Source organism: Streptomyces sp. NBC_00344 (assembly GCF_036088315.1).
In the GTDB taxonomy this organism is placed as follows: domain Bacteria; phylum Actinomycetota; class Actinomycetes; order Streptomycetales; family Streptomycetaceae; genus Streptomyces.
This window is the reverse complement of record NZ_CP107996.1, coordinates 3623819-3681489: the sequence shown is the minus strand read 5'-3', so window position 1 is coordinate 3681489 and position 57671 is coordinate 3623819. Positions and strand designations below refer to the sequence as shown.

The following is a 57671-nucleotide window of genomic DNA, read 5'->3' as shown; positions in this document are numbered from 1 at the left end:
TGCTCGGCGGTATCGCGGCATCCGTACGGCTCCCGCACACGCCCGGCCTCGAGCGCGCGCCGCAGGCAGGCGGCGGCGGGCTCCGGGCACTGCTGCGGCACCGGGCCATGGTGCAGCTCTGCGTGCTCGGCTTCGTGGTCTTCTTCGCCTGTTACGGACAGTTCGAGTCAGGGCTCGCCGCTTACGGGACCGAGGCCGCCGGCATACGGCCCTCGACCCTGGGAATCGCGCTGGCCGCCAACACCGCGGTGATCGTCGTGGCGCAGTTCGTCGTGCTCAAGGTGGTGGAGCGGCGGCGGCGGTCCCGGGTGATCGCCACGGTGGGACTGGTCTGGGCCTTCGCCTGGGTCGTCGCCGGATACGCAGGTCTCGGGCACGGCAGCGGGGCCATGGCCACCGCCGCCTTCGTCTCCACCTACGCGCTCTTCGGACTGGGCGAGTCGATGCTGTCCCCGACCGTGGCCCCCCTGGTCGCGGATCTGGCGCCCGACTCCATGGTCGGTCAGTACAACTCGGCGTTCGCCCTGGTCAAGCAGCTCGCGCTGGCCATCGGTCCTGCGGTGGGCGGCCCCATGGGCGCCTCGCTGCCCACGCTGTACATCGCGACCTTCGTGGTGTTCTCCCTCGGGATCACCCTGCTGGCTCTACAGCTCGGCCGGCGGCTCACGGCCGTACAGGACCGGCCGGCGCTCGCCCATGGATCGCGGGTCGTCGCCAGGCATGTTCCGGAGCCCGCGGCCGCACAGCACTGAGACCGCCCAGGCCTACGGCAGGGCGAATTCGCACCACACGGCCTTGCCGCCACCCGGTGTGCGCCGTGAACCCCAGGACGTGGCGATGGTCGCGATGATCGAGATACCGCGTCCCGCCTCGTCCACCGGGTCGGCCCGGCGGCGGCGCGGCAGATGATCGTCGCCGTCCGTCACTTCGATGATCAGCCGGCGGTCCGTGCGCCGCAGTCTGAGGCGCATCGGCGGGGTGCCGTGCTGGAGGGAATTGGCAACCAGCTCGCTGGTGGCCAGTACGCCCAGGTCATGCAGCTCCACCGGGAACCGCCAGGAGGCCAGGACCCCGGAGGCGAAGGCCCGCGCACGGGGCGCCGCTTCCACCCCGCCCAGCAGATCGAGCGCCGCGTTGTGGAACAGCTCGGCGGCCGGCCCGGTCCGGGACGGGTGCTGGACCACCAGCACGGCTACGTCGTCATCGTGATCGGCGGTGACGCCCAGCGCGCGGATCAGCCGGTCGCAGACCACCTGCGGGGCCCCGCCGGCGCCGGACAGCGCACGCTCCAGGGCCGCCACACCCTCGTCGATGTCCTCACCGCGGCGCTCCACCAGGCCGTCGGTGTAGAGGACGGCCTGCGATCCGGGCGGCAGGGCGATCGACTCCGATGTGTGCTGCCAGCCGCCGGTCCCCAGGGGCGGCCCGGTCGGGTCGGGGGCCCGGCGCACCGAGCCGTCCTCGTCCCTGACCAGCATCGGAAGGTGACCCGCCGACGCGTAGACCAGCCGGCCCTCGTTGGGGTCGTGGACGGCGTAGACACAGGTGGCGATCTGGCTGGCGTCGATCTCCGACGCGAGGCCGTCGAGAAGCTGCAGGACCTCGTGCGGCGGAAGGTCGAGACGGGCGTACGCCCTGACTGCCGTGCGGAGCTGTCCCATGACGGCGGCCGCCCGGACACCGCGGCCCATCACGTCACCGATGACCAGTGCCGTCCGGCCGGCGCCCAGGGTGATGACGTCGTACCAGTCGCCGCCCACCGCCGCGTCGGTGCCGCCCGGCTGGTAGGTGGCGGCGATCCGCAGATCATCGGGCTGCTCCAGCTCCTGCGGGAGCAGCGAGCGCTGCAGGGTCACAGCGGTCTGGCGCAGCCGGCGTTCGCTTGCCCGCAGCCGCTCGGCGGCCTCCGCGTGGTCGCTGACATCGGCGGCGAAGACCAGGACGCCGCCGTCCTCCTGAAGGTTCTTGATCGGCGTGCAGGTGACGGTGTACGAGCCCGCGCCCGGCTTCGCCTGCACCCGTCGGGACTTGACGGTGCGGGGGGTGCCGCTGCGCAGTACCTGGTCCATCAGAGGGAACAGGCCCAGCTCATCGAGCTCCGGCATCACATCGCACGCTGCGGCACCGACCGGACGGGGGCCGAAGGTCCCGGTGTAGGCGTCGTTGAGATAGGCGATGCGGTGCTCGGGGCCGTACACAAGGGCGACGAGGGCGGGCAGCTGGCCGAGTACCTCCCGCACGGAGAGTTCGTCGAGCGCCGGCACACCGGAGACCTCCGCACCCCCTTCGGCCTCCTGGTCGGGGTGGAGTGCGTACTCCCCGCGGGCTGCTGGCACGGAACTGTGATCGGACCTCGCGGCGGCGCGCCGCTGCGTTCCGGGGAGCCGGGCGCTCCAGCGCGTGAAGTTCACTGCTTTTCAGGCCTCGTTCGTCGTTCGTCCGTCGATACCGGGGAGCTGGGTCCGGCGCTTCCCCGGCCGGGGATTCCGGGTCGTTCCGTGCTCGTCCAAGCCACCTATGGTCACACGCCGAGTGTGACCCACAGCACTGACAGGCGTCAGTCCCGCTTCGGACGCTCGCCGCCCGCGGCCCATTCGAACTCGGCGCGCGGGTGTTCCAGCGAGCCGAGCGAAACGATCTCGCGCTTGAAGAGCCCGGCAAGTATCCATTCGGCGAGCACCCGGGCCTTGCGGTTGAAGGTGGGGACCCGGCTGAGGTGATAGGCGCGGTGCATGAACCAGGCAGGGTAGCCCTTCAGCTTCCGGCCGTAGACATGGGCGACGCCCTTGTGGAGACCCAGCGAAGCGACCGAACCGACATATTTGTGCTCGTAGTTCCTGAGCGGCCGGCCGTGCAGTGAGGCGACGAGGTTCTCGGCGAGGACCTTGGCCTGACGCACCGCGTGCTGGGCGTTCGGGGCGGTCTCCTTGCCCGGCGCGTCCGCGGTGAGGTCGGGAACGGCCGCCGCGTCGCCGGCCGCCCAGGCATGGTCGACGCCTTCGACGGTGAGCCGGGGCGTACAGCGCAGCCGGCCGCGTTCGTTCAGCGGGAGGTCGCCGGCGGCGAGGACCGGATGCGGCTTGACGCCCGCGGTCCATACGAGGGTCCGGTTGGGGAAGCGGGAGCCGTCGCTGAGCACCGCGACCCGGTGCTCGCAGGTGTCGAGGCGGGTGTTCAGCCGAACGTCGATATTGCGGTTACGGAGCTCCCGGATGGCGTACCTGCCCATCTCGTCACCGACTTCGGGCAGGATCCGGTCGGCGGCCTCCACCAGGATCCAGTTCATGTCGCCGGGATCGATGTTGTGGTAGTAGCGGGAGGCGTACCTGGCCATGTCCTCGAGCTCCGCGAGGGCCTCGACACCCGCGTAGCCGCCGCCGACGAAGACGAAGGTGAGGGCGGCGTCCCGGACGGCCGGGTCGCGGGTGGAGGATGCGATGTCCATCTGTTCGATGACGTGGTTGCGCAGGCCGATGGCCTCTTCGATGGTCTTGAAGCCGATGCCGTGTTCCGCGAGGCCGGGGATCGGGAGGATGCGCGAGACGGAGCCCGGGGCGAGGACCAGCTCGTCGTAGCCGATCTCGGTGCCGCCGCTGCCGTCCTCGGGCCCCGCCAGGGTGGTGACGGTCACGGTGCGCCCGGCGTGGTTGATGGCGGTGGCCTCGCCGATGACGATCCGGCATCTGTCCAGGACCCGGCGGAGCGGGACGACGACATGGCGCGGGGAGATGGATCCGGCGGCCGCTTCGGGGAGGAACGGCTGGTACGTCATATAGGGGTCGGGCGTGACCACGGTGATCTCTGCCTCGTCGCTTCTCAGTGTCCGCTGAAGGCGCAGCGCGGTGTACAGACCGACATAGCCGCCGCCGACGACGAGAATGCGCGGCCCGGTCCGGGATCCGGGGGTCGTCCCCCGTGAGATGGGAGCAGTCACTGTCCCATGAGGCAACGGGCGCTCGACTTTGTCCACAGGCCCGACAAATTGTGTGACCGGAGATCATCGCTGCCGCGGAGCTCGCGGTTCCCCTGTTCTGGCCGAAGGCCCGCAGGTCAGGGGGCGGGGCGGGAACGGGGCGACTGTACCGAATAGGGAGTGTCCCGGCCCATACTCCGATCGGGGGGCGCTCCGTGCGGAACTACCCCCTTCTGAATCGCCCCTGGCTCAACTATGTTCGTAGTAAGTCGGGGTGTCGGGTCTGGGGCCCCCGGCTGACAGGCGGGGAGTCTCCGGGGGGAGACATCATTACCGGGGGATTGTTATGCACATTCAGGACGCTCATTGGCAGACTGCTGCTGTCGCAGCAGAAGGAAACGGACGGGCGGGCGCGGGTACGGTCACGCGCTCCGCGCCTCTTCGTGTGGACGCACAGCGCAATCTGGAGCATGTACTGAGAGCGGCTCGCGAAGTCTTCGGTGAGCTGGGTTACGGCGCACCGATGGAGGACGTCGCGCGCCGGGCCAGGGTGGGGGTCGGCACGGTGTACCGCCGGTTCCCGAGCAAGGACGTACTGGTCCGGCGGATAGCCGAGGAAGAGACCTCCCGGCTGACCGCTCAGGCACGTACGGCGCTCGGCCAGGAGGACGAGCCGTGGTCCGCGCTCGCCAGGTTCCTGCGGACGTCGGTCGCGTCGGGTGCCGGGCGGCTGCTGCCGCCGCAGGTGTTGCGGGTCGGTGTGGCGGACTCCGATGACAGCCTGGCGGCGCATTCCGGGCCTGACGGGGTGCGGGTGCCCCAGCAGCGTTCCGGTTGGTCGTCATCCGACGGGGAGCAGACCAGAAGTCTTGCCGCCGACGGAAGCTGGGGGACGGGCGCCGGACTCTCCGAACTGTCCGACCTCTCCGAGGACGACGATGCGGGCGCCTCCGAGCTCCTGCAAGTAGTAGGGCAGTTGGTGGACAAGGCGCGGGCCGCGGGTGAGCTGCGCGGCGATGTCACGGTCGCCGATGTGCTGCTGGTGATAGCCACGGCCGCACCATCGCTTCCCGAGGCGGCCCAGCAGGCGGCGGCATCCTCACGGCTGCTGGACATTCTGCTGGAAGGGCTGCGGTCCCGGCCGGTCTGATCCGGTCACGCCGCGACGGCACAACCGGCTTGCCCCGGTGACCAGTTGGCCTTACTCCTCACGGGTGAGGCTTAGAGCTCCCATCCGGAAAATGCCCCCGGACGAGTGGTTGCCGGATCAGGACAGCCGGTTGTGCCCCGCGCTGTGTCAGTCTTTCCCGGTGTTCTGGTCCGAAGGTGTGCACACGGGGGCTTTCCGCAATGGGCGTTGAAGGGCGGGACGGGCACCGCGAAGATGCCGACGGGGTGCCCGGAGAAGCAACGTCCGCTCAGCCGATGGCCGCTGAGCCGATGCTCGGGCAGTCAACGGTCGATCAGCCGACGGTCGGGCAGCAGCCGACAGCCGGGCTGCCGGCCGATCAGTCGGCGCCCGAGCAGGCCCGAACGCAGCCCCGCACGCGGACGCAGGACCCGGTTCCGGGGCAGGGCGGGCCGGTCGGCGGCCTGCGGCCCACCAGTGTTCCCCAGCAGCGACAGCGGGAGAGCGACGAACAGGACAGCATCCTGCCGCCACCCCGTTCGCTCGATCTGCCGCCGTCCGATGCCGATCTGATCCGTCAGATGCGGGACGGCGAGGACAGCGCCTACGAGGAGTTGTTCCGCCGGCACGCCGACGCTGTACGCCGCTACGCCCGCAGCTGCTGCCGGGACGCGCACACCGCGGACGACCTGACCGCCGAGGTCTTCGCGCGCACCCTCCAGGCGGTGCGGGGCGGGGCCGGTCCTGCGCACGCGGTGCGGGCCTATCTGCTGACCACGGTCCGGCGGGTCGCCGCGGCCTGGACGAAGACCGCCAAGCGGGAACAGCTGGTCGAGGACTTCGCCCTCTTCGCCGACCAGGCAGCCAGATCATCCTCGTCCGACATGCCGGACCGGGACACCCTGGAGTTGGGCGCCGATGTGCGGGCGATGCAGATCGCCGAACAGTCCCTCGCCATGGAGGCGTTCCGTTCGTTGCCGGAGCGCTGGCAGGCGGTGCTGTGGCACACCACCGTCGAGAAGGAGTCACCGAGCGAGGTTGCGCCGCTGTTCGGGCTCACCGCGAACGCCACCGCCGTACTGGCGAGCCGGGCGCGTGAAGGGCTCAAGCAGGCCTATCTCCAGGCACATGTGAGCCAGGCGCTCACCGCGGGCGGCGACTGTGCGCAGTATGCCGACCGGCTGGGAGCGTACGCCCGCGGAGGGCTGCGGATGCGGGCCGAGCGCGGGCTGCGGAAGCATCTGGAGGAGTGCGCCAAGTGCCGGGTGGCGGCGGGCGAGCTCCAGGATGTCAACGCCGGAATCCCCGCGCTGGTACCGGTCGCCGTCATCGGCTGGTTCGCCGGCGGGTCCGCCCTCAAGGCCGCCGGGATCGCCGCGGGCGGCGTCGCCGGAGCGGCGGGCGCCGGTGCGGCGGCCACCACCGGCGGAGGCGCGGCGGGCGGTGGAGCAGCCGGCGGAGCCGCGGCCGAGGGGATCGGAGCTCCGCTCAAGGCCGGAATCGCCGCCGGAGTGGTGGTCGCGGCGGCCGCGGGTCTCGCCCTCGCTCTTGCCGGCAAGGACGCGCCACCCGAACCGAAGCCGGAGGCGGCGCCCCCGCCCGCAGCCCAGCCCGTCGTTCCGGCCACTCCCACACCGTCCGCGCCGAAGCCGAAACCACCGCCCGCTCCCCGGCCGGCCCCCTCGCACCCACCGAGGCCGGCCCGCACACCTGCACCAGTGCCGGCGATGGCCGCTGCGCACCCCACGCCGGCCCCGGAGCCCTCCCCGCCGCCGAAACCCCCGCCTCCGAAGCCCTCCCCCCCACCGCCTCCCAAGCCCGCGCCGAAGCCGCCGCCTCCGGCCTCCACCGTCTACCAGGTCAACCGCCTCCCGTACTCCCTGCTGGGCGATCACACCGCGCCGGAGCTCGACCTCGGCAGAAGCAGCTGGGTGTGGCAGCGCTGGAACCTCAGGGCAGGCGGCGACGCATACGGCAACGGGATCACGGTGCGCACCCCGTCGAGCGTGACCATCGAGCTCAACCGCCGTTGCTCCGCCTATCAGGCGCTGGCCGGTGTCGACGACATGACGTTGGGCCGTGGCGCGGCGCGCTTCTCGGTGTACGGCGACGGGGTCCGGCTGTGGAGTTCCGGTGTGGTGAGCGGCGGGGACCCCGCGGTGCCCGTCGAAGTCGGGATCGCGGGCCGCAGCACCATCCGGCTGGTCGTCGAGCGAGGAGCCGGATTCGGCCCGGTGGCACTCGCCGACTGGGCACAGTCGAGGATCAGCTGCGGCTGACCGGCCGATGGCGAGGGGACGACCGGCGTCCGGACAGACGAACGGGCTACCGGACAACGGGCGACCAGAGCATCGGGCAATCAGCGCCCGACGGTTGATCCCGGCCGTCCGTCCAGCAGGACGATGACGTCGGCCACGCTCAGCAGCGCCCCGGACGCCCGCTCCGCCGCGTAGACCTGCGGCGAGAGCGCCGCACTGGCACCCGCCTCGACGGTGCGTGCCCTGGCCTCCTCGACCACCGATCTAATGCATCCCGCGCGCCAGGCGCCGGCCGCGGCCGTCACGCGCACGGCGAGTCGGTGGTCACCGAGGTCGGTCAGCACCGAGGCCATGGAGTCGGCGATGCCGGCCAGCACGATCTCGGCGCAGTGGGCGTCCCGGGCGGTCCGCAGCGCTGCCAGCATGCTGCGCAGACCCGCCGCAGGTCCCTCTTCGTACCCGGTGAGCCGGGCCTCCACGGTGTCCAGGATGGCGACGTACTGCGGCGGCGGTGTGCCGCGCCGCGATTCCCTCCGTGCCTCGTCGAACAGCAGCCGTGCCACGGCGGGTTCGCCCCGCTCCAGTGACAGCAGGGACCGCAGGAAGCTGATGTAGGTGCGGGCGTCCAGTACGCCGTACCGGTCCGATTCCGCGGCCGCCTCGTCCAGGGCCTTCTCCGCCTGCTCCAGGTCACCGGTGCGGTAGCTCAGTTCAGCGAGTCTGGCGATGAGAAACGGCGCCTCCGCGTGCGCACCGACCTCGCGGGCCAGCCGCAGCGCCTCCTCGAACGCCTCCCGGGTCCGCTCCCAGTGGCCGCGCGCCATGCCCGCCTCCGCGCTGGCGCTGGCGACCTGGGCCCGGATCCAGCGGTCGCCGATCCGGGCGCAGAGATCACGCAGTTCGGCGAGGTCCGCGTCGACGCCCTCCATGCCGCCGGGCATGTCGACCCGCATATGGGCGCGGAACATCAGCGCGACCGCGACCTCCCAATCCCCCCCGTACGCCCGGCAGTTGGTGACCACCTCGTCGAGCCAGGCGGCCACGTCCTCCGGCAGGTGCGTGATGAAGGCGGTGAACGGCCAGAGCAGGCCGGGAAAGCGCGCCGCCTCCGGCCCCCCGGCGCTGAACGCCGCACGCACCCGCTCCACCACCCGCACGGTCTCGGGGTCGCGCAGTCCGTCCTGTCCCTGGCTCTCCAGCGCCATGAAGATCTGGAAGAGCCGCAACTGCATCCTGGGCCAGTAACGGGGGTCGGTCTCATCGGCCGGGTCGTCGCCCAGCGACACCAGGCGCCCGGCCCAGTCGAGGGCCTCACGACGGTAGTTGCGCAGCCACCAGAACCAGCCCATGGCCCGCAGCAGCCGGATGGCCGCCGGTTCGTCGTGGGTGTCCACGCTGAGGCGGAGCGCGACACGGATGTTTCCCGATTCGGCTTCGATCCGCCGGATCCAGGGAAGCTGCTCGCCGGAACGGATGAGCGGTTCGGCCTCTTCGGCGAGGGCCAGATAGTGGGCGGCATGCGCCCGCTGGGCCGCCGCCAGCTCGTCCGGGGCATCGGCAGCGCGCTCGGCCGCGTACTCATGGATGGTGTCCAGCATGCGGTAGCGCATGCCGTCCTCACCCGGAGTGGCGACGACCAGCGACTTGTCGACCAGCGCCGCCATGTCGTCGGGGCCTCCGCAGACCGCTTCCGCCGCGACGATGTCCCAGCCGCCTGCGAAGACGGATGCCTGCCGGAGCACGGTGCGTTCGCCGGCGTCGAGCAGGTCCCAGGACCAGTCGACGACGGCCCGCAGGGTCTGCTGGCGGGGCAGGGCAGTGCGGCTGCCACTGGTCAGAAGGCGGAAACGGTTGTCGAGACGGTCGGCGATCTGACGCGGGGCGAGCAGCCTGAGGCGGGCGGCGGCGAGTTCGATGGCGAGCGGCAGTCCGTCCAGGCGCCGGCAGATCTCGGCCACCGCGGCACGGTCAGCACCGGGATCGAAGTCCGGGCGCACCGCGCGGGCGCGCTCGGCGAAGAGCCGGGTCGCGGGGTCGGCCGGCAGCGGCTCCACCGGGCGTACCGCTTCGCCCGACACCCCAAGGGGTTCCCGGCTGGTGGCGAGAATCCGCAGCTGCGGGCAGTGGGTGAGCAGCGTCTCGGCGAGCTGCGCGGCGGCGCCGATCACGTGCTCGCAGTTGTCCAGCAGCAGAACCAGGGGGCGCGACGTGCAGTACTCGATGAGTTTGGCCACCGGGTCGTCCGGCGGCTGCTGCTTCTCGTGGGTGATCAGTACGGTCTCCCGCAGCCCGAGGGCGCTGATCACGGCGCCGGGCACGCCCGCCGGGTCGTCCAGGGGAGCCAGCTCGACCAGCCAGGCCGTGGCGGGGGCCGCCTCCTCGGCCAGCCGGGTCTTGCCCGAACCGCCGGTCCCGGTCAGCGTGACCAGCCGGTGCCGCGCCAGATCGGCCCGGACCGCGGCCAGTTCGGGCTCACGTCCGACGAAGGAGGTCAGTCGTGGGCGGAGGTTGCCGGACGGTGCCCGTGGGGCGGACGGTGCGGTGCCGCTTCCCTGGGCACCCAGCAGTTCCGCGTACTGAGCCCCGAGTTCGGGTCCCGGATCGGTACCGAGCCCCTCGGCGAGGGTGCGGCGGGCGTCTTCGTACGCGATGAGCGCGTCGGCCTGCCGGCCCACCGCACGGAGCGCGCGGATCAGCTGGACGCGGAACGCCTCGTCGTACGGGTGGGCGGCGGCGCATCCGGTGAGCTCGGTGACGAGCTCCTCCGTGGCGCAGACCCTGAGGTCGGCCTCGATGCGCTGGCGCAGCGCGGCCAGCCGCCGCGCCTCTGGCCGTACGGCGTGCTCCCGGTCGGGCAGGTCGGCGAGCGCCGGGCCGCGCCAGAGCGCGAGGGCGGCACGGAAGGTGTCCGCCGCCCTGGCCGGCGCACCGGCCTCGAGCTGGGCGGCACCGGTGTGGGTGGCCCGCTCGAACGCGTGGAGATCGACGTCGTCGGCGCCGGCCTCCAGCTGGTAGCCGTTCGGGGTGGAACTGATCGCCGCACGCCCCAGCGCACGGCGCAGCCGGGCCACCAGAGCCTGGAGAGCTGCCGGGGCGTCCTGCGGCGGGTCGTCCGCCCATACGTCGTCGATCAGCGCGCCGACGGTCACCGGGCGGCCCGGACGCAGCGCGAGCGCCGCGAGCAGGGCGCGCAGACGGGGGCCTCCGACCGGGATGGCAGTGCCGTGATCGTCCTGCGCCTCGGTGGCGCCGAGAATGAGGTAGCGCACGGTGTCCATTGTGTGGGGTGCCGGGCGCCGTGGCGCCGGGCACCTCCCTCTTCTACAGGCTGCGCCGGGGTACGACCCCGCCTGCCACGGCCCGCTGCTTCGGCGCGGCCGAGCCCGTCCAGCACGTCCCCCGGCGGGACAGCAGCCGCCGCAGCCACAGTTCGGTGGAGATCAGGTCGGCCAGGCCGTCCAGCGGCACCCGCTCGCCCTCCGCGGCCGCGCGCAGCGCCTTGCGGACCACCCGGGCCTCCACCAGACCAGCGTCGGCGAGCAGCGGGGCGTCGAACAGCGAGACCAGGGTGTCGAGCGAACTGCGCAGCCCCTGGTGGAACGTGGCAGTCGCGGTGGGGTGCGAAGGGGCGCCCCACCCGGCGGGCAGATCGCGGATGCCGGCGCCCGCGAGGACCGTGCGGAGTATCGCCGCCCGCGCTCCGGGCTGGACCCGCAGTGCTTCGGGGAGCACCCGGGCCGCCCGTACGACCTGGTTGTCCAGGAACGGGGCGTGCAGCCGCTGGCTGCGGACCTCAGCTGCCTGTTCGAAGACCCTGTGGTCCGCGGCGTGACGTGCCAGCGCGGCGCGGGCCCGGGCCTCGCCGGGGCGCTGGACCGAGGTGGGGCGCATCGCCGACTCCTGGAGACGAACCGATACTTCGGCCAGCGCCTCACCCGTGAGCCAGCGTGCCGCGGGCCCCGGCCTGGACCAGGTGAGGGCAGCCAGCGAGGCGTCCAGCGTCGACCCCTCCGCGGTGAGGAAGAAGTCGCGGTCACGGAGCCGGCCGGCCGCGGCCTCGATACCGGAGCGGTACGAGGTCCGGGCCAGCTTGCGCGCCGCGCGGTAGACGGTGAAAGGGATGAACACGGAGCCGTCGGCCTTCGCCAGCGCGGTGACGGGCCGCACCAGATGACGTCTGCGCCGGTCCATCAGCAGGTCGGCGAGGCGCGCCGGGTGTGCGTCGAGCACCTGGCGCGCGCCGTCGCCGACGAAGTGGTCCGCGCTGCCCGCGGCGAGCCGTCTGCGGTGGCGTTCGGCGGTGATGAGTGAGGGGCCCGGCTCGTCGGTGAGCGGGCCGCTGTCCAAGTCGGCGTAGGGGAGGGCCTCTTCACCGGCCGCCACGACCACATGGTGCAGCCGGGGGTTGGCGGCGATCGCACCGGCCCGTTCCAGCTCCGGCCCCTGGCCGGGCGCTGCGAGGTCGTTGAAGGTGACGGCGAGCAGCCGCTCCCCGGCGCCGGTGCCGTGGCCGAGGAGGGTGCCGGGCACGCCGGGCAGCCCCGCGGCGAGCAGGGCGAGGGTCGCCGACGCACTGCCGCCCGAGAGATCGGCGCCGATGCCGGGCGCGGGAGCCCCCCGGGCGGCCCGCCGCTCGGCGGGGCCCATCCCGGGTACCGGTCCCGGGTCGGGCGGCACCGTCCCGGGGGCGTGGCGTGGTGCGGTCAGCCTGGCCCGTACCGCTTCGACGAGCGCGTCCCGCACGCCGTCCACCGCACGGTCCGCGTCGACCTGGGCGGCGGCAACCGCGAGCGAGGCCACCGGTTCGTATCCGGTGATCTCCCGCGAACCCTCGCGCAGGATGAGGGCGTGACCGGGCGGGATGCGCCGCACCCCGGTGTATGGCGTGGAGTCGCGCAGCGCCTCCGGGACGTCGGGGCAGGCCAGCAGCGCCGCCAAGTGCCCGATGTCCAGCTGGGCTTCGATGAGGTCGGCGAGCGGGAGCGCCGCGGTGGCGTAGGCCGTGCCGTTCGCCCAGGGGGTGTGGAAGACGGGCCTGGCGCCCGCCAGATCGCCGATGACGGTGACCCGGCGTCCGGACTGCACGACGACCGTGTAGCTGCCGGGCCATGCGGTGAGATGGCGCAGCGCGCCACCTCGGGCGGCGAAGAGACCGACTCTGAGCTGCTCGTCGGTGGCCGAGCAACACCCCAGCACAGCAAGGCGGGTGAAGGGATCGACGGTGATGACCCGGACCTCGTCCGGCCGCCAGTCGCCGACCGCCCAGAGCGGATCCGGATCGCCCCAGAGCAGCTGCGATCCCACAGGATGCACGGTGCGGCCCTCGTCCGTGGAGCCCGCGGAGCCGGCCGTACCGAAGCTCGCGGCGATACTGCTCCACCCCACCAACCACCGCATCGGCGCCTCCACAGGCTGTGGACAACTGAGAACGCCTGGGCGTTCAGGTCCATGCTGCCATGACAACCGCGTAGAGGAGGGAGTACGGGAGCGCGCACCGAAATGTGAATGCGCCCCCGGCAAAGGCCAAGTGCCTGTGCACCACGAGGGTCGTCATCCGGCCATTCTGGCGAGCGGGCAGCGGGCTCGGGAACCGGACGACGCGGGCATAGCGGGCCACAGCCCGGGAGACGTTGTGCGCCTCCCGGACCGGCTCGCCGCCCGCGGGGATTGGGGCGGCGGTATCCCCCAGCCCACTGGATCCAGTGCAGCGGGCCGACCCACGCATCCGCCATGGAAGCGCTCCCCCCGGGGCCGGACCAGAGCGCACGGCCGGGCGCACAGCCACACACCAGGAGCACGGAAAGCGATTGACCGCGCTCAGGACGGGCAACAATCTCGCCATCCGGAACAACCCCCCTTAACGGTAGGGATGCGGCGAACTACGCTGGGTTCACGAATGCCGCGCGCCTATGCCGCGACGTGGCGGCCGTCTGTGTGTCGAGGGGTGGCGCATGTCCAGGGAGCTACGCGGGCCGAACGACAAACTCGGCACCGTTCTCGCCCTCGCGGGAATCAGTAACGCCGGGCTGGCGAGACGGGTCAACGACCTGGGCGCCCAGCGGGGCCTGACTCTTCGCTACGACAAGACCTCCGTGGCCAGGTGGGTCTCCAAGGGCATGGTGCCCCAGGGCGCCGCGCCCCATCTGATCGCCGCGGCGATAGGCGCCAAGCTGGGCCGGCCCGTACCGCTGCACGAGATAGGACTCGCCGACGCGGATCCGGCTCCCGAGGTGGGCCTCGCCTTCCCGCGCAGCGTGCATGCCGCGGTGGTCTCGGCGACCGATCTGTACCGGCTCGACCTGGCGGGAAGGCGGGCCGGAAGCGGCGGTATCTGGCAGTCACTTGCCGGATCGTTCGCGGTCACGGCATATGCGACGCCGGCCTCGCGTTGGCTGATAACACCCGCGGATTCCTCGGTCGCGAGGGGTGCGGAGGAGCTGGCGGACCCCGCTGCCCTGCGGGTGGGCCACAGCGATGTGGCGAAGCTGCGGGAGGCCGCGGAGGATGCCAGGCGCTGGGACTCCAAGTACGGGGGTGGCGACTGGCGTTCGTCCATGGTGCCGGAGTGCTTACGGGTGGACGCGGCTCCGCTACTGCTCGGCTCGTACTCCGACGAGGTCGGCAGGGGGCTCTTCGGGGCGACCGCCGAACTCACCAGACTGGCCGGCTGGATGGCCTTCGACACCGGCCAGCAGGAGGCCGCCCAGCGCTACTACATCCAGGCGCTGAGACTGGCCCGCGCGGCGGCCGACGTCCCCCTGGGGGGATACGTACTGGCTTCGATGTCGCTGCAGGCGGTCTACCGGGGCTTCGGCGACGAGGGAGTGGACCTCGCGCAGGCGGCCGTGGAGCGCAACCGCGGTCTGGCGACGGCCCGCACGATGAGTTTCTTCCGGCTCGTCGAAGCACGGGCCCACGCGCGCGCCGGTGACTCCTCGGCCGCGGGTGCCGCGCTGAAAGCGGCCGAGGGCTGGCTCGAACGCTCCCGGGAAGGGGACGCCGATCCGTCCTGGCTCGGTTTCTACACCTACGACCGTTTCGCGGCCGATGCGGCGGAGTGCTACCACGACCTCAAGGCTCCGCGGCAGGTACGGCGCTTCACCGAGCAGGCGCTGTCGAAGCCGACCGAGGAGTTCGTGCGCTCGCACGGACTGCGCCTCGTGGTGAGCGCGGTGGCGGAGCTCGAGTCGGGCAACCTCGACGCCGCCTGCGCCGCCGGCACCCGTGCGGTGGAGGTCGCCGGACGGATCTCCTCGGCCAGGACCACCGAGTACGTCAGGGATCTGCTGCACCGCCTGGAGCCCTACGGCGACGAGCCGAGGGTCGTCGAGCTGCGTGAGCGGGCCCGTCCGCTTCTCGTGGCACCGGCGTAGAACGGGCCTCCCCCCTGGTTTGAGCGCATTGTCAGTGGGCCAGTGCACTATCGGGGTGGGAGGAGGTGCGATGTCATCCGGCAAGGGCCACGGCAGTGGCGCCGTCATGGGCTCCGTCCAGGGCTCCGCAAGGAGCGGCGGCTTCGACTGCGATGTGCTGATCATCGGCGGCGGGATCATCGGTCTGTCGACGGCGTACGCCCTGGGGCGCTCGGCGCCCGGCATCCGGGTGGTCGTGCTGGAGAAGGAGCAGGGCACAGCCCGCCATCAGACCGGGCGCAACAGTGGGGTGATCCACAGCGGGATCTACTACCGCCCCGGGTCGCTGAAGGCGCGGTTCGCGGTGCAGGGCGCGGCCGAGATGACCGATTTCTGCCGGGACCAGGGCATCGCACACCGCGTGACCGGCAAGCTGATCGTCGCCACCGGCGGGGATGAGCTGCCCCGGCTGCACGCCCTCGCCCAGCGCGGCCGGGAGAACGGCATCCCGGTGCGGGAGCTGGGCCCCGCACAGATCACCGAGTCCGAGCCCGGGGTGCGGGGCCTTGCGGCGATCCAGGTCGCCACCACCGGGATCGTCGACTACGGCGCGGTGGCCGCGCGGCTCGCGGCGTCCTCGGGCGCCGACATCCGCTGCGGCGCCCAGGTGGTGAGAATCGCCCGCCGGCCCGGAGGCGTCGCGGTGGCCACGGCGGACGGCTCCGTGGTCCGGGCGCGTGCCCTGGTGAACTGCGCGGGCCTGCACTGCGACCGGATCGCCCGCCTCGCTGGCGACGACCCGGGCATGCGGATCGTGCCGTTCCGGGGGGAGTACTACGAGCTGGCACGCCCCTCACTGGTGCGCGGTCTGGTCTATCCCGTTCCCGACCCCGCCTTCCCCTTCCTCGGCGTCCACCTGACCCGGGGCATCGACGGCGGTGTGCACGTCGGCCCGAACGCCGTGCCCGCCCTGGCTCGCGAGGGATACGGCTGGGGCGATGTGCACCCGGGCGAGCTGGGAACCACGCTCGCCTGGCCCGGATCCTGGCGGATAGCGCGACGCCACTGGCGGTACGGCGCGGGCGAGCTGCACCGCTCGCTCTCCAGGCGCGCCTTCGCCGACGCGGTGCGCCGGCTGCTGCCCGCCGTCTCAGAGGCGGATCTGCGCCCCGCGCCGGCCGGGGTGCGGGCTCAGGCGGTGCTCAGGGACGGCACGCTGGTCGACGACTTCCTGATACGCGAGGCGCCCCGCACCGTCCATGTGCTGAACGCCCCGTCACCTGCCGCGACGGCGGCCCTGCCGATCGGCCGCGAGATCGCCCGCCGGGCCCTGGCGTCGGTGGCGGTGCGGGCCTGACGGGGCTCGTCCGGGCAGGCGGCCGGGGATCGTAGAATCGGAGCACTGTGTCCGAACTCCTGAATCTCACCCCAGAGCCCTCCGCACCGCGCCGCCCCAAGGGCGAGCCGCGCTTCCCCGGCGGTCCCGCGGCCGATCCCGCGGGCTCCCACCACGAGCGCCGCATCCGCAGCTTCCAGCCTCGCCGCAGCCGGGTCACGGCCGGCCAGGGCGATGCTCTGGAACGGCTGTGGCCGAAGTGGGGCCTGGATGTGGACGGGCTGCGGGTCCTCGACCTCGGTGAGATGTTCGACGGTCTCCCGGTCGTTCTGGAGATCGGCTTCGGGATGGGCGAGGCGACCGCGCAGATGGCCGAGGAGGACCCGGCCACCGGCATCCTCGCCAGCGATGTGCACACCCCGGGCCAGGGCAATCTGCTGCGTCTCGCCGAACGGAACGGACTGTCCAACGTCCGGGTGGCCAACGGTGACGCCATCATCCTGCTCCGCGAAATGCTGCCGGCCGGCTCACTCGCCGGACTGCGGGTCTACTTCCCCGACCCCTGGCCCAAGAGCCGGCACCACAAGCGCCGGCTCATCCAGCCCGAGTTCCTGGACCTGGCCGCCACCCGGCTGACGCCCGGCGCCGTGCTGCACTGCGCGACCGACTGGGAGCCGTACGCCGAGCAGATGCTCGATGTGCTCACCTCCCACCCGGAGTTCGAGAACACCGTGGCGGACGGCGGGTACGCGCCGAGGCCGGCCTTCCGGCCGATGACGCGGTTCGAGGGCCAGGGGCTCGACAAGGGCCACACCGTGCACGACCTGTTGTTCCGCCGCAGCTGAATCCGGACGTTCCGCGGCGGCGGTGAGCGGGACGTCGTCGCAGATGTCGGCGCACCTCGTTATGGTCAATGAGGTGTACGAGTCGAGCTCGCCCCCCGGGGCGATTCATCCGGTGGTTCCGGCGTACGAGGAGCAGCCGCGCTTCGACGCCGTACCGCCCCGTGCCCACTGGCACTACAGACCGCGCCGGAACCTCTGGCGCAGCAAGACGCTGCGCGCATCGGGTGTGGTCGTGGTGCTCGCCCTGTGCGGCCTGGTGATTCTCTCGCTCGTCCGTGAACAGACGGGCACCGAGGGCTTCCTGGTCGGGCTCGGGCTCGCGGTGCTGCCGGTGCCCTTGCTGATGACGGCGTTCCGCTGGCTGGACCGGGTCGATCCGGGCCCCTGGCGCAATCTCTTCTTCACCTTCGCCTGGGGTGCGTGCGCCGCCGCCCTGGTGGCCATCATCGCGAACTCCTTCGCGACCCGCTGGATCGCGACGGCGACCGCCGATCCGGCCGGTGCGGACACCATAGGCGCGACGGTGATAGCACCCGTCGTCGAGGAGAGTGCCAAGGCAGCCGCGCTGCTTCTGGTCTTCCTGTTCCGAAGACGGCACTTCACCGGCATCGTCGACGGGGTCGTCTTCGCCGGATTCACCGCGACGGGTTTCGCGTTCACCGAGAACATCCTCTATCTGGGCAGCGCCTTCGGCGAGGACAAGTCGATGGGGTTCTCGGGGTTCTCCTCGGTGACCGCGGCGACCTTCTTCGTCCGGATCGTCCTCGCGCCCTTCGCCCACCCGCTGTTCACCGTGCTGACCGGTATCGGCTTCGGTGTCGCCGCACTCTCCGCACCGCACCGCCGGGTGCGCCGGGCCCTTGTGCCACTGCTCGGGCTCGGCTGCGCGATGGGCATGCACGCCCTGTGGAACAGTTCGTCGGTCTTCGGCGAGTACGGCTTCTTCGTGGTGTACGGCGTGTTCATGGTGCCCGCCTTCGGCCTGATCACCTGGCTGGCGATCTGGACCCGTCAGCGTGAACTGCGCACGATATCGGCCGAGCTGCCCGCCTACGCCGCGGCGGGCTGGCTGGCGCCGGACGAGCCGCTGGCGCTCTCGTCGATGCGGGCCCGGTCGATGGCCCGGGGCTTCGCGGCACGTGCGTACACCCGGAGCATCGCCATGCCGCCCTTCCCGGTCCAGGGCCCGCCCGCCCAGGGTTTCGCCCCGCTGGGCCACGGGGCCCAGGGCTTCCCCGCCCCCCGCACCGCACCGCACGTGGCTGCGTGGACAGCCCCCTGCCCGGCCCGGCTGCCGGACGCCAAGGCCGGAGCGAAGGCGGCGTCCCGGGCGGTCTCCGAGTACGAGGCCTTCGCCACGACCCTGGCGTTCCTGCGGCACCGGGCCCGCCGTGGTGCGGTGGGCCCGGACTTCGCGGCGCGCGAGCAGGAGCTGCTGCACCATCTGTGGCAGCGCAAGGACGTGGCCGGCCCGGCCCTGCTCCATGCGGCGCAGGCCACGGGCCGGGTGCCGGTACCGCCGCCGCATCTGCGGTACGGCGGCTACAACCCGTACCGGCAGTAGCGCTCGCTACGCGGAGGCGGCCGTCAGCTTCGCCAGCTCGTCATCGGTGAGCCGCAGCTCGGCGACAGCGGTGAGTGCGGGCAGTTGCTGCGGTGTACGGGCGGACGCGATCGGCGCGACGACGGTCGGCTGCGCGGCCAGCCAGGCCAGCGCGACGGTGGCCGGCTCCGCCCCGTGTGCCTCGGCGACCTCGTCGAGCGCCGCGAGGACCTTCGGGCCCCGCTCGGTCGCCAGATGCTTGCCCGCGCCCGCGGCGCGCACGCTGTCGACATCTGCCCCGGGCCGGTACTTCCCGGTGAGGAAGCCGGAGGCCAGCGCGTAGTACGGCACGGAGGCCAGCCCATGGCGGGCGGCGGTGTCCTGCAGACCGCCCTCGTAGGTGTCCCGGGAAACCAGGTTGTAGTGCGGTTGCAGCGCGACGTAGCGGGCCAGGCCCTCGGCCTCGGAGAAGGCGAGGGAGGCCTCGAGCCGCTCGGGGCTGATGTTGGATGCGGCGATCGCCCGCACCTTGCCGTCCTTCACCAGTTGGTCCAGAGCGGTGATGATCTCTTCGACGGGCACGGACAGGTCGTCGAAGTGCGTGTAGTAGAGGTCGATGTGGTCGGTACGCAGCCTGCGCAGCGACTCCTCCGCGGCGGACTTGATGTTCCCTGCGGAGAGCCCCTTGTACTGGGGGTGGGCGCCGACCTTGGTCGCGACGACCACGTCCGAGCGGTTTCCGCGGGCGGCGAGCCAGTTGCCGATGACCGTCTCGGACTCACCGCCCTCGTTGCCCGCGACCCACGCGGAGTATCCGTCGGCGGTGTCGACGAAGTTGCCGCCGGCCGCGGTGTAGGTGTCGAGCACGTCGAAGGACTGGGCCTCGTCGGCACTCCAGCCGAAGACATTGCCGCCGAGGGCGAGGGGGAAGACCCTGATGTCCGATGAACCGAGATTGCGGAGCGAAGTCATATACCGGACAACCCGCTGACCGGCCCGGACTATTCCGTGCATGGCACATCCGGGCCGGCTGATCCGGGCATGCGGAACCGGCAGCCCTGGCGTCGGGGGGGGTGCCGCCGGGACTGCCGGGGTACGGAAAGCCGTCAGGCGTTGAGTCCCTTGCCCGCGAGCCAGGTCAGCGGGTCGATCGGGTCGCCGCCGCCGGGACGGACCTCGAGATGCAGATGCGGCCCCGTGACATTGCCGGTGGCCCCGACGTTGCCGATGACCTGGCCGGTGGAGACCTTCTGACCGGCGCTGACGGCCAGCGACGACTGGTGGCAGAACCAGAGTTCCGTGCCGTCGTCGAGCTTGATGACCGTGCGGTACCCGTACGCTCCGGACCAGCCGGCCGACTTGACCGTGCCGCTGTGCACGGCCTTGATCGGGGTGCCGGTGGGAGCGGCGAAGTCCAGGCCGGTGTGGTAGCCGGACGACCACATCGAGCCGCCGTCGCCGAAATGCGACGTGAGGGTGTAGGAGGCGACCGGGAGCGAGTAGCCGGCCGCCAGTTTGGCGAGCCGCTCCTTCTCCGCCTTGGCCTTGGCTGCCTCTTCCGCCTTCTTCTTCTCGGCCTTCTCCTTGGCGGCGGCCGCGTCCTGCTTCTTCGAGGCCTCGGCGGCCGCCTTGGCTGCGGCGGCCTTCTCGGCCGCGATCGCGGCCTGGTCGTCCACCGCCCCCTGCTGCTGCTCGGCCTGCTGAAGGATCCGGGTGCGCAGTGCCTCGCCCGCGTCCGAGCTTCCGCTCGATGCGGTGGTGAGGGCAGCGGTCGTGACGCCGGCGCCGGTGTCCCCGGTGGAGGAGGAGTGACCGTCGATGTCGGATATCAGCGACCCCACGCCCGGCAGCGCCTCGGCGTCCGGCAGCTTGTCCTTGACGGACTGCGGAAGGTCGGGGAGGGAGATCGAGACCGGCGGCTTCGCCTGCGCGCTGGCCATGCCGCCCGCGCCGACCGCTGCGATCACACCGACACCGAGAACCGTGGAGCTACGGGCGATACCGCCGCGCTGCTTGGCCACCCGGTGCTTCCCGCGTACGGGACGGAGGGACTCCTCGGTGGGGTTCCACTCGTCGAACGTCCCGCCGTCCTCACCGCCGAAACCGAGAGCCTCGTCGTTCGGGAAGTAAAGCGTTTCGGGGGCAGGGTTGTTGGACGCCACGGAGGCGTGCTCCTTTCCTTCCTTACCGCCTACCGGGTTAGCTGACGGGTTCGGAGCAGGAAGGTCTCCTACAGGCAGCTCCTTGCGGAGAAGCCCGATTCACCCCAATTGGTGGTTCCCCGGTTCCCTTGCGGGATTCGGCGCGTGCGCACGGTGCCGCCTCTTGCGACGACTGGGACGACCGCGCTGCGTTATCGAACGTTAATAGACGGACGCACCGGATTCCAGCTGTTGCAGCTGATCATTAACGCCTGCGGCCGGGACCAACCGGGGCACAGGGGGGCGTAATCGGGCGAGTTGACACTCGTTCAGAAAACATCGAATTTCTGATAGTGCGTCAAATGTTATGCGGAGCGGTGTCCCCCGGTCACGGATTGTGCCGGTCGGCCCGCACGATGCCCACGGTTGTGCGCCGCTCAGGCTGATCCTCCGTCGGGCGGGCCACCGCGAGCAGCGCCATGTCGTCCGTTGAACGTCCGCCGGTGTGCAGCCGCACGTCGTCCGAGAGCGCGGTCAGCAGTTCATCGGGACCGGGGAAGAGCCGCCCGTGCAGCCGCTGCTTCGGGTCGTAGAAGACCCCTGCCGCGTTCCGCGCCTCGGACAGTCCGTCGGTGTACAGAAGCAGGGTGGCCCCGAGCGGGAACGGCGCCTCGTCCGCGTGGTCCGGCCAGCCCGCCAGATCGGACATCCCCAGCGGCAGCGCCGGGTCGGTCGGCGCGAGCGCCTCGAGCCCTCCGTCGGCGTACAGCAGCAGTGGCTCGGGGTGCCCTCTGTTGACCAGCCGGATCCGGTCCTGGCCGCCCCGGGGGATCTCGGCGAGTGCCGCCGTGGTGAATCCCTCGATGGCGTCGAGCCCTTCACGCCGCATGCCCTCCCGGGTCAGCGCCCGTTCCAGCCGCCCGGCGACCGCCTCCAGCGTGCTCTCCTGCTCGGCGGCCTCCCGGAAGGCCCCGATCACCACCGCCACGGCTTCGACCGCCTGGAGCCCCTTGCCCCGGACATCGCCCACGATCAGCCGCACCCCGTACGGCGTGTCCTGCACCGCGAAGAGGTCCCCGCCGATGAAGGTGCCCGCCTGCGCAGCCTCGTACCGCGCGGCGACATGCAGACCGCCGATCCGCTCATTGGGCACCGGGAGCACCGCGCGCTGAGCGGTCTCGGCGACCACCCGGGCCGAAGCAAGCTGCTCACCACTGCGGCGCACCACCCGGTTGACGACCAGGGCGAGCACCGCCACCGTCAGGACGGTCACTGTCTCGGTGATGGCGGTGCCCCGCGCACTGGTGCCGTTGTACGCGTGCAGTCCCGCCATCACCACCACCGCGGCGGCCCCGGTCAGCAGCGTGGCGGTCAGCGAGAAGAACGGAGCGGCGATCAACGGCGCCGCGGTGAGGAACGGCACGGCGGTGAAGGGCTCCGGAGTCGCCACATCGAAGCAGGCCCCGCCGAAAATCAGCACCGTGGGCAGCATCAGAAGGAAACGGCGGGCCGTGCCGCGCTGCTTTCGCTGCCCCACCGTTGGTCTCCTGCCCGGTCCGTGCACGGCTGCGGACAGTACCGCGCCCCACCCAGGCTGGCCGTGACCACGCCGTCCGGCGAATCGGCGTCGGCCAACCGGGGGAGCGCGGCGCGGGGTGGGCCCGTCCGGCCGCGCGCCCGCCCCGGCGGGACCAGGCCGGCCCGCGCAGGCGTCCCGCCGGGCTCGCGCTCCGGCTCACTCCGCCAGCTCGCGCTCCGCGAACTCCGTCAGCGCGTCCCGCACCAGGACGGCGGTGCCTTCTCCGTACCGGTCGTAGGCGGCGGTGAAGCGCGGATCGGCGACATACATTCCGGCAAGCCCCACGACATGGGCCCTGGTCGGTTCGGTGGTCACCGAGAGCCAGGCACAGTGCCGCCGGGCGATGTCCTGGACCTCCGCGCTGTCCGCCTCGCGGCCGGCCGCGAGGGCCTGCCCGTAGTCACGGGCGATGTCCTCGTGCTGCTGCTGGAATCCCTTCTTCCGCTCCTCGCTCAGTGAACGCCACCACTGGTCGCTCCGCTCGTAGGCGTCCCTCCCCCAGCGCCGGGTCACCTCCTCCTCGTACCGCGTGTGATCGAACCCGTCGAACACTTCGTCGGCCATCAGCTCTGCTCCCTCCTCGGTCTTCCGGAGAGTGGTCCTGACGGACTCGATCCGCCGTCCGATCCGCTCACGCTCCTGCTCGAGCAGCGCGAGATGGGTCCGCAGGGCAGCGCCGGTCTCCTGCTGCCCCTCCAGTACGTCCCGGATCGCGGGCAGCGCCAGCCCCAGTTCCCGCAACAGCAGAATGCGCTGCAACCGCACCAGCGCGTCCTGGTCGTAATAGCGGTAGCCATTGCTCCCGACCCGGCTCGGCGGGAGCAGCCCGAGCTCGCCGTAGTGCCTGAGCGTGCGGCTGGTGGTCCCGGCCTTCCGGGCGACTTCCTGGATCGACCACTCCATGCACCGCACGCTAGATCTTGACGCTGCGTGAAGGTCAAGCGTGGGAACGAGGCCCAGCCGTGTCTGCCGGTCCGTCCTACGGCGCACCGAGTGCGGCGAGGTCCACCGCCAGCACCGCGAGCGCCATCGCCAGGAACAGCGCATAGGCGCCCAGTGCCCGCCCCCGGTCCCCCGCGGCCAGTTGCCGGAACAGCACCCAGCCGAACACCACGGTCTCCGCCCCCGCACCGGCGACCCCCGCGAGCGGCCACCAGAGGCCGAGCACCATGGCGGCCGCGGCGAGCGTATGCACCGCCCCCAGCAAGGTGACGACCCGGAGCCGCCGCCCCTCCAGCACTCCGAGCCGCGTCAGCTCTTCGATCCGCTCCAGCCCGACCCGGGCCCGCGCCACGGCGACAACGGCCGACGGCACGACCTCCAGCAGCAGCAGCGTGGTGAGTGCCACCCGCAGAATGAACACATCGGCCCCCGGATACGCCTCGGAAAACGTCTGACCCGCCCGCGGAAACGCCCGAAGGCCCGGCACACAATGTGCCGGGCCTTCGTTCACAAGTAGCGGGGACAGGATTTGAACCTGCGACCTCTGGGTTATGAGCCCAGCGAGCTACCGAGCTGCTCCACCCCGCGTCGGTAAACCCAACTCTACGGCATGGTGAGAGGTGCTCCGAACCATTGTCCCGGATCCACCTCGCGGACCCGTTGCCCGGCGTCCATCCGGGGGGCATCCGGCGCGGCAGGCGGCGCAGAGTCCGGTCGGTCGGCGCCGGTGTGCCGGCCGGTGGGGGTGACGGCCCGATCTCGTCTCGGCGAGCGGATCGCGGATGCATCGGCGGACGGACCCCGTAAGCGTCGCCGGGCGGGAGGGAGCTGCCGGGCGGCGGCCCGCTCGGCCACACACACCGAAGGCCCACGTCAGAACTTCCTGACCTGGGCCTTTCCGGTAGACCGTGTGGGACTCGAACCCACAACCAATGGATTAAAAGTCCACTGCTCTGCCAATTGAGCTAACGGTCCGCGCTTGCGCACCCCACGAGCATAGCGGGAGCGGACCGGGCAGCCGATCGGGTATCGGTTCCCGGGCCCGTCACCCGTCGCCGGCCCCTCTCGTGCCGCAGAGCGTGATGGAGTCGCGGGTCACGGATCCACCGGCTCCGGCGCCCCCCTGTGAGCCAGTTGCCTGGCGCGGGTGCGGGCATGATCCGGGTTCAGAAACCAGTGGCGGGCGGAGCCGAGCCACCAGGCCGCCGCGAAGCCCAGCACGACCAGCACCGCCACCGGGGCGTAGTTGAACGTCCCCCAGGTCACCGGCGACACCTGCGGAAGCATGAAGAGGACCGTGATCACCACGACCCAGGCCACGGCCACGATCCCGATCGGCCTTGACCACTTCCCCAGATGCCACGGCCCGCGCCGGAAGTCGTCGCCCCGCAGCAGCCTCAGCAGAGTGGGGATGACATACGCGATGTAGAGCCCGATCACCGCGATCGATGTGACCGCCGCATAGGCCGTGACATTGATCAGATACGGCAGACCCAGCGCCAGCGCACCCAGCGCCGCGAGCCAGACCGCGGCGACCGGGGTACGGGTGCGGGCGCTCACCGTGTGCCAGACGTGGGAGAAGGGCAGCGCACCGTCCCGGGAAAAGGCGTAGATCATGCGGGAGTTGGCGGTGACCGACGCCATGCCGCAGAACAGCTGCGCCCCGATGACGACGAGCAGCAGCAGCTTCCCACCGGTCGCGCCGACCCCGTCCAGCAGGATCTGGGCGGGCGGCGCGCCGGTCGGGGAGGCCAGTTGCTTGTCGTACGACTGGATGGCGAAGGTGAAGCCGAGCAGCAGCACGAACCCGGCGACCCACGAGGTCCAGATGGACTGGACGATGCCCTTCGGCCCGGCCGTGGAGGCGTCGTGGGTCTCCTCCGTCATATGGGCGGACGCGTCGTAGCCGGTGAAGGTGTACTGCGCCATCAGCAGACCGATGAGGACGACGTAGAAGCCGCTGCCGAAGCCGGTGTTGTTGACGAAGTGGGTGAAGACGAAGGACGCCGACTGGTGGTGGTCCGGAGCGAAGGTGAGCGCGCCGACGATGATCAGCACACCGAGCACATGCCACCAGACACTGACGCTGTTGAGGATCGCGACGATCCGGACACCGAAGGTGTTCAGCAGACCGTGCAGGACCAGGATCCCGGCGAAGAGCAGGATGGTCCGGCCGGGGGTCACATGGAACCCGAACTGGAGGTTCAGGTAGGCCCCCAGGAAGGACGCGGTGCCGAAGTCGATGCCCGCGGTGACGGCCACCTGGCCGAGTACGTTGAACCAGCCCGTGAACCAGGCCCAGGCGGCGGCGGAGCGCGGGGGCGCGAGGCGGTGGGCCCAGAAGTACAGCCCGGCCGATGTCGGGTAGGCCGAACAGATCTCGGCCATGGCCAGACCCACGAAGAGGGTCATCAGCCCGACACCCACCCAGCCCCAGGTGATGACGGCGGGACCGCCGGTGTTCATGCCGAACAGATAGAGCGTCAGGCAGCCGGAGAGCACCGAGATGATGGTGAAGGAGACGGCGTAGTTGGCGAAGGCGGACATCCGGCGGGCGAGGACCTGGGTGTAGCCGAGTTCGGCAAGGAGCTCCTCGTCGGAGCCGGCCGGACCGGCGGAGTCTTTTGTCATGCCCCCAGCGATTCCCTCACCAGGGGCACGGCATGCGCGGGCCGTTCACCGGAAGATGACCGGAGAACGACGGGAACACACCCCCGCGACCGGCCGGCCGGTCGCGGTCCCGGTACGTCCGGTCACGGCACGGCCGGTCGACGTCAACGGCGCGGCCGCCGAGGAATTCAGTTCGGCTCGGTTCGGCAAAGAACAATGCCCCGGACGATGCGAGGCATCATCCGGGGCATTGCTGTCAGTCACATTCAGCTGTTGCGCTTCCAGCGCGGCTTGTCGTCACGGCGCCCGAAGGAGCCGGTGCCGGTACCCGTGCCGGTGGTGCGGTGGTCATCGCGGCGGCCGGTGGGACGGTCGCTCGAGCCGGCCCGGAAGCCGCCGGTGGGACGGTCGTCACGGCGGTCACGGTTGAACGGACGGTCGCTGCCGCGGTGGCCGCCGGTGGGGCGGTCGTCACGACGGAAGCCGCCACGGTCACCACCGCGGTCGTCGCGACGGTCACCCCCGCGGAAACCACCCGAGGGGCGGTCGTCACGGCGCTGGAACCCGCCACCGCTCGACGGGCGGTCGTCACGGCGGAAGCCGCCACCGGAGCCGCCGGAGGGGCGCTCGTCACGGCGCTCACGGCTGAAGCCGCCCGAGGGACGGTCGCCACCGCGGAAACCACCCGAGGGGCGGTCGTCACGGCGCTGGAACCCGCCACGGTCACCACCGCGGTCGTCGCGACGGTCACCCCCGCGGAAACCACCACGGTCGCCGCCGCGGTCGTCACGGCGCTGGAACCCGCCACGGTCGCCACCGCGCGAACCGCCGCGGTCGTCACGGCGCTGGAAGCTGCCGCGGTCGTCGCGGCGCTCCTCGCGCTGCTCCGCCCTCGGCTCCGGCACCGCGGCTGCGGCAAGCTCCGCCTCGGTGACCGCGGCCAGTTCGGCGACAGCTGCATCCGGGTCGTCACCGCGCTCGCGGGCGGCACGCGCCACCAGGCGGTCGGCCTCCTCGCGAAGCTCCGTGGCACGGCGCTGCACGCGCTCCAGCTCGCGGGTGAGGTCCTTGGCCTCGCGCTCCGCCTGCTTGGCGGCGTTGTTCGCGGAGTCGGCCTGGACCTCGGTCAGCGAGCGGGCACCGGTGATCTCGGCGACCTCGGGCTCGAAGGCCCCGGCCCCCTGGACGATGTGGCGCGAGGCGTCGACGCCCGCGTCCTCCATCAGCCGGAAGATCTGCCGGCGCTGGTGCGGCAGGGAGAGGGAGACGACGACGCCGGACTTGCCTGCCCGGGCCGTACGGCCGGAGCGGTGCAGGTAGTCCTTGTGGTCGCCGGCCGGGTCCACGTTCAGGACCAGGTCGATGCCGTCGACGTGGATACCGCGGGCGGCGACGTCGGTGGCGACGAGCGCGTTGACGTAGCCCTTCTTGAAGTCCTCGAGGACGCGGGTGCGGGCGCCCTGCGTCATGCCGCCGTGCAGGGCGTCGGCCTTGACGCCGGATTCGGCGAGCTGCTCGGCGATGCGGTCGGCGCCGAGCTGGGTGCGGACGAAGATGATCGTGCGGCCCTTGCGGGCGGCGATCGCGGCCGTGACCGGCGCCTTGTCCTTCGGCTTCACGACGAGCACGTGGTGGCTCATGGTCGAGACATTGCCCTGGGCGCTGTCGACCTCGTGGGTGACCGGGTTCGTCAGGTAGCGCTTGACCAGCGTGCTGATCTCGTTCTCCATGGTGGCGGAGAAGAGCATGCGCTGGCCGCCACCGGGGATCTGGTCGAGCAGCTCGGTGACCTCGGGCATGAAGCCGAGGTCGGCCATCTGGTCGGCCTCGTCGAGGACGGCGACCTGGACGTTGGCGAGCGAGCAGGCGCCGCGGTTGATGAGGTCGCGCAGCCGTCCCGGGGTGGCGACGAGGACGTCGACGCCACGCTCCAGGGCGAAGATCTGGTTGCTCATGGACGTACCGCCGCAGACGACCTTCATCTTCAGGCCGAGCACGTCGCCGTAGGGCTGAAGTGCGTCCGCGACCTGCATCGCGAGCTCACGGGTCGGGGTGAGGATGATGCCGCGCGGCTTCTTCTTCTCCGTGCGGCCCTCGGTCAGCGTGGTCAGCAGCGGAAGACCGAAGGAGAGCGTCTTGCCGGAGCCGGTACGGCCACGGCCGAGGATGTCCTTGCCGGCCAGGGCGTCCGGGATGGTCGCTGCCTGGATCGGGAAGGGGGCGATGACGCCGTTCTGGGCGAGCTTGCGGACGATTCCCTCGGGCAGACCGAGGTCCGCGAAGGTGACGGTCGGCTCGGTCGGCTCGGTGGGCTTGTCATCGGCGGCGGTCTCTTCGACCGTGCCTGCGGTGGTCTCGGCGGCGGCTTCGGCGGCTACGGCCTCGGCGGCAGCTTCAACGACCTCGACCACGGCAGCCTCGGCGTCGGCGACGATCTCGTCGTTCTCGGGCATGACGGCGTGGTCAGAACTGAAATTGGACATGCGAAATGCGAAACCTTCCGGAGTCTCGGCACGCGCCCATAACTCCGTGATTCGCAATTTCGACCGCCTCAATGCGGTCCAGCCACGGCAAGGGAGAGTACGCGCCACACGGCGCTCTTCTGTGTCGGCGCCGGGCAATGGGATCAAACGATCTACTACCATACGCACCTCCCCCCGGTTCTGGCAAACCAGACCCCGCTAAGCGGGTCCCACCTGCGGCGATGCGACGGAGAGTGCCATCGCGCCGGTCCGCCTTCCCGGCTCCGGCGGCGCCGGGAGGGTGGGCTCGGGCGGGGCGCTGCTCGGGCTGGGCGAGGGACTGGCGGCCGGAGGGTCCGACGGCGGCGGGGGCGAGGGACTGCCGGCGGGCGGCCCCGACGGCTTGCCGCCCGGCACCGGGGGATTCGTCCGCCCCGCCCTCCCGGGCACGGGAGGCGCCGGATCCCCCGAAACCCCGGGGCCCAGAGTGGCTGACGGGTCGTCACCCGGCCCGTCCGCGCCCTTCTTCCGCTTCCTGCCGTGCTCCGACCCCTTCCCCGCCCCGCTGGAGACACTGCCGCCCCCGCTGTCCCGCTGCGCTGCCACCGCGCCGCCCGGCCTGGCCCGGCCGCCGTCCGGCCGGGACGACGCCGTGGTCCCCGGCCTGTGCGGATGGTCGCTCACACTCATGCAGCCCGCGGTGGCCGCAACCGTCATCACGGCGACAGCCAACCGGGCAGGGACGGGCAACTGGCGCACGGTGCGCACCTCCGGAGGGAACGGGTGAGCGGGTCGCAGTGCCCAACTCTCTTTTCCCCGCGGGGGACACGCCCGGCGGCGGATCAGCCGTACCCCAGCGCGTGCAGCCGGGCGTCGTCGATCCCGAAGTGGTGGGCGATCTCGTGCACCACCGTGATCTCGGTCTCGGCCACCGCCTCCTCCCGCGAGCCGCACATCCGCAGCGTCGGGCCCCGGAAGACGGTGATCCGGTCCGGCAGCACCCCCGCGTACCACTCTCCGCGCTCGGTCAGCGGGGTCCCCTCGTAGAGCCCGAGCAGTTGCGGGTCGTCCCCGGCCGGCTCGTCCTCGACGAACACGGCGACGTTGTCCATCAGCCGTGTCAGCTCCGGCGGGATACGGTCCAGCGCCTCGGCGACAAGCTCCTCGAACTCCTCACGCGTCATCTCCAGCACCCCGCCATTGTCACGTAGTGCACCCGCATGCGCCGAGTCCGCATGACTGCCTGCCCATGTGGGCATACGGCACAAATGGCAGCCGCCGAACCGTTCCGGCAACTCCGCGCGCTCCGACTGCACATCCGGCGACCCCACATCCGGCGACCGTCCCGCCCCGCCCCGTCGACGCTCTCGCCGGTCCGCGCCCCGCGCCCCTGGGCCCGCGCTCTGGGCCTGGTGGCGGTGGTCCTGTTCGGCGCCTGGCTCGGCCTGCTGGTCGTCGGCAACGTCCGTACGGCGGTCGGGCCGATGGACACCACGATGACCCTGCGGCCCTCGCTGACCGGCGGCACCAAGATCAATGTCTCTCCGCTGGGCGCCCTGGAACTCGATTCGCACACCGCGCCCATTCGCCTGGACGTCGATGTCGACCGCCTGGACCCGGCACGCTCCCAGGATCTCGTCGAACACCCCGAACGGATCTCCGGCCTGCAGTCCGAGATCGCCCACGACGTCGAGCGGGGCACCCTCGATCTGGCCCTGCGTTCCTGCGCGGCCGTGGTCGTCGGGGCCACCGCGCTCGGCCTGGTCGTCTACCGGAGGCCACGCTCCGCACTGCTGGCCGGCGGACTCGCGCTCGCCCTGCTGACGGCGTCGGGACTCACCGCGTACGCGACCTGGAATCCCAAGTCGGTCCTGGAGCCGAAGTTCTCCGGGCTGCTCTCATCCGCCCCCCAGGTGGTGGGCAACGCCCGCTCGATCGTCACCGACTTCAACGCCTACCAGGAGGAGCTGGCGCGCCTGGTCACCAACGTGACCAAGCTGTACGACGCCACATCGACGCTTCCGGCGTATCAGCCCGACCCCGGCACGATCCGGGTGCTGCACGTCTCGGACATCCATCTCAACCCGGCGTCCTGGCAGATCATCGCCTCGCTGGTGAAGCAGTACCGGATCGACGTGATCATCGATTCCGGCGACACCATGGACCACGGGAGCGCGGCGGAGAACCAGTTCCTCGACCCGGTCAGGGATCTGGGCGCGCCCTATGTCTGGGTCCGCGGCAACCACGACTCGGCCACCACCCAGAAGTACCTGCGGCATCTCAGGAACGCGCATGTACTCGACGAGGGCAGCGCCGTCACCGTCGGCGGGCTGCGGATCGCGGGGACCGGTGACCCGCAGTTCACCCCGGACCGTTCCGTCGTGCCGGGCGGCAACGCCGTGGAGCGCATGGCGGGCCTCCGGCTCGCCACCGCCATCCGCGACCAGGCCAGGGCCGGCACCCCGGTCGACATCGCGGTCGCGCACGAGCCCGAGGCCGCGCGCCAGACGGACGGCACGGTCCCGCTGGTGCTCGCCGGGCACGTGCACCACCGCGAGAACCAGGTTCTGGAGCTCGGCACCCGGTTGAAGGTGGAGGGCTCGACGGGCGGTGGCGGTCTGCGTGCCGTCCAGAACAAACACCCGGAGAAGGTGCTCGCCTCGGTGCTCTATCTGGACCGGGCGACCCGCCGTCTGCAGGCCTGGGACGAGATCACCCTGGGCGGTCTCGGCCTGACGACGGCCGAGGTCAGCCGCCATCTGCCGAGCGACAACCTGCCGGGCGCGACGCCGTCGCCGGCCCCCTCGGAACACCCCTCGTCCCGGACCCCGTAAACCGTTTTGGCGAACCGTCCCGGCATCCCATATGCTTCTCACGTCCCCGACGCGCTGCAAAGCGCCCAGGCGGGCCTTTAGCCCTCATCGTCTAGTGGCCCAGGACGCCGCCCTTTCAAGGCGGTAGCACGGGTTCGAATCCCGTTGGGGGCACGCCGTACTGTGTGCGAAGCTGGTCTTCGCACATTGCTTGGTCCTGTGGAGCAGTTTGGAGTGCTCGCCACCCTGTCAAGGTGGAGGCCGCGGGTTCAAATCCCGTCAGGACCGCTGCAGCCGTCAGAGGTTGCGTGGCTGGGTAGCTCAGTTGGTACGAGCGATCGCCTGAAAAGCGATAGGTCGCCGGTTCGATCCCGGCCCCAGCCACTTCATCGAAAAGGCCCCGACCTCGGTCGGGGCCTTTCGCGCAGGTCATCGCCCGCCCGGATGCCGGTGGCGCCAGATCCAGAAGACCGCGCAGGACACCAGCGCCCAGGTCCCCAGCACCAGGTACGGGAACAGGTGCTGATGGCCTCCGAAGTACATGGCGGTGTGCTGCGCGTTGACCGATGCGCCGGGCGGCAGCCACTGGCCGATGTGCCCCAGCGTGGACGGCAGCAGCGGCCAGGACACCGCGCCGCCCGACGACGGGTTGCCGAGCAGCACCATCAGGCCCCAGGTGGGAATCATCGCCCAGCGGCCGATCAGGGTGTTGAACATGGTGAAGACCATGCCGGAGGTGAACATGGTCAGCGCCAGGATCATCCAGGACTGGACGAACGGCAGGCGGAGCGCACCCAGCCCCCAGTCCACCACCGCGGCGATGGCGAACCCGCCGAGCAGCGCATAGGCCACCGTGAAGGCAATGCGTTCCGCCGGGTTGAGGGCCCGGGCATGTACCGAGAGCTGGATCGCTCCGACGAACCCGATGATCACCGCGGCCAGCGAGATGTAGAAGAGCGCCAGCCCGCGCGGGTCGCCCGGCTGAAGCGGTTTGATGTCCCTGACCCGGACCGGGACACCGGTCGCCCTGCCGACCTTCGGCCCGGCCTCCGCGATCACCTGCGCCACCGTCGCACCGGAGGCACCGGACACGTCCAGCCGGACCCGGCCGCCCGCCACTTCCACGATGGCGAAGACCTTCTGCTCGTCCACACCCTGCCGGGCAGCGGCGGCCGATACATAGGTGTGCAGTTTCAGCGACGCGTCGAGGGCCTGCTCCATTCCCCCGATGAACCGCCGCCCCACCGGAGAGCCGTAGTCACCGACGACGGCCGTCGGAATGCGGTGCGGTGTGGGGTTCGCCATGAAGTAGGTGTACGAACCGGCGAAGAGCGCGGCGGCGGCCGACAGGATGACCAGCAGCACGCTCGCCGGCAGAAAGGGCGACTGCCGGAAGGCCGTCCAGTGATCACGGCGGCTCGGGCGCCCGGCTCGGGCGCCGTGCTGTTCCATCGGGTCGGCCATGAAAATCACGCTAAACCAGATACATAAGACATACAGGATCGAAGTGGAGCATATGCTGGCGCGGGCAAATCCGTTCGCCAGTCCGTTCCGCCGGGTGAGATCCTGGGTGAGGTATGTCTACTTCCTTCGCCGATCTACAGGCCACGCTCAACGAACTGTCGCTGCGCGATGCGCACCGGCTCGGCCGGCGTCTCGAGGGCGCCCGGCGTATCCGTAAGCCGGAGGCCCGGCAGGCCGTGCTGGACGAGCTCGCCGCCGATGCGGGGAAGTCGGCGGAGCGGATCGCGCTGCGGGCCTCCCGGGTGCCACCGGTCAGCTATCCCGAACAGCTGCCGGTCAGCCAGAAGAAGGACGAGATCGCGGAAGCGATACGCCATCACCAGGTGGTGATCGTCGCCGGTGAGACCGGATCGGGAAAGACCACCCAGATCCCGAAGATCTGCCTGGAGCTGGGGCGTGGGGTCCGGGGCATGATCGGGCACACCCAGCCCCGGCGGATCGCCGCCCGCACGGTCGCGGAACGCATCGCCGACGAGATGGGGACACCGCTCGGCGAAGCGGTCGGCTGGAAGGTCCGCTTCACCGACCAGGTCAACCAGGACGCCACCTTCGTCAAGCTGATGACGGACGGCATTCTGCTCGCGGAGATCCAGACCGACCGTGAGCTGCGCGCCTACGACACGATCATCATCGACGAGGCCCACGAGCGGTCCCTGAACATCGACTTCCTGCTCGGCTATCTGGCCCAGCTGCTGCCGAAGCGGCCGGACCTGAAGGTCGTCATCACCTCGGCGACCATCGACCCCGAGCGGTTTTCCCAGCACTTCGGCGAGGCGCCGATCGTGGAGGTCAGCGGGCGCACGTACCCGGTCGACGTCCGTTACCGACCGCTCCTCGAGGACGAGGGCGAGGACGGCGACCGCGACCAGATCACCGCGATCTGCGAGGCGGTGGACGAACTCCAGGGCGAGGGCCCGGGAGATGTGCTGGTCTTCCTCTCCGGCGAGCGCGAGATCCGTGACACCGCCGACGCGCTGAACAAGCGGAACCTGCGGCACACCGAGGTGCTCCCCCTGTACGCCCGGCTCTCGCACGCAGAGCAGCACCGGGTGTTCCAGCAGCACGCGGGGAGACGGGTGGTGCTGGCCACCAACGTCGCGGAGACCTCGCTGACCGTCCCCGGCATCAAGTACGTGATCGACCCGGGCACCGCGCGCATCTCCCGCTACAGCCACCGGACCAAGGTGCAGCGGCTGCCCATCGAGCGGATCTCGCAGGCCAGCGCCAACCAGCGCAAAGGCCGTTGCGGCCGCACCTCGGACGGCATCTGCATCCGGCTGTACTCCGAGGACGACTTCCTCACCCGCCCGGAGTTCACCGACCCGGAGATCCTCAGGACCAATCTGGCGTCCGTCATCCTCCAGATGTCGGCGGCCGGGCTGGGCGACATCGAGAAGTTCCCCTTCATCGACGCGCCGGACCACCGGAACATCCGCGACGGCGTCCAGCTGCTCCAGGAACTCGGGGCGCTGGACCCCAAGGAGAAGGACCCCAAGCGCCGGCTCACCCCGGAGGGCCGCAAACTCAGCCAGCTGCCCGTCGACCCGCGGCTCGCCCGGATGGTCCTGGAGGCCGACCGCAACGGCTGTGTGCGCGAGGTCATGGTGATCGCCGCCGCCCTCTCCATCCAGGACCCGCGCGAGCGGCCGGCCGAGAAGCAACAGCAGGCGGACCAGCAGCACGCCAGGTTCAAGGACGAGACCTCCGACTTCCTCGCCTTCCTCAACCTCTGGCGCTACGTCCAGGAACAGCAGAAGGAGCGCGGCTCCTCGAGCTTCCGCCGGATGTGCAAGCAGGAGTACCTGAACTTCCTGCGGATCCGCGAGTGGCAGGACATCTACGCGCAGCTGCGTTCGGTTGCCAGGACCATGGGCGTGCGCCTGAACGAGCAGGACGCGCCCGAACAGTCCGTGCACACCTCACTGCTGGCCGGTCTGCTCTCGCACATCGGCCTCAAGGACACCGAGAAGAACGAGTATCTGGGCGCCCGCAGCGCCAAGTTCGCGATCTTCCCGGGTTCCGCCCTCTTCAAGAAGCAGCCGCGTTTCATCATGTCCGCCGAACTGGTGGAGACCTCCCGGCTCTGGGCCAGGGTCAACGCGAAGATCGAGCCCGAGTGGATCGAGCCGGTCGCCCAGCATCTGCTGAAGCGCACCTACAGCGAGCCGCACTGGGAGAAGGACCAGGCTGCCGTGATGGCGTACGAGCGGGTGACGCTCTACGGTGTGCCGATCGTCGCCCAGCGGAAGATCAACTACGGCCGGATCGACCCGGAGACCAGCCGTGAGCTCTTCATCAGGAACGCCCTGGTCGAGGGCGACTGGCGTACGCACCACAAGTTCTTCGCGGACAACCGCAAGCTGCTCGCCGAGGTCGAGGAGCTGGAGCACCGCGCCAGGCGCCGCGACATCCTGGTGGACGACGAGACTCTCTTCGACTTCTACGACGAGCGCATTCCCGGCGATGTCGTCTCCGGCGCCCACTTCGACTCCTGGTGGAAGAAGCGGCAGCGCGAGGAGCCCGAGGCGCTCGACTTCGAGCGTTCGATGCTCATCACCGAGAAGGCGGGCTCGGTCACCAAGGACGACTATCCGGACTCCTGGCGGCAGCAGAAGCTCAAGTTCCGGGTGACCTACCAGTTCGAGCCGGGCGCCGACGCCGACGGTGTCACCGTCCACATCCCCCTCCAGGTGCTCAACCAGGTCACGTCCGAGGGCTTCGACTGGCAGATTCCCGGGCTGCGGGAGGAAGTGGTCACCGAGCTGATCCGCTCGCTGCCCAAGCCGGTCCGCCGGCACTACGTCCCGGCGCCGAACTACGCAACGGCCTTCCTGGACCGTGCGGTTCCCCGGCAGGAGCCGCTTCCGCTGACGCTGGCACGAGAACTGCAGCGGATGGTCGGAGTGCCGGTCGCCGAGGAGGATTTCGACCTCTCCCGGATCCCGGACCACTTGAAGATCACCTTCCGGATCGTCGACGAGCGGCGCCGCAACATCGCCGAGGACAAGGACCTGGAAGCCCTCAAGATCAGGTTGCGCCCCAAGGCCCGCCAGGCGATCTCCAAGGCCGCCGCGGCGACGGCCGGCCCCACCGGCGAGTCCATCGAGCGCACCGGCCTGAAGGAATGGACCCTGGGCACCCTGTCGAAGGTGTTCGAGACCAAACGTTCCGGTCAGCCGGTCCGGGCCTACCCGGCTCTGGTGGACGAGGGCAGCAGCGTCTCGGTACGGCTCTTCGACACCGAGTCCGAACAGCTCCGGTCGATGTGGCGGGGCACCCGCAGGCTGATCATGCTCAACATCCCGGTGAATCCTGCCAAGTTCGCATCGGACCGGCTGAGCAATCAGCAGAAGCTGGCCCTCTCCCGTAATCCGCACGGCTCGATCCAGGCACTCTTCGAGGACTGCGCGAACGCGGCCGCCGACCGGCTGATCGCCGACCACGGCGGCCCCGCCTGGGACGAGGAGTCCTTCCGCAAGCTGTACGAGAAGGTCCGCGCCGACCTCGTCGAGACCACCATCAGGACGGTCGACCAGGTGCAGCAGATCCTGGCCGCATGGCAAGCCTGTGAGCGCCGGCTGAAGGCCACCACCAGCCTGGTGCTCGCCGCCAACCTCACCGACGTGCGCAAGCAGCTCGCGACGCTCATCACGCCGGGCTTCATCACCGCGACCGGGCTGCGCAGACTGCCCGACCTGATGCGGTACATGGTGGCGGCCGACCGCCGGCTCCAGCAGATGCCGACGGCCGTCCAGCGGGACACCACCCGCATGGAGAAGGTCCACGAGATGCAGGACGAGTACGCCTGGCTGCTGGAGCAACTGCCTCCGGGCCGGCCCGTGCCGCAGGAGGTCACCGACATCCGCTGGATGATCGAGGAACTGCGGGTGAGCTACTTCGCCCACGCCCTCGGGACCGCCATGACGGTGTCGGACAAACGCATCGTCAAGGCGATCGACGCGGCGGCGGCAGCGGCCCGCTGACGGGTCCGGTATCCGGTTCGACCAGGGCCCCGGCCTGCTGTACAGTCTTGTCTCGCAGCCAACGCACATCGGGCTGCGAAACCTGGTCCTGTGGAGCAGTTTGGAGTGCTCGCCACCCTGTCAAGGTGGAGGCCGCGGGTTCAAATCCCGTCAGGACCGCAGCAGAGGAAAGCCCGCATCCCTTGGATGCGGGCTTTCCTGCGTGCCGGCCGCCCACCGGGGTCTTGACTGCACCTTCCGCCGCGGAGTACCCCAGACAACAGGGGACGTGACGGGAGGCGGCGTATGGCGGCGACGGCGAAACGGGCACGACATGAGACCCGGGCTCTGCTCCGCGCCCATCTGGCGGCCGCTGTGGGCTACCGCCACCTCACCCGGCACTGCCAGGTCTGCCACCGGCTGCTGCGGCTCGCGATGGAGTCCTCGGGCCCCGAGCGTGACACCCCTCCGGACGCATGACGCCCATAGCCGCCCAACGCGCCCACTACCAGGGCGGGTCGAGGGTTTGGCAAGAGGTACGCCATGTGACGGGAGTCACTGAATGAGTTTTTACAACGGGCGAACTTAACCCCGCCCTACAACAAGCCAATTTAATATGTGCAATTGCACTCCCGTGCGAGGCCTCAGGACCGACGGAACCGGGGCCCCCACAGGGCCGCGGAGGAGCCGCGGCGACCCCTGCCGGCGAGGCTTCGGAGGCGACTCCGGTAAGGCCTTACCCCCGCCTCCCACAAGGCTTCAGCGGCCCTCAGGCGGGGCCCGGCGGGCCGGGGGCGGCGCCGAGCGGGACGCCGCACCACCGGCCGTGCGGCGAGCCGTACGGGGCGTGGCACAAAAAAACCGCGCTGGACCCGGCGGAGTCCAGCGCGGTCAAGACCGATGTCCGTTGGGGCGGACAGCCGTCATGTGGAGCAGTAACAGGGCGAATCAGGTTGGGGGGCCCGGAAACGCCCGATTTATCGGGGTGTTCAGGCCTCGCTGCGCTGCTGCGGAATACCCGCGAGCAGTGCACGGACCTCTGCCTCGCGGTACCGGCGATGTCCACCCAGCGTTCGAATGGACGTGAGCTTGCCCGCCTTTGCCCAGCGGGTGACCGTCTTCGGGTCCACGCGGAACATCGTGGCAACCTCAGCCGGGGTCAGCAGCGGCTCGGCATCAGGGGTGCGAGCGGTCATGAGCGGCCTCCTCGGAGAACCGATCCATCTCGGTTCATTCCTCTAAATTCTGCACCTTGACCCGCGTTGCCCGAAATGGAGCACGCGAGTCGAGTCGGTTATAGGACGAACGGCTTGTCTTCGGCACTACAACTACACCATCCGTCCAGCCACGTCGGCCAAACCGATGGAATTGCCCTCTCAGGTGCTCATCAGTGGCGGAAGGCCGATGGACCATGCCATAGCGGACAGTCACACCACAGTAACGATCAGTCACATGGTGATCAGGAGTCATCAGACCCCCCAAAGAGTGCAATGCCGAGTAATCCGCCCTTACTTGGACGGAAGGAGCCCACTCCGGACTCCTTGTCCTATTTTGACACGAGGATGGGGGATGGGCGCAAGGCCCGGGTTAGTGCGGTCCGTCACGCTTGACACAAAGGCCCGGATCAGGACGTAGGTCCCCGTGCGGAAGCCCGCCCGGACGGGCTCCGCGGGTCAGTTGGCGATCTGCCGTTCCCGGACCGCCCGCCAGCGGTCGGCCAGCCGCTCGTACGCGGCGTCCGCCGCCTCACCGTCTCCGGCCCGCAGTGCGGCGACCGCGGCCGCCACATCCGCTGCCGACCTGTCCTCCGCCAACTGCGCCTCGCTCAGGGCGTGCACGAGGCCGCCGTAGTCGAGCTCAACCAGCGACCTGGGATGGAACTCCTCCAGCCACTTGCCGACGTCCACCAGGCCCTCGGTGAGCGTCCCCTCTTCGAAATGCTCCCTCAGCGTCTTCAATGAGCGCGCCAGCCGGCGCCTGGCCTGCACCATCGGAGTCCGGTAGCGCAGCACCGGCGGGGCACCGTCCTCGGCCGCGGTGAATTCCCGCTCCCCGTCGTCGAAGAGTGTGAACCAGCGCACGGGGACATGCCAGACGGTCGTCCTGATCCAGGGCCTGGCATCCGGATTGCGCTCCAGCCAGCGCTCGTAGTCGGCGGCGGCCTGCCGGCGCACCACAGGGGGCAGCACCACGTCGAGCACCGGTTCCGGATACTGCCCGGAAAGCTCCTCCAGGGCGAGCCAGCCCCGCAGCCTGGTCCGCCAGGGGCAGACGCAGACGACACCGTCCAGCTCGGCCACGAAGGCATCGGCGCTCTCGTGCACCGGCACGGCCACCGGTGGCACCGGCAGCAGATCCGCCAGCGACCGCCTGAGTTCGTCCTGCGCCGTCGGCAGATCGCTGCGCCGCGCATAGCGGGCCCAGTGGTCGCGCTCGGACTCCGGAAAAGCCGCCAGGGGTTCATAGACCCGCAGATAGGACGTATAGGGGACGATCACTGAGGACACCACCGCCATGAGGTGAATCGTCCCATGTCACTGCTCCAGGAGGGGGTGATCCTCAGCACTGCACCTGATCTACGCGTGCGTAGGGCCTAATCTGCTGCCAACCGGGTCCTCTCCACCCGTAAGAAGGCCTGGCCACCGAAATTCGCCGCTTCGTACTTGGGAGTCACCACAGTGACCGATGTGACCGGCGCTCCTGTCGACGTACTGCACACCCTGTTCCACTCGGATCAGGGGGGACACGAGCAAGTCGTGCTCTGCCAGGACCGCGCCTCCGGCCTCAAGGCCGTGATCGCCATCCACTCCACCGCCCTGGGCCCGGCCCTCGGCGGTACGCGCTTCTATCCGTATGCGAGTGAGGAAGCAGCCGTGGCAGACGCGCTGAACCTCGCCCGCGGCATGTCGTACAAGAACGCCATGGCCGGTCTGGACCACGGCGGCGGCAAGGCCGTGATCATCGGCGATCCCGAAAAGATCAAGACCGAAGAGCTGCTGCTGGCCTACGGCCGCTTCGTCGCCTCGCTCGGTGGCCGATACGTCACCGCCTGCGATGTCGGGACCTATGTCGCCGACATGGACGTCGTGGCGCGTGAGTGCGCGTGGACGACCGGGCGTTCCCCCGAGAACGGCGGCGCCGGCGACTCGTCGGTACTCACCGCCTTCGGCGTCTTCCAGGGCATGCGGGCCAGCGCCCAGCACCTGTGGGGCGACCCCACGCTCCGCGGCCGTACGGTCGGCATCGCGGGTGTCGGCAAGGTCGGCCACCACCTGGTCGAGCACCTGCTGGCGGACGGCGCCGATGTCGTGATCACCGATGTACGGGAAGAGACCGTGCGCCGCGTCACCGGCACCCACCCGGGACGGGTGACCGCGGTCGCCGACACCGAGGCGCTGATCCGGGTGCCCGGCCTCGACATCTACGCCCCCTGTGCCCTGGGCGGCGCGCTGAACGACACGTCCGTGCCGGTGCTCACCGCCAAGGTGATCTGCGGTGCCGCCAACAACCAGCTCGCGCACCCGGGCGTCGAGAAGGACCTCGCGGACCGCGGGATCCTCTACGCGCCCGACTACGTGGTGAACGCGGGCGGGGTGATCCAGGTCGCCGACGAGCTGCACGGATTCGACTTCGACCGCTGCAAGGCGAAGGCCGCCGGGATCTTCGACACCACGCTGGCAATATTCGCTCGCGCAAAGGCTGACGGTATTCCGCCGGCTGCGGCGGCCGACCGGATCGCCGAACAGCGGATGGACGAGGCCCGCAGCCACTGACCGTGCACGGCCACTGACCCGCTGTCGGGGAGACGTGACTCACCCCCGTCGGCGGGTCGGACGCCCAGAAGAGGCTAAAATCGCAGCTGACCAGCGAGGACGGGGCTCCTCGCCGGTTCTGTGAAGCGGCGCTTCCTGCGGGCGGCGTACCGTATGGCCGCGGAAGCAGGTACCGTTGAAGCCCTACGGACCGGACTCTTTACGGAGAGTCCGTTCCGAATCATGAACGGGTGTCAAGACTCTGGGGCCGTCGAGCCCCGTCACCGAGGGGGTCGAGCCATGGGGCGCGGCCGGGCAAAGGCCAAGCAGACGAAGGTCGCCCGCCAGCTGAAGTACAGCAGCGGCGGAACGGACCTGTCACGTCTGGCCAATGAGCTGGGCGCATCTCCTACGAGTCAGCCACCGAACGCGGAGCCGTTCGAGGACGACGAAGAGGAAGATGACCCGTACGCACAGTACGCGGATCGTTACAACGAGGATCAGGACGAGGACGACGAGTCCGGTCCTTCGTCTCAGCGCCGCGGCGCTTGACGTACGAACACCTCAAAAAGCGCAGTCATCTCAAAGAATTATTTTTCGGTTCTTCGTTGAGCACTGTCATTCGACCCGGTCCGAGGCCACCGCCCCGGGCCGGGTCCCATGCTGTCCCGTTCCGCCTACTTGGCGTAGTCCCCGGTCAGCTCGGCGCCCGAGGTGTGTGCGCCGCGCTCGGTGATCTCCCCGGCCACCCAGGCGTCCATGCCCCGGTCGGCGAGTGTGGTCAGCGCCGCATCCACCGACTCCTCGGGGACGACGGCCATCATGCCGACACCCATGTTCAGTGTCTTCTCCAGCTCCAGGCGCTCGACCGCACCGGCCTTGCCGACGACCTCGAAGACCGCTCCTGGCGTCCAGGTCGAACGGTCGACCGTGGCGTGCAGCCCGTCCGGAATCACCCGGGCGAGGTTGTTGGCCAGTCCGCCGCCCGTGATGTGGCTGAAGCCGTGCACCTGGGTCGTACGGGTCAGCGCCAGGCAGTCCAGCGAATAGATCCTGGTGGGCTCCAGCAGCTCCTCCCCCAGGGTCCTGCCGAACTCCTCGATCTCCCGGTCCAGCGCCCAGCCGGCCCGGTCGAAGACAACATGGCGCACCAGTGAGTACCCGTTGGAGTGAAGTCCCGACGAGGCCATCGCGATGACCGCGTCGCCCTTGCGGATACGGTCCGCGCCCAGCAGCTGGTCGGCCTCGACCACACCGGTACCGGCGCCCGCCACGTCGAAGTCGTGCTCGCCGAGCAGCCCCGGGTGTTCGGCGGTCTCGCCGCCGACCAGCGCGCAGCCGGCCAGCACACAGCCTTCGGCGATGCCCTTCACGATCGCGGCGACGCGGTCGGGGAAGACCTTGCCGACACAGATGTAGTCGGTCATGAAGAGCGGCTCGGCGCCGCACACGACCAGGTCGTCGACGACCATGCCGACCAGGTCGTGGCCGATCGTGTCGTAGACGCCCATCTTGCGGGCGAGGTCCACCTTCGTACCGACACCGTCGGTCGCCGAAGCGAGCAGCGGCCGCTCGTAACGCTTCAGCGCGGAGGCATCGAAGAGGCCGGCGAATCCACCGAGGCCGCCGAGGACCTCGGGGCGCTGCGTCTTCTTCACCCACTCCTTCATCAGCTCTACGGCTCGGTCACCGGCTTCGATGTCGACGCCTGCGGCTGCGTAGCTGGCACCACTGGTCTCAGGAGGCATGGCTCTGGGAACTTTCGTGTCGTACTGCAGGGCTTGCGGACTGCAGGGTTTACGGGCGACGGAGCGCGTCGGCAGCGGCGGTGCTCGCCGGTCCGGCGGCCAGCTCGGTCTCCAGCAGCTGCTTGCCGAGCAGTTCGGGGTCGGGCAGATCCATCGGGTACTCGCCGTCGAAGCAGGCGCGGCAGAGCTTCGGCTTGGCGATCGTGGTCGCCTCGATCATGCCGTCGATGGAGATGTACGCGAGGGAGTCCGCGCCCATCGACTTGCCGATCTCGTCGACCGACATGCCGTTGGCGATCAGCTCCGCGCGCGTCGCGAAGTCGATGCCGAAGAAGCACGGCCACTTCACCGGCGGGGAGGAGATCCGGATGTGGATCTCCGCGGCACCGGCCTCGCGGAGCATCTTGACCAGCGCGCGTTGGGTGTTGCCGCGGACGATCGAGTCGTCGACGACCACGAGGCGCTTGCCGCGGATGACTTCCTTGAGCGGATTGAGCTTGAGCCTGATGCCGAGCTGGCGGATCGTCTGGGAGGGCTGGATGAAGGTCCGGCCGACATAGGCGTTCTTGACCAGGCCCGAGCCGTAGGGAATACCGCTGGCCTCGGCGTAACCGATCGCGGCAGGTGTCCCGGACTCGGGCGTAGCTATCACCAGATCGGCGTCGGCCGGGGCTTCCGCGGCCAGTTTCCGGCCCATCTCCACACGCGAGAGATAGACGTTCCGGCCCGCGATATCGGTGTCGGGGCGGGCCAGGTAGACGTACTCGAAGACACAACCCTTGGGGTTCGCGTCCGCGAATCGCGAGGTACGGAGACCGTTCTCGTCGATGGCGATCAGCTCGCCGGGTTCGACCTCGCGGACGAAGGCGGCGCCGCAGATGTCCAGAGCGGCGGACTCCGATGCCACCACCCAGCCACGCTCCAGGCGGCCGAGCACCAGCGGACGGATGCCCTGGATGTCGCGGGCCGCGTACAGGGTGTTCTCGTCCATGAAGACGAGCGAGAACGCTCCCTTCACGTCCGGGAGGATCTTGGCAGCGGCTTCCTCGACGGTCAGCGGCTTGCCGTCGGCATCGTTCTGGCCCGCCAGGAGCGCGGTCACCAGGTCGGTGTCGTTGGTTGCCGCCACCTGCGTGGAACGGCCGTTCTCCTTCGGCAGCTCGGCGACCATCTTGGCGAGCTGGGCCGTATTGACCAGGTTGCCGTTGTGGCCGAGCGCGATCGACCCGTGGGCCGTCGCACGGAAGGTCGGCTGCGCGTTCTCCCACACCGAGGCTCCGGTGGTGGAGTAGCGGGCATGACCCACCGCGATATGGCCCTGGAGGGAGCCGAGAGAGGTTTCGTCGAAGACCTGTGAGACCAGACCCATGTCCTTGAAGACCAGGATCTGGGACCCATTGCTCACTGCGATGCCCGCGGACTCCTGTCCACGGTGCTGCAGGGCATACAGTCCGAAATAGGTGAGCTTGGCGACCTCTTCACCCGGAGCCCAGACACCGAAGACGCCACAAGCGTCCTGGGGGCCCTTCTCTCCGGGGAGCAGGTCGTGGTTGAGTCGTCCATCACCACGAGGCACGCCACCGAGTGTAGGCGAGATCGACCACTGGTCCGAATTGGCGATCTGGCGCTCTGCCCGTAGTGACCGATACGCGCCGCTATGCGGTGGCGTCGATTCCACTGCGGCCTGGTGTCCTGAGGGTCAGCACGCGCTGCTGGATTTCGTACCTGACGGGCCCGTGCAGCAGCTTGAGCAGCTGCCTCTCCAAGGTCATGGCCGGGCCGCGGCACGCCATCCGGGTGGTGGTGAGGTGCCCGAAGGTGATCGTCCCCTTCGTGACCTTTGCCATACCGCTGACCCGGTTGCAGCCCAGGTTCCCGCGGACCGTTCCGTCCTTGCCGAAGGTGAGACGGGCTTTCCCCGCGGTGCCCTGCGGGAGGGACGAGGCGGTGCCCCCTTCGACGAGCGAGGTCACCTTCCACCGGGTGCCGGTGAGCGGCGCGGCCGGCCGGGAACCGAGTACGACGTGATCGCCGTCCGGTGCCCTCAGGGTGAGCTTCCCGTCGTCGAGCTGTGCGGTGAGCTTGCCCCTGACGGTCCTGAGCAGCGCCCTCTCGTACTCCTGGATGTTCTTCGGGCAGCCGATGAGGGTGGAGGTGCTGTGACCGACGGTGAGGGTGTCGCCCTTCACCGAGGCCGGGGCGCTGAAGTGGTTGCAGCCGGACGAGCCGCTCACCCGGCCGCCCGTGAACGAGACATCCGCGCCGTGCGGGGCCGGTACCCGCTTTCCGTCCACGGTCACGCTGTCGACGCGCCAGTCGGTGCCGGACAGCGGCACATCCGGCACGACCGAGCTGCTGGAGCCGGGGGTTCCTTTTTCCGCGCCGCAGGCGGCCAGGGCGAGGACGGCCAGGGCGGCGACGGTCATGCGTTGCTTCTGCATGGCGCTGGGACGGGGTGAGCGGGGTGTCCGGTTCCCAGGATTCCGTTTCCGCTGATTCCGGTTCCCGCGTGTGCGCGCCTCCGGGCCGCGCTTCCCTGCGTTCCGCTTCCGGTTCCCGACCGGCTCTGTCGCGTCCGGTGTCAGCCCATGACCGGCTTCTGCCACGTCAGGTGTCAGCCCATGACCGGCAGCAGATCCGAGAGATCGGCTCGCTCCCCGCTCGCCGCGACCTGTGCGTCCTCCACCGCCGCACTCCACCGGGTACGCCCGGTGGCGAGGCGGATCCAGGTGAGCGGATCGGTCTCGACGACGTTGGGCGGGGTGCCCCGGGTGTGCCGGGGGCCCTCGATGCACTGGACGACGGCATACGGCGGAATCCGCACCTCGGTCGACGCCCCCGGCGCCTTCACCGCCAGCGCGTCGGCCAGCAGCCGGGTGCAGGCGGCGAGGGCCCGCCGGTCGAACGGCACCTCGAGCCCGGTGGCGTGGTTCAGGTCGTCGGTGTGCACGACCAGCTCCACACAGCGGGTGACCAGGTAGTCGCCGAGCCGCATGGCGCCCACCCGCCCCGGAAGCAGCAGATCGTCCGACGCGCCGGGCAGCCGCTCGGTGATACGCGCCGCCGCTCGGTCGAAGAGCTCCCGCGCACCGGCGCTCGCCGCGAGGCCCTTGGTGTCCTCCGAGATGCGGCCGGCCGCCGGGGCGGTGGCGGCCGTCCATTCCAGCAGGGTGATCTCCCGCAGGCCGGGCACAGGCCCCGCCGGTGTTCCGCCGTCCTGCGCCGCCTCGTCGAGATGCCGGCTGACGGCATCGACGCCCATGGTGAGATGGGCGGCCAGCTCCCGTACGGTCCAGTCGCCGAGCCGGGTGGGCAGGGCGAGCCGGTCGGGGGTGAGGGTGGCGACCGCCTGCCGCACGTGGTCGAACTGGGCGAGGACCGCGCCACGGGTGACGGCGGGGTCGTAACGGCGGGCGCGTTTCCGGGTGGGCGGCATGGGTGGAGCGTAGACGGATGCCCACCCGCGCCACCCGGCTCTTCCCACCGCCGGCGCGCAACACCGATCTCCGGGGGAACCGTGCGGCGGTACTGCTCAGGGGTGCCGGTTTCGGCCAGCTCGCCGGTCAGCTCAGCCAGTTGATGCGGGACACCATGATGCCGGGCCAACTGGGCATCACCACCGACAAAGTCCGCTTCTCCGAGACCCTCGGCGGCTCGGCGGGGCAGTGCGCGGCTGGGTACTCGGCCGGGCGTACGCGGCGCGGGACCCTGGCGGCACCATCAGCGCCGTCGCGCAACTGACCCGTGAGGCCCATCTGCAGGCACTGAACGCGTTCACCTCATCGATGCACATGGTGTTCCGGTGTGCGTCCGGGGTGACGGGTCCCGCTGTTGCCACGGCCACCCGGCTCCCTTCCGGCCCGGCCCATGTCCCCGCCGGTGAGACCGGGTTGGCGCCGGCCTCGGCCGAACCTCTGCCGTCCTTACAAAAACTTGACCCGTTCAGTTCAAGCCACATAGATTCTGCGTCCTGGGGGGTTCCATGAGGGCACGCCTCATCACAGTCTTTGGGGGGACCAAAGTGCACTGGTATCTCGATGTGCTCAAGAACTACGCGGGCTTCAGCGGGCGCGCGCGGCGCCAGGAATACTGGATGTACACGCTGTTCAACATCCTCGCCGTCATCGTCGTGGCGATCGTGTCCTTCGTGCTCTTCCACAACGGTCTGCTCGTCGCCGTCTACTACCTCGCGGTGCTGCTGCCGACCCTCGCCGTGATGGTGCGACGGCTGCACGACACCGGGAAGTCCGGCTGGTGGTTCTTCATCAGCCTGGTCCCGTTCGTGGGCGGCATCATTCTGCTCGTCTTCCTCGCGTCCGAGGGTGAGCGCCAGCCCAACGCGCACGGCGCGGACCCGAAGGCAGTGCCTGCGTACGGACAGACTCCGGCCTACTGACGGGCCGCACCAGCACGAAGCGCCGGCGCCCGGGAGACCAACTCCCGGGCGCCGGCGCTTTTTTCCGGTGCCGGCCCGTCAGGCGAGCAGCGCCGGGATCGTCGCCTCGTGAGCCTCGCGCAGCTCGGCGAGCGGCAGGGTGAACTCGCCCTGGACCTCGATGTCCGTGCCGTCCACCACACCGATACGCGTCACCGGCAGCCCCCGGGCTCCGCACATGTCGTTGAAGCGGAGCTCCTCACTGCGCGGGATCGCGACGACGGCCCGGCCCGCGGACTCGGAGAACAGGAAGGTGAACGCGTCCAGCCCGTCCGGGACGACCAGCCGTGCGCCCCTGCCGCCGCGCAGGCAGGACTCGGTGACGGCCTGGATCAGACCACCGTCGGACAGGTCGTGCGCGGCATCGACCATGCCGTCGCGGGACGCCGAGATCAGGATGTCCGCGAGCAGCTTCTCGCGGCCCAGGTCCACCCTGGGCGGCAGTCCGCCGAGGTGGTCGTGGACGACCTGGGACCAGGCCGAGCCGCCGAACTCCTCGCGGGTGTCGCCGAGCAGGTAGAGCAGCTGGCCCTCTTCGGCGAAGGCCATCGGCGTACGGCGGGTGACGTCGTCGATCACGCCGAGGACCGCCACGACCGGCGTCGGGTGGATCGCGGTGTCACCTGTCTGGTTGTAGAGCGAGACATTGCCGCCGGTGACCGGGGTGCCCAGCTCCAGGCAGCCGTCCGCGAGACCGCGGGTGGCCTCCGCGAACTGCCACATCACAGCCGGGTCCTCGGGCGAACCGAAGTTCAGGCAGTCGGAGATGGCCAGCGGCTTGGCGCCGGTCGTGGCGACATTGCGGTACGCCTCGGCGAGGGCCAGCTGCGCACCCGTGTAGGGGTCGAGCTTGGCGTAACGGCCGTTGCCGTCCGTCGCCATCGTCACACCAAGGTTCGACTTCTCGTCGATCCTGACCATGCCCGCGTCCTCGGGCATCGCGAGCACCGTGTTGCCCTGCACGAAACGGTCGTACTGGTCGGTGATCCATGCCTTCGACGCCTGGTTCGGCGAGGCGACCAGCTTCAGCACCTGCTCCCGCAGCTCGGCCGAATCGGCCGGGCGCGGAAGCCTGCCCGCGTCGTCGGCCTGCAGCGCGTCCTGCCAGTCGGGGCGGGCGAACGGCCGGTGGTACGTCGGGCCCTCGTGGGCCACGGACCGCGGCGGTACGTCCACGATCTGCTCACCGTGCCAGAAGATCTCCAGCTGCGAGCCCTCGGTCACCTCACCGATCACGGTGGCGATGACATCCCACTTCTCGCAGATCTCCAGGAAGCGCTCGGTCTTGCCGGGCTCGACGATCGCGCACATGCGCTCCTGCGACTCGCTCATGAGGATCTCCTCGGGCGAGAGGGAGGAGTCACGGAGCGGAACGGTGTCCAGCTCGACGCGCATACCGCCGGAGCCGGCGCTCGCCAGCTCGCTCGTGGCACAGGAGAGACCCGCGCCGCCGAGGTCCTGGATGCCCGCGACCAGCTTCTCGCTGAAGATCTCCAGGGTGCACTCGATGAGCAGCTTCTCCTGGAAGGGGTCACCGACCTGGACGGCAGGACGCTTGGCCGGGCCGGTCGCATCGAAAGTCTCGGATGCCAGGACCGAGACGCCGCCGATGCCGTCACCGCCGGTGCGGGCCCCGTACAGGATGACCTTGTTGCCGGTCCCCGAAGCCTTCGCGAGGTGGATGTCCTCGTGCTTCATCACGCCGATGCAGCCGGCGTTGACCAGCGGGTTTCCCTGATAGCAGGCGTCGAAGACGACCTCACCGCCGATGTTCGGCAGGCCCAGGCAGTTTCCGTAACCGCCGATCCCCGCGACGACACCCGGCAGCACCCGCTTGGTGTCGGGGTGGTCGGCAGCGCCGAAGCGCAGCGGGTCGACCACGGCGACCGGACGGGCGCCCATGGCGAGGATGTCGCGGACGATGCCGCCGACGCCGGTGGCCGCGCCCTGGTAGGGCTCGATGTAGGAGGGGTGGTTGTGCGACTCGACCTTGAAGGTGACCGCATATCCCTGGCCGACGTCCACCACACCGGCGTTCTCACCGATCCCGACGAGCATCGCGTCGTTCTCGGGGACCTTGTCGCCGAACTGCTTGAGGTGCACCTTGCTGCTCTTGTAGGAGCAGTGCTCGGACCACATCACGGAGTACATGGCCAGCTCGGCTCCGGTCGGACGGCGGCCGAGGATCTCGCGGATCCTGGTGTACTCGTCCTCCTTGAGGCCGAGTTCCTTCCAGGGCTGCTCGGCGTCCGGCGTCCGGGATGCGTGCTTGACGGTGTCGAGACTCATGCGTTGACCAGCTTCTTCAGGATCGAGGTGAAGAATCCGAGGCCGTCGGTACGCCCCGTACCGATCAGCGGCTCGACTGCGTGCTCGGGGTGCGGCATCAGACCGACGACATTGCCTGCCGCGTTGGTGATGCCTGCGATGTCGCGCAGCGACCCGTTCGGATTGCCGTCGAGATACCGGAAGGCCACCCGGCCCTCGGCCTCGAGCTCGTCGAGGACACACTCGTCGGCGACGTACCGGCCGTCGATGTTCTTGAGAGGTACCGAGATCTCCTGGCCGGCCGAGTAATCGGCGGTCCACGCGGTCCCGGCATTCTCGACGCGCAGCTTCTGGTCGCGGCAGATGAAGTGCAGATGGTTGTTGCGGAGCATCGCGCCCGGCAGCAAATGCGACTCGGTGAGGATCTGGAAACCGTTGCAGATACCGAGAACCGGCAGACCGGCCTTCGCCTGCTCGATGATCGTCGCCATCACCGGCGAGAAGCGGGAGATGGCTCCGGCCCGCAGATAGTCGCCGTAGGAGAAACCACCGGCGAGGACGACCGCGTCGACCTGCTGGAGGCCCTTGTCGCGATGCCAGAGCGAAACCGGCTCGGCCCCCGCGACGCGCACGGCACGCAGGGCGTCCCGGTCGTCGAGGGTGCCGGGAAAAGTGACGACTCCGATACGGGCAGTCACTTCTCCTCCTCCACCTTCACGGTGAAGTTCTCGATGACGGTGTTGGCGAGGAACGTTTCGGCCAGCTCATTGATACGGACGAGGGCGGCGTCATCGACCGGCCCATCGACCTCGAGCTCGAAACGCTTTCCCTGACGTACGTCGGCGATTCCATCGAAGCCGAGACGGGGCAGTGCACGCTGCACCGCCTGTCCCTGCGGGTCGAGGATCTCCGGCTTGAGCATGACGTCGACTACGACGCGTGCCACTGGCACTCCCGGTGTGTGGTGCGAAGGCGGTCCACTCAGACTACCTGCCTGGAAAATCTACGCGGGTAGATATCAGCAGGGTCCGATCACGTTCGGATTTCGGCCGCGAGATGCCCCGGAGATGGCGGCGGGAACATCCGCGAAAAATCCTCGAAAAAAACGGCCGTTGTGATTGCCCCCTGACACGCGCATGTAATTGGGTGGGCTTCACAATGCGGCGGCTTCCGCTGTACAAAGGAAATGGCGTAACTCAAAATCAGCCGTAAGGCCGGCATCGCTGCACGTCAGACAAGCGGTGCCGCAGGAAAGGACCGAAGTCCGTGGCTCAGCGAGTAGTGGTCACGCTCTCCGACGACATCGACGGCGGGGAAGCGGCGGAAACGGTCACCTTCGGCCTCGACGGAAAGTCGTACGAGATCGACCTCAATACCGCCAATGCAAAGAAACTGCGCAAGTCGCTGGCCCCGTTCCTGGAGGCGGGCCGAAAGCGGTCGAAGTCCGGCAAGGCCTACCGGCACACCGCGGTGGCGCCGGATCCGGCGGCCGTCCGTGCCTGGGCACGGTCCAACAAGATGGACGTACCGGCCCGCGGGCGGATCCCAAAGAAGGTCTACGAGGCGTTCAACGCGGCGGGCTGACCCGCTTCCGGGCGGTCGGCCGGACCTCCGGGCGACCGCCGGCCGGACCCGGGCCGACTCCCGTCCCGAGCGCCCGACTTGCATTCCACCCCTGCTGGTCAGCTAGAGTCTGGAGCACGCCGAAGGGCGAGGCCGCAAGGCCCCGCTTCACGCAGCGTGCGGGTGTAGTTCAGTAGTAGAACATCCCCCTTCCAGGGGGAAGGCGCAGTGTGCAATTCCTGTCACCCGCTCTGCATCGCTTTCCTGACCCTCCCGAGGATCAGGTACAGTAATGCTCGCACCGCCGGACGGCCTCTCCCACGGAGGGTCCGACAAGCGGAGGCAATGCGGACGTAGCTCAGTTGGTAGAGCGCAACCTTGCCAAGGTTGAGGTCGCCAGTTCGAACCTGGTCGTCCGCTCAGCGAAAAGAAGCCCCGGTCGGATCCCGACCGGGGCTTCTTCGTATGTCACCGATTCCGATGACATTTGTCACCGGAATCGGCGCTGCTCCGGCAGCAGTCTGGACGCATGACAGATGTGATCGAGGCCGAAGATCTGCGGCGCAGCTACGCGGGAGGGTTCGAGGCCGTCTCCGGGATCTCCTTCTCGGTGGCCGCGGGCGAGCTCTTCGCCCTGCTCGGGACGAACGGCGCGGGCAAGACCTCCACAGTGGAGCTGCTCGAAGGCCTTGCCCGGCCGACCGCGGGCCGGGTGCGCGTGCTCGGCCACGACCCGTACGCAGAACGCGCCGCCGTGAGACCGCGGACCGGAGTGATGCTCCAGGAGGGCGGGTTCCCGCCGGATCTGACGGTCGCCGAGACCGTCAGGATGTGGGCGGGCTGCACCAGCGGTGCCCGCCCGGTCCCCGAAGCCCTGGAGATGGTCCGCCTCGGCGGCCGCTCGGACGTACGGGTGAAACAGCTGTCCGGCGGCGAGAAGCGGCGCCTCGATCTGGCGATGGCGTTGCTCGGCCGGCCCGAAGTCCTCTTCCTCGACGAGCCGACGACCGGCCTGGATGCCGAAGGGCGCCGGGAGACCTGGGAGTTGGTCCGCGAACTGCGCGACGGGGGCACGACGGTCCTGCTGACCACGCACTACCTCGAGGAGGCAGAGGAACTCGCCGACCGTCTGGCGATTCTGCACGAGGGGCGGATCGCCGCCGAGGGACGGGTGGACGAGGTGGTGGCCGAACAGCCCGCGCAGATCTCGTTCACGCTGCCCGAAGGGTTCACCGCCGCGGACCTGCCGCCGCTCGGCCCCTATCTCGGCACCACAGGGGAGATACGGCTCAGGACCTCCGACCTCCAGCGGTCCGCAACCGAGCTCCTGGTGTGGGCCAGGGACAGGGACGTGGAGCTGTACGGACTGGATGTGCGGTCCGCCTCCCTGGAGGAGGCGTTCCTGGGAATCGCACGGAAACAGGAGGTCACCCGATGAACCCGGTACGGACGATACGGACAGGGCGGATGCCGCGCCGGGTGGGGACGGACACGCTCAGCAGCGGCCGGATGGCCGCACTGGCCCGCGCCGAGCTGACCCTGCTCGGGCGCAGCAAGGCCTCGCTCTTCACCATGCTGGTGCTCCCCGTCTCGATGACCCTCGTGTTCTCGTCGACGACAGATCAGCAGACCCTCGACAAAGCAGGACTCACGGCAGGCACGGTGCTGCTGCCGGGAGCCGTCGGATTCGGGCTGCTCTTCGCCGTCTACAACGGCGTGGTCGGGGTGCTGGTGGTGCGCCGGGAGCAGTTGGTGCTCAAGCGGCTCCGTACCGGAGAGGTGCGGGACGTCGAGATCCTCGCCGGGGCATCACTGCCTTCGGTCGTCATCGGGCTGGTGCAGTGCGTGGTGCTGTCCGCGGGCTGTGCGGTGGCCTTCGGCATGGGGCTGCCGCCTGCACCCTGGCTGATGGCCGTGGGCGTGGTGCTGGGGGTGGTGATGCTGACCGCCCTGGGCGCGGCAACCGCGGGGGTCACCAAGTCCGCCGAGGCCGCCCAGCTGACCGTGATACCGATGCTGCTCCTCTCAATGGCCGGATCAGGGGTGGCTGTCCCGCTGGAGACCTTCCCCGGCAACATCGCGGCCGCCTGCGAATTGCTGCCGCTCACCCCGGTGGTGGAGCTGGTGCGCGGTGCCTGGACCGGACAGATGTCCGGGGCCGATGTCCTGGGTCATGTGCTGACGGCGGTGGCCTGGACGGCGCTCGCGGTGTTGGCTGTACGACGGTGGTTCCGCTGGGAACCCCGGCGTTGACGGGGGAAGGTGCTCAATGGCTGCGCTGACGTGGGTGCGGGGCTGGCGCGGACGCGGCGGGATCGGCCAGATGGACCTCTACACCCGGGGAACGCTGTACTTCCTGCTCTGGTCGGCGGCCGCCGCGCAGGTGATGTTCTCGCTGACCGAACCGGTGCGGCACTCCGGGGCACCGGCTGCGCTGATCGTCGCCTGCTGTCTGCTGGCCGTGGCACAGGGGGTCTGCGGACAGACCTTGCTCGCCCGCGGTCTCCACACCTATCTGGGCGGCTGTGCGGTGCCCCGGCGTCTTGTCGCCGTGGGAGTCACGCTGCTGGTGACGGATCTGGTCGCGGTGGTGACGCTGACCGTGACCGCGGGGATGAACACGGTCCCGATGGCCTCGGTGCTGCTGACCGCGCCCGCGGTGCCGTTCACCATGGCGCATGTGCTGGTGGTGCGGCCGGGCAGCTCGGTCCTGGTGCACCTGGCCGCGGTGACGGCTCTGTGCACCGCCGTTGCCGCGCTCGGCGGGGACACCGGCCTGGTGACGAGCTGCCTGGTCACGCAGATCTGCCTGGCCGGCTGGTTCGCCGTCACCGTCCGGGTCTCGGCCTGGTCGCTGAATGTGATGTGGAAGCTCCAGCAGGCCAAGGACGTCCAGGCGCGGCTCGCGGTCGCCGAGGAACGGCTCCGGTTCGGCCGGGATCTGCACGATGTGATGGGGCGCAACCTCGCGGTCATCGCGCTCAAGAGCGAGCTGGCGGTGGGTCTGGCGCGGCGCGGACGGCCGGAGGCCGTGGAGCAGATGGCCGAGGTGCAGCGCCTCGCCCAGGAGTCGCAGCGGGAGGTGCGTGAGGTGGTGCGGGGATACCGGGAGGCCGATCTCGGCGTGGAGCTCGACGGGGCGCGGGGGGTGCTGGAGGCGGCGGGGATCGAGTGCGAGGTCAGCGGCTCGGCGGACGGGCTCTCGGCTGATGTGCAGTCGGCGCTCGGCTGGGTGGTCCGGGAGGCAGCCACCAATGTGCTGCGGCACGGGGATGCCAGGAGATGTGGCATCAGGGTGTCGAGATCGGCGACCGACGCCAGGCTCACGGTCGACAACGACGGGTCGGCGGACGCCTCGGCGGATGGCGACGCGGGCTCCGGACTCGCCGGGCTGCGGGAGAGACTCTCCGCACTCGGCGGCACCATGACGGCGGGGCCGGCCGGGGGCGGGCGGTTTCTCCTGACCGCGGAGGTGCCGCTGGCAGCCGTGCGGAAGCGTCCCGACGACGGGGAGGGGCCTGGCACCCTCCAGGACAAAGGGGCCCTCGCATGAGCGGATCCGTGCCCGCGCCACGACCCGTGTCCGGCTCGGCGGGCGCACCCGTGCGGATCCTGCTCGCCGATGACGAACACCTCATCCGGGGCGCGCTGGCCGCCCTGCTCGGGCTCGAGGACGATCTGGCGGTGGTCGCCGAGGCGGCATCCGGGCCCGAGGCCCTCGCCATGGCACGGGCCCACCGGCCCGATGTGGCCATACTCGATCTGGAGATGCCGGGGGCGGACGGTGTGAGTGTGGCCACATCACTGCGCAGCGAACTCCCGGAGTGCCGCTGCATGATCGTCACCAGTCATGGGCGCCCCGGTCATCTGAAAAGAGCCCTTGCGGCCGGGGTGCGGGGCTTCGTGCCCAAGACCGTCTCCGCGCAGCGGCTGGCGGAGATCATCAGGACCGTGCAGTCCGGCGGGCGCTATGTGGACCCGGAGTTGGCGGCCGATGCGATCTCGGCAGGGGATTCGCCGCTGACCGTCCGGGAGGTGGAGGTACTGGAACTCGCGGCGGACGGCGCCCCCATCGCGGAGATCGCCGCGCGCGCCTCGCTGTCGCAGGGCACAGTGCGGAACTACCTGTCGTCCGCCGCGTCGAAGCTCAACGCCGAGAACCGCCATGCCGCGGTGCGTCTCGCGCGGCAGCGGGGTTGGGTATAGTGGTCTCCGCGCCACGGCGCATGCGGACGTAGCTCAGTTGGTAGAGCGCAACCTTGCCAAGGTTGAGGTCGCCAGTTCGAACCTGGTCGTCCGCTCAGTGAGAAGAAGCCCCGGTCGGATCCCGACCGGGGCTTCTTCGTGGGCGGTGCGCCCCGACCGCTGGGCGCTACGACCAGGGCAGACCGGTCAGCAGCTCGTAGGCCTCCACGTACTTGCCACGGGTCGCGTCCACGATGTGCTGCGGGAGCGGGGGCGGCGGCTGCTCGCTGTGCCGGTCCCAGCCCGAGGCATCCGATGTCAGCCAGTCGCGGACGTACTGCTTGTCGTACGAAGGCTGCGGGTGGCCCGGCTCCCAGGTGGCAGCCGGCCAGAAGCGCGATGAGTCCGGGGTCAACACCTCGTCGGCGATGATCAGTTGATCGCCTTCGTAGCCGAACTCGAACTTCGTGTCGGCGAGGATGATGCCCCGCTCCCGCGCGATGTCACTGGCCCGGCCGTACACGTCGAGCGTCGCCCTGCGCACATCGGCGGCGGTCTCGGCACCCACTTGCCGGGCCACGTCCTCGTAACTCACGTTCTCGTCGTGGTCGCCGACAGCCGCCTTGGTGGCCGGGGTGAAGATCGGCGCGGGGAGCTGCGAGCCGTCGGTCAGGCCTTCGGGCAGCGCGAGGCCGCACACCGTGCGGTTCGCGTTGTACTCCAGCAGGCCGGAGCCGGTGAGGTAGCCGCGCGCGACGCACTCCACCGGGACCATCCGCAGCGACTTGCAGATCAGGGTGCGGCCCGCCCAGTCGGCGGGGGCCCCGGCCGGGAGCTCGGTGGAGATGACATGGTGCGGCGCGAGGTCCGCGATCTGGTCGAACCACCAGAGCGACAACTGAGTCAGCACCCGCCCCTTGTCGGGGATCTCGGTGGGCAGCACCCAGTCGTACGCGGAGATGCGGTCGCTGGCGACCATCACGAGGTCGCCCGCCTCGTTCTGGTACAGATCGCGCACCTTGCCGGTGTGCAGGTGCACCAGGCCCGGCACCTGGACGGCATCGGGCTTTTCTACGAATCCGGACACGGTTCCTCCCCGTGGTTCTGTCCATACGCTGGGGTCGAGGTCGATTGTCCCGTATACGGTGTGCGCCGGCCGCCGCAGGGTCGCCCGTCGTGTCAGTCGCGCTTGCAGATCCGGTCGAGGAGGTTGGCGGTGGCGCGCTGGATACGGGCGTCCACATGGCCGGGGCGGTCCAGCGCGGGTGACCAGGCGAATGTTCCCGACGCGAAGACCAGAGCGCCCGAAGGGGCACGGTAGAGCGATGTCTCCTGGTGGCGCAGGGTCCCCTCGCTGTCCCGGTACGGGGAGTGGGCCAGCAGCTTGCGGTCCTCGTGCGGCGGCAGCGCGGTGCGCGGGTAGTACCGGTCCGCTTCGCCCGCGACCAGGCCGGGGATCTCGTCGCCCTCATCGGCGCCTGTCGCGTCCCAGAGCCAGTGGTCGGCGTTCCGTACGACCATCGGACTCGGCTCGGGGACCCGCCCCGCGTACTGGATACCGAGGAGCTGCTGCTCCGGGCGGTCGATGTCGCGCCAGAGGGCGGGCTTGCCGGGGCCTCTGCGTTTTCGGCAGGTCAGCACCCGGTCGGCGACTCCGGATGCGGAAGGGGAGAGTTCGACCTGCCAGTACATGGTGTTGGCGGAGAGGAAGACCAGTGAGGTGCCGTGTTCGCGGGCGGCCTCCACGGTGCTCCGCATGGGGATGGACCAGTATTCGTCGTGGCCGGGGAAGACCAGGCCCCGGTACCGCGTCGGATCGATCCGGCCCGCGTGCAGATCGCGGGTGTCGGCGTAGGCGAGGTCGTAGCCGTACCGCTCCGCCCAGCGGATGAAGTCGTAGGCGTGACCGACGTGCAGGGGCAGGCCGGCACCCGCGTACGGGCGGTCGAAGGACACGGTCGTCGCGGCGTCCTCCTCGCCGAGGAGACGGCCGCTTCCGTCCCATGCGTGATAGAGGCTGGCGCCGGTCCTGCCGTCCTCCGGGTAGAGGTTGTACGCCTGCCAGGTCACATCGGGCAGCAACAGGAGCAGGTCGGCCGGATGGCTGTCCCGGACCGTGAAGGGGATGTGGGAGCGGTAGCCGTCGACCGTGGTGAGCACGGCGACATACGCGCCGATCGACCAGTACGAGGGAATCTGCAGGCGCCAGGAGAGCCACCAGTGGTGGCAGGAGACCGTGCGGTCCGCGGTGAGCGGGGGCGGCTGGACGATGCCGGAGAGCCGTGGGCTTGTGGTGATCTTCGCGGCGCCGTCACCGCCGTAGTGCCCGATGCGGTAGATGTCGACGGAGAACTGCTGCGGCGGATCGACGGTGACATGGAAGTCGATGGCCTCGCCCGGCGCGGCTGCTCCGGTGGAGGCGAAGCCCTTGATCTGCTGCTTCACATCGTCGGCCGTGCGCGGTCCGCCCGTACGGTTGCGCGTGGCGTCAGGATCGGCGTACCAGGGGACGACATGACCGGTGTCGTCGAAGTAGTGCTCACTGCCGCGGAGCCAGGGCAGAGGACCCTGCCCGAACGGATCCGAGACGGCGTGCGCGAGGGCCCCGGATTCCCAGCGCCGGATCTGCTCCGCCCCCATACGGTCCCCCCTCTCGGTCGCTCAGGCACAACAGTGATGCACCGACTGTCAGCGACTGGCCCCAGCACATCACATAAGGCACGCACTCCGTCACTGTTCGTCGTGAATTGACGAGATCGGAACTAGTGGTTCCGGCTGTGGGGATGGCCAGTTGCGCCGATTGCGCCCCGGTCCGCGGGTCGTCCCGGCCCACTCGTTCGAGCCATCTGCGGATCCGGATCTCCGGGTCCGCCGGCGGACCTCACACCAGACGGACCGGTTTCTCCGGACGGACCCCCACGGCCGCCAGCCAGCCGCGGAGCGGCTCCGCATCGCCGTCCTCGACCAGGCTCACCACCAGGGCGCCCAGATCCGCCCTGCGCTCGCCGCCGACCAGCAGGGCGGGCCCGTCGAGCCAGTCGAGTCCGGGGGCCGCACCCGCCGTGTCCACGGCGGCGCAGCAGACCATCGCGGTCACGTGGTCGGCGAGCAGATCGCGCCCCGTGCGCGGTGGCTGGAGCGGGAAGAGCGGGATCGCTTCGGTGTCCCACAGATCCTCACCCTCCAGCGCGCCGCCCGGCACCGGCGGCGGGGCCGCCGCCTCCTCGCGCGCCACCTCGGCGGTGACACCGGCGGCCAGCGCCTCGCTGCCGGAGCCGTTCCCGCCGGCCGACAGATGGCTGATGATCCGG

At 70.1% G+C, this 57671-nt stretch carries 45 protein-coding genes, 9 tRNA genes and 1 riboswitch (2 of these 55 running past the window's edge); of the genes, 27 read left to right on the top strand and 27 right to left on the bottom strand.

The window, feature by feature from the left end:
• A protein-coding gene (locus tag OHS16_RS16575; RefSeq protein WP_328540871.1) for an MFS transporter crosses the window boundary here: on the top strand, nt 1-752 show its 3' portion. The gene continues 517 nt to the left of window position 1, outside the view; only the last 752 of its 1269 coding nucleotides appear in the window; the start codon falls outside the window, past its left edge; its stop codon occupies nt 750-752.
• A gap of 12 nt (nt 753-764) precedes the next feature.
• Here OHS16_RS16575 and OHS16_RS16570 read toward each other — a convergent pair whose 3' ends face one another.
• Both OHS16_RS16570 and OHS16_RS16565 read right to left on the bottom strand, forming a co-directional pair.
• The gene (locus OHS16_RS16570; RefSeq protein ID WP_328537975.1) at nt 765-2411 is read right to left on the bottom strand and encodes an ATP-binding SpoIIE family protein phosphatase; all 1647 of its coding nucleotides are present in this window, start codon (nt 2409-2411) and stop codon (nt 765-767) included.
• Nucleotides 2412-2557: 146 nt separating this feature from the next.
• The gene (locus tag OHS16_RS16565; protein WP_328537974.1) at nt 2558-3934 is read right to left on the bottom strand and encodes an NAD(P)/FAD-dependent oxidoreductase; all 1377 of its coding nucleotides are present in this window, start codon (nt 3932-3934) and stop codon (nt 2558-2560) included.
• A gap of 325 nt (nt 3935-4259) precedes the next feature.
• Between OHS16_RS16565 and OHS16_RS16560 the strand changes: the two genes are divergently transcribed.
• Nucleotides 4260-5063 (top strand): TetR/AcrR family transcriptional regulator, encoded by an 804-nt coding sequence (locus OHS16_RS16560; protein WP_328537973.1) that lies wholly within the window; start codon nt 4260-4262, stop codon nt 5061-5063.
• 200 nt (nt 5064-5263) lie between these two features.
• Nucleotides 5264-7321 (top strand): sigma-70 family RNA polymerase sigma factor, encoded by a 2058-nt coding sequence (locus tag OHS16_RS16555; RefSeq protein ID WP_443042630.1) that lies wholly within the window; start codon nt 5264-5266, stop codon nt 7319-7321.
• An 80-nt stretch (nt 7322-7401) separates the two neighbouring features.
• Here the strand turns inward: OHS16_RS16555 and OHS16_RS16550 are convergent, their stop codons facing one another.
• Both OHS16_RS16550 and OHS16_RS16545 read right to left on the bottom strand, forming a co-directional pair.
• Nucleotides 7402-10569, bottom strand: coding sequence for an ATP-binding protein (locus OHS16_RS16550; protein WP_328537971.1), 3168 nt, complete (start codon nt 10567-10569; stop codon nt 7402-7404).
• A gap of 52 nt (nt 10570-10621) precedes the next feature.
• Nucleotides 10622-12697, bottom strand: a complete 2076-nt coding sequence (locus OHS16_RS16545) for an asparagine synthase-related protein (protein ID WP_328537970.1) — start codon at nt 12695-12697, stop codon at nt 10622-10624.
• 554 nt (nt 12698-13251) lie between these two features.
• Here OHS16_RS16545 and OHS16_RS16540 point away from each other — a divergent pair.
• From OHS16_RS16540 to OHS16_RS16525, 4 genes are all read left to right on the top strand, one after another.
• A complete protein-coding gene (locus OHS16_RS16540; RefSeq protein WP_328537969.1) occupies nt 13252-14673 on the top strand; it encodes an MFS transporter in 1422 nt (473 codons plus the stop codon).
• A gap of 106 nt (nt 14674-14779) precedes the next feature.
• The gene (gene lhgO / locus OHS16_RS16535; RefSeq protein WP_328540870.1) at nt 14780-16009 is read left to right on the top strand and encodes an L-2-hydroxyglutarate oxidase; all 1230 of its coding nucleotides are present in this window, start codon (nt 14780-14782) and stop codon (nt 16007-16009) included.
• A gap of 47 nt (nt 16010-16056) precedes the next feature.
• The gene (gene trmB / locus OHS16_RS16530; protein ID WP_328537968.1) at nt 16057-16833 is read left to right on the top strand and encodes a tRNA (guanosine(46)-N7)-methyltransferase TrmB; all 777 of its coding nucleotides are present in this window, start codon (nt 16057-16059) and stop codon (nt 16831-16833) included.
• A 73-nt stretch (nt 16834-16906) separates the two neighbouring features.
• Nucleotides 16907-18397 carry a PrsW family intramembrane metalloprotease gene (locus OHS16_RS16525; RefSeq protein ID WP_443042629.1) on the top strand — a complete coding sequence of 497 codons (1491 nt, stop codon included), beginning with the start codon at nt 16907-16909 and terminating at the stop codon, nt 18395-18397.
• 6 nt (nt 18398-18403) lie between these two features.
• On the opposite strand, the gene OHS16_RS16520 is transcribed toward OHS16_RS16525, so the two are convergent.
• From OHS16_RS16520 to OHS16_RS16480, 9 genes are all read right to left on the bottom strand, one after another.
• The gene (locus OHS16_RS16520) at nt 18404-19348 is read right to left on the bottom strand and encodes an aldo/keto reductase (RefSeq protein ID WP_328537967.1); all 945 of its coding nucleotides are present in this window, start codon (nt 19346-19348) and stop codon (nt 18404-18406) included.
• Between the two features lie 134 nt (nt 19349-19482).
• The gene (locus OHS16_RS16515) at nt 19483-20538 is read right to left on the bottom strand and encodes a M23 family metallopeptidase (RefSeq protein WP_328537966.1); all 1056 of its coding nucleotides are present in this window, start codon (nt 20536-20538) and stop codon (nt 19483-19485) included.
• A gap of 11 nt (nt 20539-20549) precedes the next feature.
• Nucleotides 20550-20691: riboswitch (cyclic di-AMP (ydaO/yuaA leader) on the bottom strand.
• Between the two features lie 214 nt (nt 20692-20905).
• Nucleotides 20906-22054: a PP2C family protein-serine/threonine phosphatase gene (locus OHS16_RS16510; protein ID WP_443042628.1), complete on the bottom strand. Its 1149-nt coding sequence runs from the start codon at nt 22052-22054 to the stop codon at nt 20906-20908.
• 198 nt (nt 22055-22252) lie between these two features.
• Nucleotides 22253-22999, bottom strand: coding sequence for a MerR family transcriptional regulator (locus tag OHS16_RS16505; RefSeq protein ID WP_328537965.1), 747 nt, complete (start codon nt 22997-22999; stop codon nt 22253-22255).
• A gap of 76 nt (nt 23000-23075) precedes the next feature.
• Nucleotides 23076-23444 carry a hypothetical protein gene (locus OHS16_RS16500; RefSeq protein ID WP_328537964.1) on the bottom strand — a complete coding sequence of 123 codons (369 nt, stop codon included), beginning with the start codon at nt 23442-23444 and terminating at the stop codon, nt 23076-23078.
• Between the two features lie 108 nt (nt 23445-23552).
• A tRNA-Met gene (locus OHS16_RS16495) sits at nt 23553-23626 on the bottom strand.
• Nucleotides 23627-23940: 314 nt separating this feature from the next.
• A tRNA-Lys gene (locus OHS16_RS16490) sits at nt 23941-24013 on the bottom strand.
• Nucleotides 24014-24133: 120 nt separating this feature from the next.
• Nucleotides 24134-25669, bottom strand: coding sequence for an amino acid permease (locus OHS16_RS16485; RefSeq protein ID WP_328537963.1), 1536 nt, complete (start codon nt 25667-25669; stop codon nt 24134-24136).
• Nucleotides 25670-25914: 245 nt separating this feature from the next.
• Nucleotides 25915-28131 carry a DEAD/DEAH box helicase gene (locus tag OHS16_RS16480; protein ID WP_328537962.1) on the bottom strand — a complete coding sequence of 739 codons (2217 nt, stop codon included), beginning with the start codon at nt 28129-28131 and terminating at the stop codon, nt 25915-25917.
• 466 nt (nt 28132-28597) lie between these two features.
• On the opposite strand from OHS16_RS16480, the gene OHS16_RS16475 reads away from it, so the two are divergent.
• Nucleotides 28598-28897: a hypothetical protein gene (locus OHS16_RS16475; RefSeq protein ID WP_328537961.1), complete on the top strand. Its 300-nt coding sequence runs from the start codon at nt 28598-28600 to the stop codon at nt 28895-28897.
• Between the two features lie 55 nt (nt 28898-28952).
• Here the strand turns inward: OHS16_RS16475 and OHS16_RS16470 are convergent, their stop codons facing one another.
• Nucleotides 28953-29303 carry a metallopeptidase family protein gene (locus tag OHS16_RS16470; RefSeq protein WP_328537960.1) on the bottom strand — a complete coding sequence of 117 codons (351 nt, stop codon included), beginning with the start codon at nt 29301-29303 and terminating at the stop codon, nt 28953-28955.
• 75 nt (nt 29304-29378) lie between these two features.
• Here OHS16_RS16470 and OHS16_RS16465 point away from each other — a divergent pair, with 75 nt between their 5' ends.
• The 4 genes from OHS16_RS16465 (at nt 29379) to OHS16_RS16450 (ending at nt 31307) form a co-directional block, all read left to right on the top strand.
• The gene (locus tag OHS16_RS16465; protein WP_328537959.1) at nt 29379-30944 is read left to right on the top strand and encodes a metallophosphoesterase family protein; all 1566 of its coding nucleotides are present in this window, start codon (nt 29379-29381) and stop codon (nt 30942-30944) included.
• A gap of 80 nt (nt 30945-31024) precedes the next feature.
• Nucleotides 31025-31097, top strand: a tRNA-Glu gene (locus OHS16_RS16460).
• A 39-nt stretch (nt 31098-31136) separates the two neighbouring features.
• A tRNA-Asp gene (locus tag OHS16_RS16455) sits at nt 31137-31211 on the top strand.
• A gap of 22 nt (nt 31212-31233) precedes the next feature.
• Nucleotides 31234-31307: transfer RNA gene (locus OHS16_RS16450), tRNA-Phe, on the top strand.
• 45 nt (nt 31308-31352) lie between these two features.
• Here the strand turns inward: OHS16_RS16450 and OHS16_RS16445 are convergent.
• Entirely contained in the window at nt 31353-32387 is a 1035-nt protein-coding gene (locus tag OHS16_RS16445) for an ABC transporter permease (protein ID WP_328537958.1), read from the bottom strand.
• Nucleotides 32388-32500: 113 nt separating this feature from the next.
• On the opposite strand from OHS16_RS16445, the gene hrpA reads away from it, so the two are divergent.
• The 3 genes from hrpA to OHS16_RS16430 all read left to right on the top strand — a co-directional run bounded on the left by hrpA (nt 32501) and on the right by OHS16_RS16430 (nt 36889).
• Nucleotides 32501-36430: an ATP-dependent RNA helicase HrpA gene (gene hrpA, locus OHS16_RS16440; protein ID WP_328537957.1), complete on the top strand. Its 3930-nt coding sequence runs from the start codon at nt 32501-32503 to the stop codon at nt 36428-36430.
• A gap of 84 nt (nt 36431-36514) precedes the next feature.
• Nucleotides 36515-36589, top strand: a tRNA-Asp gene (locus OHS16_RS16435).
• Nucleotides 36590-36715: 126 nt separating this feature from the next.
• Entirely contained in the window at nt 36716-36889 is a 174-nt protein-coding gene (locus OHS16_RS16430) for a DUF6274 family protein (protein ID WP_328537956.1), read from the top strand.
• Between the two features lie 509 nt (nt 36890-37398).
• Here the strand turns inward: OHS16_RS16430 and bldC are convergent.
• Together bldC and OHS16_RS16420 are read right to left on the bottom strand one after the other, a co-directional pair.
• Nucleotides 37399-37605, bottom strand: coding sequence for a developmental transcriptional regulator BldC (bldC, locus tag OHS16_RS16425; protein ID WP_003949541.1), 207 nt, complete (start codon nt 37603-37605; stop codon nt 37399-37401).
• Nucleotides 37606-38082: 477 nt separating this feature from the next.
• Nucleotides 38083-38925 (bottom strand): hypothetical protein, encoded by an 843-nt coding sequence (locus OHS16_RS16420; protein ID WP_328537955.1) that lies wholly within the window; start codon nt 38923-38925, stop codon nt 38083-38085.
• A gap of 162 nt (nt 38926-39087) precedes the next feature.
• Here OHS16_RS16420 and OHS16_RS16415 point away from each other — a divergent pair, with 162 nt between their 5' ends.
• Nucleotides 39088-40182: a Leu/Phe/Val dehydrogenase gene (locus tag OHS16_RS16415; RefSeq protein WP_328537954.1), complete on the top strand. Its 1095-nt coding sequence runs from the start codon at nt 39088-39090 to the stop codon at nt 40180-40182.
• A 279-nt stretch (nt 40183-40461) separates the two neighbouring features.
• Nucleotides 40462-40713, top strand: coding sequence for a DUF3073 domain-containing protein (locus OHS16_RS16410; RefSeq protein WP_164263978.1), 252 nt, complete (start codon nt 40462-40464; stop codon nt 40711-40713).
• A gap of 125 nt (nt 40714-40838) precedes the next feature.
• On the opposite strand, the gene purM is transcribed toward OHS16_RS16410, so the two are convergent.
• From purM to OHS16_RS16390, 4 genes are all read right to left on the bottom strand, one after another.
• Nucleotides 40839-41909: a phosphoribosylformylglycinamidine cyclo-ligase gene (gene purM / locus OHS16_RS16405; RefSeq protein WP_328537953.1), complete on the bottom strand. Its 1071-nt coding sequence runs from the start codon at nt 41907-41909 to the stop codon at nt 40839-40841.
• A 49-nt stretch (nt 41910-41958) separates the two neighbouring features.
• Complete coding sequence (gene purF / locus OHS16_RS16400; RefSeq protein ID WP_328537952.1) at nt 41959-43485, bottom strand: amidophosphoribosyltransferase; 1527 nt, start codon at nt 43483-43485, stop codon at nt 41959-41961.
• Between the two features lie 79 nt (nt 43486-43564).
• Nucleotides 43565-44335, bottom strand: coding sequence for an META domain-containing protein (locus OHS16_RS16395; RefSeq protein WP_328537951.1), 771 nt, complete (start codon nt 44333-44335; stop codon nt 43565-43567).
• A gap of 188 nt (nt 44336-44523) precedes the next feature.
• Nucleotides 44524-45345 (bottom strand): maleylpyruvate isomerase family mycothiol-dependent enzyme, encoded by an 822-nt coding sequence (locus OHS16_RS16390; RefSeq protein ID WP_328537950.1) that lies wholly within the window; start codon nt 45343-45345, stop codon nt 44524-44526.
• A 17-nt stretch (nt 45346-45362) separates the two neighbouring features.
• On the opposite strand from OHS16_RS16390, the gene OHS16_RS16385 reads away from it, so the two are divergent.
• Nucleotides 45363-45650 carry a hypothetical protein gene (locus tag OHS16_RS16385; protein ID WP_328537949.1) on the top strand — a complete coding sequence of 96 codons (288 nt, stop codon included), beginning with the start codon at nt 45363-45365 and terminating at the stop codon, nt 45648-45650.
• A gap of 280 nt (nt 45651-45930) precedes the next feature.
• Entirely contained in the window at nt 45931-46305 is a 375-nt protein-coding gene (locus OHS16_RS16380) for a DUF805 domain-containing protein (RefSeq protein ID WP_328537948.1), read from the top strand.
• Between the two features lie 78 nt (nt 46306-46383).
• Here OHS16_RS16380 and purL read toward each other — a convergent pair whose 3' ends face one another.
• Genes purL through purS form a run of 3 tightly spaced genes read right to left on the bottom strand, consistent with a single transcriptional unit; the run spans nt 46384 to nt 49558 of the window.
• Nucleotides 46384-48633, bottom strand: a complete 2250-nt coding sequence (gene purL / locus OHS16_RS16375) for a phosphoribosylformylglycinamidine synthase subunit PurL (RefSeq protein WP_328537947.1) — start codon at nt 48631-48633, stop codon at nt 46384-46386.
• The gene (gene purQ, locus OHS16_RS16370; protein ID WP_328537946.1) at nt 48630-49310 is read right to left on the bottom strand and encodes a phosphoribosylformylglycinamidine synthase subunit PurQ; all 681 of its coding nucleotides are present in this window, start codon (nt 49308-49310) and stop codon (nt 48630-48632) included. The genes purL and purQ overlap by 4 nt, the downstream gene beginning before the upstream one ends.
• Nucleotides 49307-49558: a phosphoribosylformylglycinamidine synthase subunit PurS gene (gene purS / locus OHS16_RS16365; protein ID WP_328537945.1), complete on the bottom strand. Its 252-nt coding sequence runs from the start codon at nt 49556-49558 to the stop codon at nt 49307-49309. Before purS ends, purQ begins: the two co-directional genes overlap by 4 nt.
• Before the next feature lie 320 nt (nt 49559-49878).
• Between purS and OHS16_RS16360 the strand changes: the two genes are divergently transcribed.
• From OHS16_RS16360 to OHS16_RS16325, 8 genes are all read left to right on the top strand, one after another.
• Complete coding sequence (locus OHS16_RS16360) at nt 49879-50196, top strand: histone-like nucleoid-structuring protein Lsr2 (RefSeq protein ID WP_328537944.1); 318 nt, start codon at nt 49879-49881, stop codon at nt 50194-50196.
• Nucleotides 50197-50354: 158 nt separating this feature from the next.
• Nucleotides 50355-50426, top strand: a tRNA-Gly gene (locus OHS16_RS16355).
• Nucleotides 50427-50522: 96 nt separating this feature from the next.
• A tRNA-Gly gene (locus OHS16_RS16350) sits at nt 50523-50595 on the top strand.
• Nucleotides 50596-50704: 109 nt separating this feature from the next.
• The gene (locus OHS16_RS16345; RefSeq protein ID WP_328537943.1) at nt 50705-51613 is read left to right on the top strand and encodes an ABC transporter ATP-binding protein; all 909 of its coding nucleotides are present in this window, start codon (nt 50705-50707) and stop codon (nt 51611-51613) included.
• Complete coding sequence (locus OHS16_RS16340) at nt 51610-52428, top strand: ABC transporter permease (RefSeq protein ID WP_328537942.1); 819 nt, start codon at nt 51610-51612, stop codon at nt 52426-52428. The genes OHS16_RS16345 and OHS16_RS16340 overlap by 4 nt, the downstream gene beginning before the upstream one ends.
• Before the next feature lie 16 nt (nt 52429-52444).
• Complete coding sequence (locus OHS16_RS16335) at nt 52445-53728, top strand: sensor histidine kinase (RefSeq protein WP_328537941.1); 1284 nt, start codon at nt 52445-52447, stop codon at nt 53726-53728.
• Entirely contained in the window at nt 53725-54381 is a 657-nt protein-coding gene (locus OHS16_RS16330) for a response regulator transcription factor (protein WP_328537940.1), read from the top strand. Before OHS16_RS16335 ends, OHS16_RS16330 begins: the two co-directional genes overlap by 4 nt.
• A gap of 22 nt (nt 54382-54403) precedes the next feature.
• Nucleotides 54404-54476, top strand: a tRNA-Gly gene (locus tag OHS16_RS16325).
• A 71-nt stretch (nt 54477-54547) separates the two neighbouring features.
• Here the strand turns inward: OHS16_RS16325 and OHS16_RS16320 are convergent.
• From OHS16_RS16320 to OHS16_RS16310, 3 genes are all read right to left on the bottom strand, one after another.
• Nucleotides 54548-55447 carry a phosphoribosylaminoimidazolesuccinocarboxamide synthase gene (locus OHS16_RS16320; RefSeq protein WP_328537939.1) on the bottom strand — a complete coding sequence of 300 codons (900 nt, stop codon included), beginning with the start codon at nt 55445-55447 and terminating at the stop codon, nt 54548-54550.
• Between the two features lie 92 nt (nt 55448-55539).
• The gene (locus tag OHS16_RS16315) at nt 55540-57000 is read right to left on the bottom strand and encodes a N,N-dimethylformamidase beta subunit family domain-containing protein (RefSeq protein WP_328537938.1); all 1461 of its coding nucleotides are present in this window, start codon (nt 56998-57000) and stop codon (nt 55540-55542) included.
• A gap of 241 nt (nt 57001-57241) precedes the next feature.
• Nucleotides 57242-57671, bottom strand: partial view of a hypothetical protein gene (locus tag OHS16_RS16310; protein WP_328537937.1) — the 3' portion only. The gene runs 1226 nt beyond the window's last position; 430 of the gene's 1656 nt are visible here — the last part of the coding sequence; the start codon falls outside the window, past its right edge; its stop codon occupies nt 57242-57244.

Excerpts from the sequence above, each read along its gene's own strand:
- OHS16_RS16560 (WP_328537973.1), top strand. The coding sequence starts at position 4,260 with ATGCACATTCAGGACGCTCATTGGCAGACTGCTGCTGTCGCAGCAGAA.
- OHS16_RS16555 (WP_443042630.1), top strand. The coding sequence starts at position 5,264 with ATGGGCGTTGAAGGGCGGGACGGGCACCGCGAAGATGCCGACGGGGTG.
- OHS16_RS16545 (WP_328537970.1), bottom strand. The coding sequence starts at position 12,697 with ATGCGGTGGTTGGTGGGGTGGAGCAGTATCGCCGCGAGCTTCGGTACG.
- OHS16_RS16540 (WP_328537969.1), top strand. The coding sequence starts at position 13,252 with ATGTCCAGGGAGCTACGCGGGCCGAACGACAAACTCGGCACCGTTCTC.
- lhgO (WP_328540870.1), top strand. The coding sequence starts at position 14,780 with ATGGGCTCCGTCCAGGGCTCCGCAAGGAGCGGCGGCTTCGACTGCGAT.
- OHS16_RS16520 (WP_328537967.1), bottom strand. The coding sequence starts at position 19,348 with ATGACTTCGCTCCGCAATCTCGGTTCATCGGACATCAGGGTCTTCCCC.
- OHS16_RS16505 (WP_328537965.1), bottom strand. The coding sequence starts at position 22,999 with ATGGAGTGGTCGATCCAGGAAGTCGCCCGGAAGGCCGGGACCACCAGC.
- OHS16_RS16485 (WP_328537963.1), bottom strand. The coding sequence starts at position 25,669 with ATGACAAAAGACTCCGCCGGTCCGGCCGGCTCCGACGAGGAGCTCCTT.
- OHS16_RS16480 (WP_328537962.1), bottom strand. The coding sequence starts at position 28,131 with ATGTCCAATTTCAGTTCTGACCACGCCGTCATGCCCGAGAACGACGAG.
- OHS16_RS16465 (WP_328537959.1), top strand. The coding sequence starts at position 29,379 with ATGGCAGCCGCCGAACCGTTCCGGCAACTCCGCGCGCTCCGACTGCAC.
- OHS16_RS16445 (WP_328537958.1), bottom strand. The coding sequence starts at position 32,387 with ATGGCCGACCCGATGGAACAGCACGGCGCCCGAGCCGGGCGCCCGAGC.
- hrpA (WP_328537957.1), top strand. The coding sequence starts at position 32,501 with ATGTCTACTTCCTTCGCCGATCTACAGGCCACGCTCAACGAACTGTCG.
- OHS16_RS16430 (WP_328537956.1), top strand. The coding sequence starts at position 36,716 with ATGGCGGCGACGGCGAAACGGGCACGACATGAGACCCGGGCTCTGCTC.
- bldC (WP_003949541.1), bottom strand. The coding sequence starts at position 37,605 with ATGACCGCTCGCACCCCTGATGCCGAGCCGCTGCTGACCCCGGCTGAG.
- OHS16_RS16420 (WP_328537955.1), bottom strand. The coding sequence starts at position 38,925 with ATGGCGGTGGTGTCCTCAGTGATCGTCCCCTATACGTCCTATCTGCGG.
- OHS16_RS16410 (WP_164263978.1), top strand. The coding sequence starts at position 40,462 with ATGGGGCGCGGCCGGGCAAAGGCCAAGCAGACGAAGGTCGCCCGCCAG.
- purM (WP_328537953.1), bottom strand. The coding sequence starts at position 41,909 with ATGCCTCCTGAGACCAGTGGTGCCAGCTACGCAGCCGCAGGCGTCGAC.
- OHS16_RS16395 (WP_328537951.1), bottom strand. The coding sequence starts at position 44,335 with ATGACCGTCGCCGCCCTGGCCGTCCTCGCCCTGGCCGCCTGCGGCGCG.
- OHS16_RS16390 (WP_328537950.1), bottom strand. The coding sequence starts at position 45,345 with ATGCCGCCCACCCGGAAACGCGCCCGCCGTTACGACCCCGCCGTCACC.
- OHS16_RS16385 (WP_328537949.1), top strand. The coding sequence starts at position 45,363 with ATGCCCACCCGCGCCACCCGGCTCTTCCCACCGCCGGCGCGCAACACC.
- purL (WP_328537947.1), bottom strand. The coding sequence starts at position 48,633 with ATGAGTCTCGACACCGTCAAGCACGCATCCCGGACGCCGGACGCCGAG.
- OHS16_RS16345 (WP_328537943.1), top strand. The coding sequence starts at position 50,705 with ATGACAGATGTGATCGAGGCCGAAGATCTGCGGCGCAGCTACGCGGGA.
- OHS16_RS16340 (WP_328537942.1), top strand. The coding sequence starts at position 51,610 with ATGAACCCGGTACGGACGATACGGACAGGGCGGATGCCGCGCCGGGTG.
- OHS16_RS16335 (WP_328537941.1), top strand. The coding sequence starts at position 52,445 with ATGGCTGCGCTGACGTGGGTGCGGGGCTGGCGCGGACGCGGCGGGATC.
- OHS16_RS16330 (WP_328537940.1), top strand. The coding sequence starts at position 53,725 with ATGAGCGGATCCGTGCCCGCGCCACGACCCGTGTCCGGCTCGGCGGGC.
- OHS16_RS16315 (WP_328537938.1), bottom strand. The coding sequence starts at position 57,000 with ATGGGGGCGGAGCAGATCCGGCGCTGGGAATCCGGGGCCCTCGCGCAC.